We start from the raw sequence: 53,368 nt of genomic DNA, 5'->3' as shown, positions 1-53,368 counted from the left end.
CGACCCACCCTAAACACCCGTTCTGAAGCGGCTAACAGCACGCCAAGACACTGGGGCCGAAACCGGGGGCCTTTTCGGGGCTAACGGGTGCGGCGGGAGCTTGTTTTCTTGTGTGAGAGGCCGATGGCTGGGGTGGTAGGATTCGAACCTACGGTACACGGTACCAAAAACCGCTGCCTTACCACTTGGCTACACCCCATCGGTGAGGCGCTGTCTAAAGTTTGTTTCGGGAGGGCGCAAGAGGGTTTCTGGAAAAAAAATGCACTTCTTATCAAATTCGCCGGCGCGGGGTCCGGACGGACCTTGGCCGGGCGGGCCCGCGGCCGGAGGTCGGACGGTAATGGGCGTAGTTTGAGGGGCTTAGGATGCAGGGCGCGGGCCGGTGCCGGCCCCCGGCGGGGCTCCCCTCCGGAGCGCCGGGGGGCGCTGCGGAGGGGCCGGGCAGCGCTTCAGGCGGCCCGCCGCCGCAGGTCCGGATTCAGCGCTGGCCGGAGAAGCAGCAGGCAGGGTGCGGCGGCAGGGCGGCACCTCCGGCGGCGGGTTCGCAACCGGTCAGACGGCCGGAGATGGCGCTGATCGCGGCCGGCCACGATCTCCTTGCTGACCGTGACCGGCAGGGTGCCGGTGAGCCCGCCGCCGCAGCAACGCCGCAGCCCGCTGCGGGCTGCTGGGGCAGCTACTCCGGCACGCCCGCCTCGCGCAGCGCCAGCGCCCAGTCGCGACCGGCAGGACTCATCGCGGCGGGGTTGTCGCGCTGGTAATGCGACAGGCAGAAGCCGGGCGCCGCCTCGAGCAGGGATTTTACCGTGTCGCGCGCCTCGTCGCCGCGGCCGGACATCTGAAGCGCAATCGCCTTGGAGCGCAGCGGCACCGGGAAGGCGCCCTTGGCCTCCAGCGAGCGGTCGGCCAGCTCGATGGCGCGGCCGTAGTTCCGGGCCGACAGGTTCGCCACCGCAGACATTGCGTCGAAGTAATAACGCTGCGGCCCCAGCGGGGTCAGGCGGCAGGCGGCATCGGTGAGCTGCACCGCCTCCTCCGGCATGTCCTGGTAAGCGCGGGTGGTGCCCTTGAGCAGCAGGGCGAGCGCCTCGTTCGGGTTATCGCGCAGGGCGAGATCGTAGGAATCCTGCGCCGAGTCGAAGTGGAACATCAGGTTGCTGGAGATCATCCCGTTCAGCGTATGCGCGAGCGAGAAGCCGGGCGCAGCGCGGATCGCGGCGGCGGCCATCCGGCTCGCCATCCGGCTGTCGTGCTCGCGGTCGGGCGAGAGCCCCTTTTCGACCCGCATCACATGCCAGAAGCCCATCCAGGTGAGCGCCAGCGGATGTTCGGGCTCGCGCGCGATCAGCCGGGTCAGCACCTCCTGCGCCTGCTGATACCTGGCCGCGTCCATTTCCTGCATCAGCGAGATCGCCGCCATCAGGAGCGTGTGGCTGCCGAGCGAGGACAGCGGTTTGAAGCTGGCCAGGCGCACCGCCTCAGCGGCGGCGGTCTGGCCGATCTGCTGGGTGGCGTTGCTGAGGATGGCGCTGCGCCCCTCCATCAGCCCGCTGAGGGAGCCTTCGAAGCTGCGCGACCAGATCACCTTTTCGCGCACCGCATCATGGAGGTCGATCTCGGCCCGGAATCGGCGGCCATCTTCGCTGCTGATGACGGTGCCGGAGACCAGGTAATCCACGCCCGCAAGCGCGGAAACATCCGCTGGCCGCACGCTGGCCGGGTCGAAGGTGCGCGAGGCAAGGTAGGAGGTGACCGAGAAGGCCCAGCTGCGCGACAGGTGGCGGGACAGCTCCTCCGACATCAATTCGCCCAGGGGCTCCGGCGCGCCGCCGGGCGTGCGCTGCGCAAAGGGAAGCACTGCGATCGACGGCAGCAGTTTGTCGAGGATCACCCGCCCCGGTGCGCGGACAGCGGCGCCCGCGGGCGCCCGGGCAAATTCTGCACGCGCCTGGCTCAGCCACTTGCCAAATGCGGCCTCATGCGGCAGCTCGAAGCCTTCCATGAACTCCGCCCCAGAGGTGGAGCTGTCCAGCTCCACCCGTGACAGGTCCAGCGTCACCCGCTCCCTGTTGGCAGTGATCAGCCCGGCCGCCTCCCCGCCGAGGTGGCGGCGCAGCGTCGACAGTGCTGTGCGCAGACTGGCCTTGGCCTGTTCCGGCTGCGCCAGGCACCAAAGCGTCTTTTCAAGGAAGGCCCGGGTCCGGATGCCGCCGTCGGCGGTTGAGAGGAGCGCCATCAGCGCCTGATGCTTGGCGCCCAGAGGAATGCCCGAGCCATCCGGACGGAAGACACCAAATGCCCCAAAACGGTAAATCTTTAGAAGAATACTCATGCCAACCCCCGCTTAGCGAAATTTGCACGCTTCGATTACACCACCATTACATTGTCTTGTATATATTTATTTTACAACCTAAAGGCGGTAGTATGAATGACTTTCCGATATGAGCTTTCGATAGAATATCGATCCAATAATCAGAAAATGCCTATCTATGAAACCAGCTTAGAAAAGTCGGAAAACCGCCGCAACGTGCATACCCGGCAGCTTTGGCTTCACATCCGACCTGTATCCGGAAAACCCCACAAAACCCCTTCTCCGGGCATTGCGGCGGCATTCAGTAGCCATGGGCTGAAGAAAGGTCGGAAAATGACAAGCTTCTCGGGCTATGGCGCGGCGCGGCCTCTTCCGGGATGAAATCCGAGTGCTGTACCGCAAGGGTATGAGCAGGCCGCCAGCGCGGCCTGCCCCGGGGAAAGGTTGCAGTTACTGGCGGCTCAGTTCTTTCCACTTGCCGCCTTCCACCACGGATATGACAATATCATCCGCACCGCGGTGGTCATCGGCGCCATAGGTGATCTGGGTATCGGTCAGCGCGTCGAAATAGTCCAGACTTTCCATTCCGGCAATGAAACTTTCGTGGGTGAGATCCGGCCCCGCCGCCTCCAGCGCGCGCACCAGCGTGTCGGCGGCGGAATAGCCGAGCATGGCAAAACCGCCCGCGGGCTGGCCGAATTCCGCTTCGTAGTCGGCCATGAACTTGGCCGGTGCCTCGTCTTCCGCACGGGCGATCAGGTCGGCCCAGCCCGCGGCGGCATAAAGCCCGTCGGTGACGCCGCCCGGCACCGCTGCCACCGCCTCAAGGAAGCCCGCGGAGGTATTCAGGAACTTCACGTCCTGCCAGCCCAGCTTCTTGGCAGTGCCGACAACGGTGATGCCCTGGCGCACGCCCAGTGCCAGGGCTACGATATCGCAGCCCGCCGCCTTCAGCTTGGTAAGCGAGCCGGTGAAGTCCAGTTCATCCGGCTTGTGCGTGGTCTCCGCCGCAAATGCGAGCCCCAGCTTATCCGCGGTTTCCTTCGCCGCCTCCTCGATTTCCTTGCCGAAATCGGAGGGTATATACATGGCACAGACTTCCTGCGCGCCATACTCGCCCGCGAGGTAGGTGACCCCGGCCGCTGTCTGATCGTAGTAGCTGGAGAATCCGATGAACTTGTTCGCCACCGGCTCCTGCAGCATCTGGCGCGCGGCGGTGAGGGGGCCGACGTTGGGAATGCCCTTGGGGTCCAGCAGCTTGAAGCCCGCGAGATTCATCGGTGTGCCGAGCGAGAGCAGCATGGCAAAGACCTGATCGCGGTTCAGCAGCTTGTTATAGCCCTGCATCGCGCGCGGGATCTGGTAGCCGTTGTCCTCCACCACAAAACGGATCTTTCGTCCATGCACGCCGCCCGCCGCGTTGGCTTCCGCAAAGCGCAGGTTGGCGCCGTTGACGGCAGGCACGCCCACCGCGGCAAAGATGCCGCTGAGGTCATTGACCGAACCGATCACCACCTCGCTGTCGCTCACCCCTTGCGTTTCCGCCATCACGCCCGTGCCGCAGGCCAGTGCCGCCGCGGCAAGTGTGGATGCCAGCTTTCCTTTAAGTGTCTTCATATACGCCTCCTCCCTGGTTCCGGGCCCCTGCCCGCATAGTCAGTACATACTGTCGATCAGATCCTTGTGCTTCCGCTCCACCAGCCCGCGCTTGAGCTTCATGGTGGCGGTCAGCTCCTCGTCCTCGGCGGTGAGCAGCACGTTGATCAGGCGAAAGTCCTTGATCTGCTCGACCCGGGCAAACTCGCGGTTCACCGCCTCAACCTCCTGGCCGATCAGCTCCACCACCTCGACCGAGGCGCAAAGCGAGGCGAAGTCGCTGAAGGGGATCTTGCGGTCCTGCGCGAATTTCTCGACGTTTTCCTGGTCAATCATGATCAGGCAGGTCAGGTACTTGCGCCCGTCGCCGATCACTACCGCGTCGGAAATGTAATGCGAGAACTTGAGCCGGCTTTCGATTTCGGCCGGGGTGATGTTCTTGCCGCCCGCGGTAATCAGGATGTCCTTGATGCGGCCGGTGATGACCAGGCTGCCGCCCTCCTCCAGCCGCCCGGCATCGCCGGTGCGCAGCCAGCCGTCCTCGGTGAAGGTTTCGGCAGTTTTCTCCGGGTTCCGCCAGTAGCCCTGGAAGGAATTCAGCCCGCGGGTCTGGATCTCACCGTCCGGCGCGATGCGCAACTCTGTGCCAGGCACCGCTGGACCCACCGTGCCGGGGCGGTTGGCGGCGAGCGTGTTCACCGTGGCAAGCCCCGCGTTTTCGGTCATGCCGTAGCCTTCGATCAGCGGCACGCCGATCGCCCAGTACCATTCCAGAAGCGCGGGCGAGACCGGCGCTGCCCCGGTGCCGCCGCGGCGCAGCCGGTCCAGTCCCAGCATCCGGCGCAGGTTGCGCAGAACCGCAAAGTCCCAAAAGGCATAGGCCGCGGCTACACTGCCCGGCGCCGCCTCCCCGCGCATCGCGTATTTTGCCCGCGCGCGCCCGGCCTTGACTGCCTGGTTGAAGGCCCAGCGCCCCAGCGGCGTTGCCTCCTGCGCCAGCACCAAGACCTGGGAATAGACCTTCTCCCACACTCGCGGCACCGCAAAGAAGGTCGCGGGCGAGACCTCCTGCATGTTGGCAAAGACCGTCTCCGGGCTTTCGGCGAAGTTCACCGTGCTGCCCGCTGCCAGCGGGAAATAGACCGAAACGTTGCGCTCCAGGATATGGCAGAGCGGCAGGAAGCAGAGCTGCTCGTCGGTGGACAGGCATTCGAGAACGCGCGCGCCGGCCTCGGCGGAGGCGAGGATGTTCTCATGGCTCAGCATCGCGCCCTTGGGCGGGCCGGTGGTGCCGGAGGTGTAGATCAGCAGCGCGGTGTCATCCGCCTTGGACTTGGCGATCTCGGCCTCAAACGCACCGGGGTGGTCGGCCTCATACTGCTGGCCCAGCGCATAAAGCTCGTCGAGGAACAGGCATTTGCTGTGATCAAGCCCATGCAGCCCCTCGCGTTCCAGCAGGATCACGGTCTGCACATGCGGCACCTCGGCCTCGATCTCCAGGAACTTGTCGAGCTGCTCGTCATCCTCCGCGATCAGGAAGCGGCTGCCGCTGTTGGTTAGCAGGTAGGCAAGCTGCTTGGCGGAATCGGTGGTGTAGACGCCCGAGGCAATGCCGCCCGCGCCCTGTATCCCCATGTCTGCATAGAGCCACTCCTTGCGGTCCTCCGACAGGATCGAGACCACCTCGCCGCGCTGCATCCCCAGCGCCATCAGGCCAAGGCCGATCCACTTGGCGCGGTCCCAGTAGTCCTGCCAGGAATAGGACTTCCAGATCCCCATGTCCTTTTCCCGGTGCGCGGTGCGGCGGCCCTGTTCGGCGCAGCGGCGGGCAAAGAGCTTGGCGAGCGTGTCGCAGCCGTCCACCGTGACCGGGCGCTGGCCGGGGGTGGCGTTGTAGGACACGCCGTTGAGCGTGACCTGCGGGTGAACCGGCTGCTCCCCTGACCCTTGGCTTTCGTCCCTCATGCCTCTCTCCGCCATATTCATGCCCAAGCGCCCTTCGCTCTACGCCTCGTCACCGCCCCGTTACCGCCAGGTTTTCTTGCGCTTCCAGCGTGTCTCGCCGCGCTGGCCCGCGGCCTGCTGGCCGAGGTAGAAGGCCTTGATGTCCTCGCTCTCCATCAGCCGCTCGGCGCTGCCGTCCATCACGATACGGCCCGTCTCCATCACATAGCCCACGTCGGCGAGTTCGAGCGCAATGCGGGCGTTCTGTTCGACCAGCACCATGGTCACGCCCTCCTCGGCGTTCAGGCGCCGCAGGATGGCGAAGATCTCCTGCACCAAGAGCGGAGACAGCCCCAGCGACGGCTCGTCCAGGAGCATGATCTTCGGCCGCAGCATCAGCCCGCGGCCGATCGCCAGCATCTGCTGCTGCCCGCCCGAGAGCGTGCCCGCCTCCTGCCGCCGCCGCTCGGCCAGCACCGGGAAGTAGGAGAACACTTTCTCCCGGTCGCGCTCGATCTCGGCGCGCCCCTGGCGGGTGTAGGCGCCGAGGCTGAGGTTCTCGTCCACGGTCAGCAGCGGAAACACCTCGCGCCCCTCGGGCACATGCACGATGCCCTTCTGTACGATGCTGTGCGGCTCCTGCCCCTGGATCGGCTCGCCCTGGAACAGCACCTCGCCCTTCTCCGGGTCCATGATGCCGGAGATCGTCTTCAGCAGCGTCGACTTGCCCGCGCCGTTGGCGCCCAGCACGGTTACCACCTGCCCGGCGTCGACCTTGAGCGAAACGCCGCGGATCGCCATCACCGGGCCGTAGAAGCTTTCGAGGTTGCGGATTTCCAGCACCGGCGCCCCCATCACGCGGCCCCCGCGCCGAGATAGGCCTCGATCACCGCCGGATGGGCCTGCACCTCGGCGGGCGTGCCCTCGGCGAGCTTGGCGCCATCGGCCAGCGCCAGCACCCGGTCGCAAACGCCCGAGACCAGCCCCATGTCATGCTCCACCATCAGAACCGTGATCCCCATCTGGCGGCGGATGTCGTCGATCCACCAGCGCATGTCCCGCGTCTCCTCCACCGACAGGCCCGAGGCGGGCTCGTCCAGCAGCAGGAGCCGCGGCCCGGAGGCGAGCGCCCGGCCCAGCTCCACCACCTTGCGCACCCCGTAAGGCAGCCCGGCAATGCGCTTGTCGCGGTAGGGCTGGAGGTCGAGGAAATCGATCACCTCCTCCACCGCGGCCCGGTGGCGGTGCTCCTCGCGGCGCACGCGCGGGGTGAAGAACAGCTCCTCCAGCAGCGTGCTGCGCCGGTGCCGGTGCCGCCCGACCAAGAGGTTCTGCAAGACGGTGGCCTGATCGAACAGCTCGATGTTCTGGAAGGTGCGGGCAATGCCGAGGTCGGCGACCTCGTCCGGCTTGCGGGTGAGCAGGTCCTGCCCGTCGAAGCTGATGCGCCCGGCGAAGGGGTCGTAAAACCGCGAGATCAGGTTGAACACGGTGGATTTCCCCGCCCCGTTCGGCCCCACGATGGCATAGACCTCGCCCTCCTCGACCGAGAAGCTCAGGTCGTTCACCGCCACCACGCCGCCGAATTTCAGCGTGGCGTTTTCCACTTGCAGCAGGCTCATCTCAGCCGCTCCGTCTTGAGGTAGCTTTTCTGGCGGCGGAACATGTCCTTGCGGGCAAAGGGGAACAGTTCGAGCCAGGTGCGGATCTTCAGCCAGCGGCCATAAAGCCCCATCGGCTCGAACAGGATGAAGAGGATCAGGATCATCCCGAAGACGCCTGTCTCCAGCCCCGGGATCGCCACGCTGCCGCCGGTCACCGCATCGCGCAGGATCGCCAGCGCCTGCGGCAGGAAGGCGACCACGACGGCGCCCAGGAAGGCGCCGTGGATCGTCCCCAGCCCGCCGATCACGATCATCATCAGAAGCGTGATGGAGATCACCAGCGAGAACGTCTCGTTGTTGAAGGCGCCCGCGTAATAGCCCATCAGCGCGCCCGCCCAGCCGGTGATCATGCAGCTGAGCCCGAAGGCCATCGCCTTGGTTCGCGCGATATGCACGCCCATCGCGGCGGCGGAAACCTCGCTGTCGCGCACCGCGGCAAAGGCGCGGCCCAAGGGCGCGCGCAGCAGGTTGCGGTAGAACAGCGTGCAGATCACGGTCACTGCAAGCACCAGGTAGTAGAAGCGCGCGGGCATGGTCCAGCGCTCGATCTCGAAGCCGAAGATGGTGATCATCTCCGGGAACTTGCCCGACACGCCGCCGGTCCAGGGTTCCAGGAGCACGATGATGTCATCGGCCAGGATCGACAGCGCGATGGTGGCAATGGCGAGGTAGATGCCATGCAGCCTGAGCGCCGGAATCGCGATCAGCACGCCCGCGAGGCCCGTCAGGATGCCCGCCAGCGGAAAGGCAAGGATGAAGGGCAGCCCGGCCTCGATCAGGATGGTGTTGGTATAGCAGCCCAGCGCCAGGAAGGCCGCATGGCCCAAGCTCACCTGCCCGGTCTGGCCCGTCAGCAGCATCAGCCCCAGCCCGGCGATGGCCCAGATCAGCACGTTGGTGACCTCGCCCAGGTAGAACTCGCTGACCAGCAGCGGCAGCAGCACCGCAACCAGCATCAGCGCGCCATAAAGGGCGGCGGTCCAGGCATCGGGAAACAGGCGGATGTCATGCTCGTAGGAGGTCTTGAAATGAATGCGCATGAGCTCAGACCTTCTTCACCCGGACCTGGCTGAACAGCCCGTGCGGGCGGAACACCAGCACCGCAAGCAGCAGCGCGTAAGGCGCGATCTGCGAATAGCCCGCCGCAAGATACCGCGCCGCGAAAGGCTCGATCACGCCGACGATCAGCCCGCCCGCAAGCGCGCCCGGCAGCGAGCCGAAGCCGCCGATCACCGCCGCAGCAAAGGCCTTGATCCCCAACAGTCCCGCGTTGGGGTCGATCGCGCCCTTGGAGGCAAAGAGGATGCCCGCCACCGCCGCGGTGGCGCCGGACAGCGCCCAGATCAGCCCATGCACCCGTTTGACCGGGATGCCCATGAAATAGGCCGCCATCTGGTTCTGGCTCGCCGCCTGCATCGCAAGCCCCAGCCGGGTGCGCTGGAAGAACTGGTAGAGCGCCACGGTCAGTGCCACGGTCACCACGATCACCGCCACATCCGCCAGCCCGAGCACGACGCCGCCAAGCTGCACGTCGCCCAGCGCCAGCGGGCTTTCCAGCGTCTGCGGCTCATGCCCCCAGATCAGCCCGGCGATGAAGCGGATCACGAAGCCCAGCGCGATTGTCAGGATCACCACCGCGGTCTGGCTCTCACCGAACAGGTGCCTGAGCAGGAAATGGTTCAGCAGGTAACCAAACCCCGCCATCACCGCGATCGCCAGCGGCGCCGCGATCCAGAATGGCAAGTGCAAATACTCGGCATTTGTGAACCCAAGAGTCACAAACGCCCCCAGCATCATGAAATCGCCCTGCGCGAAATTCACCGCCTCCGTCGCCTTGTAGATCAGCACAAATCCCAGCGCGATCAGCCCGTAGACGCAGCCATTCGCAAGCCCGCTCACCAGCAGTTGCAAGACGTCCAACATGTCCTCCCCCCGCCGCTTCGGGCGGTTCAGCGCCCGGGCGTTGCCGGGCTTTGGCGCCAATTACCGGGGCAGGCTGCGCGTTAGCGGCGGCCCGCACGCCCGGGGCGTCTGAGTTCAGGTTAGGAAGATATGAATCGGCCTGTCAATTCCATTGACCCCCGGAAACGCAACCAAAAATTGCACTTAACCCCGGCGGGTCCCCAGCATTATGCGCCCGCAGCACTGATTTTCCGCACCGCGGCACAATCAAGCGTTGCCCCGCGCCTGCCGCCGCAGCGCCGTGCAGAAACGCTCTGCCGCGGGTGACAGCAGATGTCCGTGCCGGACGCACAGACCCACCGAGCCGAGGGTGGAGGCGGTCTCCAACGGCAGCGCGCGCATCGCGCCGTTCTCCAGTTCGGGCCGCACCACGCCCTCGCTGATGAACCAGACCGCCCCATGCGCCAGAACGAAGCGGCGCCCGAAGGAGGGGGAGACGGACTCCACCGGGAAGCGCGGGGCGCTCAGGCCCTGTTCCAGCAGCAGCCGCTCCACCAGCGGCCGGATGATCGAACCCTCGGCAGGCAGGATCACCGGGTGCGCCTCCAGAGCGTCGCCCGGTATCTCCGCGACGTTCGCCAGCGGGTGATCCTGCGCCACTACCGCCACGACGCGCTCGCGGAACAACGGCTCGAAAGTGGCGCCCCCCATGTCCTCGGGCGCGGGCATCCGCCCCACCACGAGGTCCAGCGCGCCGCGGCTCAGCTGGTCCAGCAGATAACGGTTGTCGCCGGTCAGAACCGAGTAGCGCCCCGCAGCACCGCCCGCGCGCAAGGCAGCCAGCGTGTCCGGCACGAGCACCGAGGCGACTGTTGGCAGCGCACCGACGGCCACGCGCGGGCCGTCTTCCTCCCCCAGCTCCTGCAGCACCGCTACCCCGTCGCGCATCAGGGCAAGACTGCGTCCGGCGTAGTCGCGGAACATCTCGCCATAGGCGCTGAGCCTTATGCCGCGGCCGTGCTTCTCCACCAGCGGCTTGCCGCAGACCGCCTCCAGCTCGCGCAGGGCGCGGGTGACCGCCGGCTGGGTCAGTCCCAGCGCCACGGCAGCCTGGGTCACGCTCTGCTTGCGGGCGACCTCAGCAAAGATCTCCAGATGCCTGAGCTTCAGGACGGAAGACAAACGCATATCCATGGGGTTATCTTTCACTACCGGATTAGCCATTATACAGGTCAATTCCGGCATGCGATACTGCCCGCAACACGGGAGAGCAAGATGACAGAAAGCTGCCACGACCGCGGGATGGCGATACGGCGCCGAGTGCTGGGCGATGCCCATGTAGACCGGGCTGAGGCCGGCCGCACCGCGCTCGATGCGCCTTTCCAGGCGCTCATCACCGAGGCCGCCTGGGGCACGGTCTGGGCCTCGGACCGGATCAGCCTGCGTGAACGTTCGATGCTGACGCTGGCACTCCTCGCGGCGACCGGAAACTTCGACGAGATCCCGATGCATATCCGCGCCACCGCCAATACCGGCGCCAGCCAGGAAGACGTGCTGGAGGCCTTCCAGCACGTCGCGATCTATGCGGGTGTGCCGCGTGCCAACCACGCGCTGAAACTTGCCAAGGCCACCTATGCCGAAATGGAGGCGGAGGCCACTGGGGACCAAAAGGAAGAAGGAGGATCCTGATGCCGGATGACGGCGACTTCTACCCGCGCGACCGGCGCTGGCACCCGCCTGCCTTCGCGCCTGGCTACAAGACCTCGGTCACCCGCTCGCCGCGCCTGCCGCTGATCAGCCTGGCCAGCACCGAAAGCGAGCGCCGCGGGCCTGCGTTTGGCCAGAACGCGATCGCCCCCGGCGACAACGACCTGCTGACAAACTTCGCAAAGCCTGGCGAAAGCCCGGTGGGCGAGCGCATCCTCCTGCACGGACGTGTGCTCGATGAAAACGCCCGCCCCGTGCCGGGCACACTGGTGGAGATCTGGCAGGCCAATGCCTCCGGCCGTTACCGCCACAAGAAGGACGGCTACCTCGGCGCGATGGACCCGAACTTCGGCGGCTGCGGGCGCACGCTGACCGGGAGCGAGGGGGAATATGCCTTCCGCACCGTGAAGCCCGGCGCCTACCCCTGGCGTAACGACGGCAACGACTGGCGGCCCGCGCATATCCATGTCTCGGTGTTCGGCACCGGCTTTGCCCAGCGGCTGATCACCCAGCTCTACTTCGAGGGCGACCCGCTGATCGCCCGCTGCCCGATCGTGAACACCATCCCCGACCCGCAAGCGGTGGAGATGCTGGTGGCAAAGCTGGACATGCAGGGCGCGGTGCCGCTCGACTGCCTCGCCTACCGCTTCGACATCGTCCTGCGCGGGCGCCGCTCCACCATGTTTGAGAACCGGCCGGAGGGGAACTGATGGTGACAGAACGTTTTGACAGGCTGAAGGAAACCCCGTCGCAGACCGCAGGCCCCTATGTGCACATTGGGCTGGCGCCCGCCGCCGCCGGGCTTGAGCGGCACCCGCGCCAGCTTGGCGAAATGATCGCGGGCCCCGGAGCCAAGGGCGAGCGCATCCGCGTGGAGGGCGTGATCCTTGACGGCACCGGCGCGCCGGTGAAAGACGCGCTGATCGAGGTCTGGCAGGCCGATGCCGAAGGCCGCTACCCGGAGCCGGCGGGCGCCGGCGAGACGTCGGCGCCCGCCGGCTGGGGCCGCGTGGTGCCCGACTTCGAAACCGGGGAATGGGGGTTCGACACGGTGAAGCCCGGGCCGGTGCCGGGGCCGGAAGGGCGGATGATGGCGCCGCATATCAGCTTCTGGATCGTTGCGCGGGGCATCAACGTAGGCCTTCAGACCCGCCTCTATTTCGGCGATGAGCCCGAGCTCAATGCCGCCGACCCGGTGCTTGCCCTGATCGAGGCGGAGACCCGCCGCGCCACCCTCATCGCCCGCCGCCAGCCCGGCAGCGGCACCCCCCTCTACCGGTTTGACATCCGCCTGCAATGCGGGGCAGAGACCGTTTTCTTCGACATCTGAAAGGGATCCGGCATGACCAAACCCTGCATCATCTGCGTTGCAATCACCGGCTCGGTGCCGACCAAGGAAAACAACCCCGCGGTGCCCGTCACCGTGGCCGAACAGGTGGAAAGCACCCACGAGGCTTTCGAGGCTGGCGCGTCCATTGCCCATTGCCACGTGCGCAACGACGATCAGACGCCGAGCTCCGACCCGGAGAAATTCGCCCGCCTGATGGAAGGGCTGCAAAAGCACTGCCCCGGCATGATCATCCAGCTCTCCACCGGCGGCCGCTCCGGCGCGGGGCGCGAGCGCGGCGGCATGCTCTCCTTGCGCCCCGACATGGCCTCGCTCTCGGTCGGTTCCAACAATTTCCCGACCCGCGTCTATGAAAACCCGCCCGAGCTGATCGACTGGCTGGCCTCGGAGATGCGCACCTATGACGTGAAGCCGGAGATCGAGGCCTTCGACCTCTCCCACATCCACCAGGCGGTGAAGATGAACCGCGAGGGGCGCATTCCCGGCAAGCTTTACGTGCAGTTCGTGATGGGCGTGAAGAACGCGATGCCGGTCGACCGCGATGTCTTCGACTACTACGTGAAGACCATGCAGCGGCTGGCGCCGGAAGCGGAATGGTGCGGCGCGGGCGTTGGCGCCGGGCAGATCCAGGTCAACGAATGGTCTATTGCGGCGGGCGGCCACACCCGCACCGGGCTCGAGGACAACATGCGGCTGGACCGCGGCACGCTCGCGCCCTCGAACGCCGCGCTGGTCAAACGCGCGGCGGAGCTCTGCGAAAAGTACGGGCGCCCCGTTGCCAGCTGGCAGCAGGCGCGCGAAATCCTTGAGCTGCGCCCCACCTGACGCCCTCCCCGCCTCACACCGCCCCGCCTCACACCGCTCCTGCGGCATGCCACCCGCGCCACCGCGGCCGCGCCACGCGATGGCGCGGACCGTGGCTCTGCTGCCGCTTTTGGACCGCGGGGCTCCCGCCCTGTCCTGCTAGGCTCCGCGCAGGCCCGCGACGCCAATGCCCGGTCCGGCCCGCCGCGCTTGCGCCAGCCAGCCAGCAAATGTAACGCTGGGGCAGCCGGACCGCACCAATGGGCCGTGTGCGGGCATCATATTTCACGGCGCGGGGTCTTGCCTGGCCCGCGCCCCCGAGGACAGGAACAAAGGAATCCGAACATGATCAAGACCCGCGCCGCCGTCGCCGTCGCCCCCGGAAAACCCTTGGAAATCATGGAAGTGAACCTCGAAGGCCCGAAGGCGGGCGAGGTCCTGGTGGAAATCAAGGCAACCGGCCTGTGCCACACCGACGAGTTCACCCGTTCCGGCGACGACCCCGAAGGCATTTTCCCCGCAATCCTCGGCCATGAGGGCGCGGGCGTGGTGGTCGAGGTCGGCGAAGGCGTGACCTCGCTGAAGCCCGGCGATCACGTAATCCCGCTCTACACGCCCGAATGCCGCGAATGCGAATACTGCCTCAACCCCAAGACCAACCTCTGCCAGGCGATCCGCTCAACCCAGGGCCAGGGCCTGCTGCCGGACGGCACCACCCGCTTCTCGATGCTTGATGGCACCCCGATCCACCACTACATGGGCTGCTCGACCTTCGCCAACCACACCGTGGTGCCGGAAATCGCGCTTGCGAAGATCCGCGAAGACGCGCCCTTCGACAAGGTCTGCTACATCGGCTGCGGCGTCACCACCGGCATCGGCGCGGTGATCAACACCGCCAAGGTGGAGATCGGCAGCCGCGCCATCGTCTTCGGCCTTGGCGGCATCGGGCTCAACGTGATCCAGGGCCTGCGGCTGGCGGGCGCCGACCAGATCGTCGGCGTCGACCTGAACCCCGGCAAGGTGGAGATGGCCGAGCACTTCGGCATGACCGATTTTGTGAATCCGTCCGAGGTAGAGGGCGATCTGGTCGCGCATCTGGTGGAGCTGACCAAGGGCGGCGCCGACTATACCTTTGACGCGACCGGCAACGTGCAGGTGATGCGCACCGCGCTGGAAGCTGCGCACAAGGGCTGGGGCGAGTCGATCATCATCGGCGTGGCGCCCGCGGGGGCAGAGATCTCCACCCGCCCCTTCCAGCTGGTGACCGGCCGCTCCTGGCGCGGCACCGCCTTTGGCGGCGCGAGCGGCAGAACCGATGTGCCGAAGATCGTCGACTGGTACATGAACGGCAAGATCGAGATCGACCCGATGATCACCCACAAGCTGACGCTGGATCAGATCAACGAAGGCTTTGACCTGATGCACGAAGGCAAGTCGATCCGCGCCGTGGTGGAATTCTGATCCGGGGCATCATCGCCGGAAAAGCAAGCGCAGGCCCCGGGGCCTGCGTTTTTTCGTTTGGGGTGCAGCAGGTTCATGCCCGAAAGGCCATAGAGACAAGAAAAACAAGCCGCGCATCGCCGGCGCGCGCGGGGGCGATCCGGACAGGCCAAACTGGCAGTTTATCCCCGCCAAATCCGTAGACCCGCTCGAGGGCATCCCAAGCCGCAGCCAAATCGCCGCCGCGAGGGGGCGCGGCGGCGATGCGCGGCGGCCTTCGGCCTTGTTCCGCGCTTGCTGGACCTGGAGACGCAGGATGCCTCCGGCGGGAGTATTTGGGGAAAGATGAAAGAGTTCGGCAGTGTCGCAGCGCTCATGATTGGCGCTCCGCCCGCGCCTCAAGTGAGACGCTGCACCGAGCGGCCAGCGCGCGGGGTTTGGCAGCCAAAAAGGACCGGGAAGGAAATCTTCGCCTGCATGCGAACTCCAGTGCAGTGACGGCCGCCTGCGGCCTGCCCGCCCCTCCGGCCCGGCCCCAGGCTGGTCAGTGCTTGCCGGGCGTAGCCTCCACCGCATCCAGACGCACGCCATAGCCCCAGAGGCGGCGCAGGTGCTTCAGGACCTCTTCCTGGTCCTCGTCCTGGAGGTGGATGCCGTCGCGCACGGTGTGGGTCAGTTTCAGCTCGCGGTCACCGCGGAGGTCGGCGTCGGTGACCTGGATGTCGGGCTCCAGATAGGCGAGGTCGTATTGCTTGGCGAGATCGCGGCGGATCGCGCGGTAGCCGGCCCGGTTGTGGATCTGGCTCACCACCAGGTTGGGCAGCTCGGCATCGTTGGTGAGGGTGAACAGCTTGAACTTGCGGATCAGATGCGGCGACAGGAACTGCTGGATGAAGCTTTCGTCGCGGTAATTCGCCCAGGCGTCGCGCAGCACGCGGCGCCAGTCGGGATCGCCGGCAAAATCGGGGAACCACTCGCGGTCCTCGTCGGTGGGGGTTTCGCAGATGCGGCGGATGTCCTGCATCATCGCAAAGCCCAGCGCGTATGGATTGATGCCGGAGAAGCGCGGATCGTCGAATTCGGGCTGCAGCACCACGTTGGTGTGGCTGTGCATCATCTCCATGAAGGCGCCCTCGGTGACCGCGCCGAGCTCGTAGAGCTTGTTGATGATGTAGTAATGCACGAAGGTCGCGCAGCCCTCGTTCATCACCTTGGTCTGCTTCTGCGGGTAGAGATACTGCGCCAGCATCCGCACGATGCGCAGGATCTCGCGCTGCCAGGCCTCCAGCACCGGGCTGTGCTTTTCCAGGAAGTAGAGGATGTTTTCCTGCGGCAGGTTCATCGCCTTGCGCCGGGCGCTGTAGGGCTCGTCCTTGATCTCCTCCAGCTTGTCGCGCCGCATCGTGCTGTCGGTCCAGATGTCGAGCACGCTCTGCCCGCTCTCGTAGCCCTCGCGCACCCGCTGCATCGCGGCCAGCTCCTCGGCGGTGGGCTTGGGCGGGCGGCCGTAGCGGAACACCCCCTGGGACTGCAGCGCGTGGGCGGCGTCCAGGACCTCCTCCACTGCGGTGAGCCCGTAGCGCTCCTCGCAGGCCGCGATGTAGTTCTTGGCAAAATGCAGGTAGTCGTGGATGCCCGAGGCATCGGTCCACTGCTGGAACAGGTAGTTGTTCTTGAAGAAGTGATTGTGGCCGAAGGCGGCATGCGCCATCACCAGCGTCTGCATCGCCATGGTGTTTTCTTCCATGTTGTAGCTGATGCAGGGGTTGGAGTTGATCACGATCTCATAGGCCAGGCCCTGGCGGCCGGTGCGGTAGAGCGCCTCGTCTCGGGCGAAATGCTTGCCGAAGGACCAGTGCTGATACATCAGCGGCAGGCCGACGCAGGAATAGGCATCCAGCATCTGCTCGGCGGAGATGATCTCGATCTGATTGGGGTAGACATCGAGCCCGAGGTCCTCGAGCGCGATCTGCTCGATCGCGTCGCGCGCCTTCTCCATCAGCTCGAAGGTCCATTCCGGCCCGTCGAACAGCGGCTCGCGCGCCGGTTCAGCTGCCCGCATGCTGCGCCCCTTTCACCTTGGGGAGGAAGAACTCCCGGAAAATCGGATAGATGTGGCCGGGCTGGGAGACCCGCTGCATCTCGAAATGCGCTGCCTGCGCCTTCACGTCACGGTAGTTTTGCCACAAGTCCTCCCCGGCCTCGGGGTTGTTGAGCAGCATCTCCGCCGCCTCGTCGACGATTTCCACATAAGCGTAGAACTGGCAGACCGGCAGCAGGTCATTCAGGAGCAGCGCCTTGCAGCGCGCCGAGTCGTTGCCGAAGTTCTCCCCGTCCGACGCCTGAGCGCCGTAGATGTTCCACTCGTCCGGCGGATAGCGGTCGGCAATGATCTCCTTCATTTTCTCCAGCGCCGTGGATACGATGGTGCCGCCGGTTTCGCGGGCGTAGAAGAAGGTCTCCTCATCCACCTCCTGCGCGTGGTGGGTATGGCGCACGAAGACCAGCTCGGTGTGCTCGTAGCAGCGGGCGAGGAACAGATGCAGAAGCAGGAAGAAGCGCTTGGCCAGGTCCTTCTCGCGCTCCTGCATCGAGCCCGAAACGTCCATCAGGCAGAATACCACGGCACGGGAATTGCGGATCTTCTCCGGCACGAACGTGTCATAGCGCAGGTCGAGCGGGTCGATGTAGCCGACCACCTTGCGTTTGCGGCGGATGCCGTCGAGCCGGGCCTGCAGCGCGAGCAGCAGCTGTTCCTCCTCTGCGGTGCGGGGATCGCGTGCTTCGAGCTCCGCCACCTCCGCCTCCAGATCCTTCTGGGCCTGCGTGCTGGGCCGCTGCAGGGCGATGCGGCGGCCCAGCGAGTTGCGCATGGTGCGCACAAGATTGAGGTTGTTCGGCGTGCCCGCCGTGGTGAGACCGGCGCGGCGTATGCCGATGGTTTCGGTCTCCACCGTGGCCTTCTCCACCAGGTCGGGCAGTTCCAGCCCGTCGAAGAGGATCTCCAGGTATTCGTCCTGGGTCAGGGTAAAGGAAAACTCGTCCTCGCCATCGCCGTCTTCGGAGGCCTTGCGGCCGCCCTCGCCGGCGCCGCCCTGGGGCCGTTTGATGGTGTCGCCGACCACAAAGTCCTTGTTGCCCGGCAGGACGTGACGGCGCACCCCGCCCTTGCCGGAGTGGAAGAACCGCGGCTCCTTCAGCCCCCGGGACGGGATGGTGACCTTCTCGCCTTCATCCGGCACGCCGCTGCCGCTCTGTATCGACTTGCCGCGGACCGACTGATCTACGCGCTCCTTGATATTCTCCCGGGCCCGCCGCAGGAACCGCTGGCGGTTCCCGAGGCTCTTGCCCTTGGGGTTGGAGCGCCTGTCGATGAAATGATGCATCTGGGGGTGCGCTCCTCTCTTAGCCCGCCTTGTTGACGCGCATGTACCATTCGACCAGGCGCCGGACCTGGCGGTCGGTGTAGCCGTGGCCGCGCATCCGCTCGACGAACTCCTGGTGCTTGCTTTCGGTTTTGCTGTCCTTCTTCGATCCGAAGGAGATCACCGGCAGCAGCTCCTCGACCTGGGAGAACATGTGCTTCTCGATCACGTCGCGCAGCTTCTCGTAGGAGTTCCAGGCAGGATTGGACCCGGTATTGGCACGGTGGCGCAGGGCGAATTTGACGACCTCGTTGCGGAAGTCCTTGGGATTGGCGATGCCGACCGGCTTCTCGATCTTCGAAAGCTCCGCATCCAGCACCTCGCGGTTGTAAAGCTGGCCGGTGTCGGGATCCTTGTAGTCCTGCTCCTCGATCCAGGCATCGGCATAGGCGATGTAGCGGTCGAAGACATTCTGGCCGTATTCGGTATAACTTTCGAGGTACGCCTTCTGGATTTCGTTGCCGATGAACTCCTCATAGCGCGGCGCCAGTTCGGTCTTGATGAACTCCAGGTACTTCTGTTCGGTCTCCTGGGGGAACTGCTCGCGCTTGATCATCTGCTCGAGCACATACATCAGGTGCACCGGATCCGCGGCGACCTCCTCGGTATCGAAGTTGAACACGCCCGACAGAACCTTGAAGGCAAAGCGGGTGGAGATGCCGTTCATGCCCTCATCGACGCCGGCCCGGTCCTGGTATTCCTGCACGGTCTTCGCCTTGGGGTCGGTGTCCTTCAGGCTTTCGCCGTCATAGACCCGCATCTTCGAGTAGAGGTTGGAGTTCTCATGCGGCTTCAGCCGGGTCAGCACCGAGAAGCGCGACAGGATCTTCAGCGTTTCCGGCGCGCAGGGCGCATCGCGCAGCTCGCTGTTCTCGATCAGCTTCTCGTAGATCTGCGATTCCTCGGTCACCCGCAGGCAGTAAGGCACCTTGACGATCGACACCCGGTCGATGAAGGCCTCGTTGTTCTTGTTGTTCTTGAACTGCTGCCACTCGCTTTCGTTGGAATGCGCGAGGATCAGCCCGCTGAAGGGGATGGCGCCGAAGCTTTCGGTGCCCATGTAGTTGCCTTCCTGGGTCGCCGTCAGCAGCGGGTGCAGCATCTTGATCGGCGCCTTGAACATCTCGACGAACTCCAGGATCCCCTGGGTGGCGCGGTTCAGACCGCCGGAGAAGCTGTAGGCGTCGGGATTGTCCTGGCTGTAGTGCTCGAGCTGGCGGATATCGACCTTGCCGACCAGGGTTGAAATGTCCTGGTTGTTCTCGTCGCCCGGCTCCACCTTCGCCACGCAGATCCGGCGCAGCCGCGAGGGATGCATCTTCACCACCGAGAACTTGTTGATATCGCCGTCGAATTCATCCAGCCGCTGCACCGCCCAGGGCGACATCAGCCCCGGCAGCCGGTGCTGCGCAATGCCGTATTCATCGGCCAGGATCTTGCCCATGCGGACCGGATCGAACAGGCCAAGCGGGCTTTCGAAGATCGGCGAGATCTGGTCGCCCGCCTTCAGCACGTAGATCGGCTGATCTTCCATCAGCCGCTTCAGCCGCTCCGCGAGGGAGGATTTGCCGCCGCCGACCGGGCCCAGCAGGTAGAGGATCTGCTTGCGCTCTTCCAGGCCTTGCGCGGCGTGGCGGAAGAAGCCCACGATGCGCTCGATCGTGTCCTCCATTCCGTAGAAATCGTGAAAGGCGCTGTAGCGCTTGATGGTCCGGTTCTGAAAGATCGGGCCCAGCCGGGAGTTCTTGGAGGTATCGACCAGCTCACGTTCGCCGATGGCATTCAACATCCTCTCGGCCACATTCGCGTAGAGGCTGGGATCGTCGCGGCAGGTGTTGAGATACTCCTGCAGCGGCATTTCCTGCTCGCGCGTCTGGCCGTACTGCTCTGCAAAAAGTTCGGCAATGTCTTTCATCGTGGATCAAGCCTCCTGGGTTTGCTTCGCGCCGTTCCTCCTGGCGTGTTGTTCGCACACGGACAGAGAGGGGCTCTCGCGTGGGCCGAAAGTGTCCGCGTTGGTGTTTGGTTTCTGATTTCTGCTCGGCGCCGCTGCTGGCGTCACGCGACCGGCTGGCTGCTCTTGGCGGCGGCCCGCACCCGGAGTCCAGGCTTTCAGCGTCAATCCTTCACGTCCGAGCTTACACCATTTACGAACTTCTTACTATCTGAAAGTGGTGTATTTTTAATTAATTGCCAGAGGCTATTGCAGGAAATTTTCCTCACTTCGCGGCGAGCGGGAAGCCGCAACGCAGCTTCTGCAACGCGGCATTCCGGGCCCGCCGGCGGCGATTTCCACCCTGACGTGCGCCCCGCCACACCACTCGCCCGAGGCACCCTGCGGACGGGCCGGGCAAATCGGCCACAGTTGCCCTGAAAGGATGGGATTTCTGCGGCACCCGCGCCACGGGTGGCTTGCTTTCCGCCGCGCCACCCGCCACCAAACTATAGACAAGATTACTAAAATTGTCGCAGTATGGCCAAAAACAGGCCGCAAAGACGGCAAAAGGGCAAAACTTCAGGCATTGCAACCCCGCTTTGTCCGCCAGCGCCCCGGCGGCAAAGGGAACAGACGAGCGGTATAAAATGACAACGGTAGCTTACATTACCCGCGATCCCGCGGGCACCACCCGGCACGGCAATTTTTCCGAAGGCACCCCGGCGCGCCTCAACGCGGCGCCCTTCAAGGATATCTCGCTGAACCTCGTGGCGGCTGACGTCGAAAGCTACGCCCGCCATGGCGGCGACCTGCACATCACCCTTGCCAACGGCCAGACGCTGATCCTGGAAAACTACTTCACCGGCGGCGCGGGCGGCAGCAAGAACCTGTTCCTCAGCGCCGACAACGCGATGGTCGAGGTGGTTCTGGAGGACAAGGCCGGCGGAATGCTCTTTGCGGGCTACGAGCCGCTTGACCTAACCGGCAAGTGGAGCAGCTACGACGACATGATGTTCCTCGGCGTCGACCGCATCGAGCCGGTGGTCGCACCGCTGGCGGCGGCAGGGTTCGGCGGGCTGGGGGCGGCCGGCGCGGCAGCGGGCGTCGGCGCGGCAGCGCTGGTTGCAAGCGGCGGCGGCGGCGGCGGTGACGGCAGCACCGGCCCGGCGGCAATCGTGCCCACCGTGGACGACCCTGATGCCTCCTATCCAATCTCCGGCTCCAGCACCGATCCGGTGGTGATCACCGGCACCGGCGAGGCCGACTCCGAGGTGACCGTGACGCTCGGCACCGCCACTGCGACCACCACCGTGGACGACGACGGCATCTGGAGCGTCAGCTTCCCGGTGGACGAACTGCCCGAGGACGGCAGCTACGAGACCGAAGTGCAGGTGACCGCGCCCGACGGCACCGAATACACGCTTGACGGTCCCGAGGTGGTGATCGACACCACCCCGCCCGAAGCTGAAATCACCAGCGGCGCGGTCTCCACCGGCGACATCGTGAACGGCGAGGAGCAGGCCGAGGGCACCGTGATCACCGGCACCGGCGAGGCCGGCGCCACCGTTACCCTGGAGATCGAGGGCACTGCCCGCAGCACCACCGTGGCCGAGGACGGCACCTGGACGCTCACCTTCACCCCGGAGGAGATCCCCACCGGCGAATATGACACCGCCATCTCCATCACCACCACGGACAGCTTCGGCAATAGCGCCACCACCGGGGATATGCTGCGCGTCGATACTGTCGCGCCGCCGGTGGCCCGCGGCACGGTGGAGGGCGACGACATCATCAATGCGTCCGAGGCCTCCGACGGGGTGACGCTGACCGGCACCAGCGAAGCCGGCGCCAGCATCACCGTGGAATTCCAGGGGCTGACCCGCAGCGTTACCGCCGATGAGGCGGGCAACTGGAGCGCCGATTTTGCCGCCTCCGAGATCGCGGCCGGAGAATATGACGCGCCCGTCACCATCACAGCGACCGACGCGGCCGGCAACAGCGAGACCATCACCAGCACCCTGCGCGTGGACACCTCACTCGCTGCGGCTTACGGCGACGGCCAGGCCGGCGGCGACGATACGGTAAACGCGGCCGAGGACGCGGCCGGCATCACCCTCACCGGCACCGCCGACCCGGACGCCACTGTGGTAGTGGAGCTGGGCGGGGTTTCCCGCACCGCAGCCGTCGATGCCGATGGCAACTGGTCGGCGAGCTTCGCCGACGGAGACATTCCCGCGGGCACCTACGACGCGGAAGTGGTGGTCACGGTCACCGACGCGGCCGGCAACAGCGAACAAATCGTCGAGACCCTCGCAGTTGACACCGAATTGGCGCCGCTCACCGCCGAGGCGGAGCAGACCGCCGACGACGTGGTGAACCGCGCGGAACACGCCGCGGGTATCACCCTCACCGGCACCGTGGAAACGGGCTCGGCAGTGTCGGTCACCATCGAAGGTGTGACCCGCGCTGCCACAGTGGATGCCGACGGCAACTGGAGCGCCACTTTCGAGGCCGCCGACCTCCCCGAGGGCACCTATGACACCTCCGCCACCGTCACCGCGACCGATGCGGCCGGCAACAGCCGCAGCCTGACCGAAAGCTTCAGCGTCGACACGGAACTCAACGTGTCCTATGACGCGGACCAGGCCGGCGGCGACGGCACCGTGAACGCGGCGGAGGATGCGGCCGGCATCACCCTCACCGGCACTGTCGACCCCGGTGCCACGGTAGTGGTGGGGCTCGGCAGCGTGTCGCGCACCGCCACGGTCGATGACACCGGCAATTGGGCGGTCAGCTTTGAGGATGGCGACATCCCCGCGGGCACCTACAACGCGGGGGTTGTGATCACCGCCACAGACGCGGCCGGCAACAGCGAGCAGATCATCGAGACCCTGGCGGTCGACACCGAAGTGACGCCGCTCACCGCCGAACCGGATCAGACCGCCGACGACGTGCTGAACCGCGCCGAACATGCCGCGGGGCTGACCCTCACCGGCACCGTGGAAGCGGGCTCGGCGGTGGAGGTGACGATTGGCGGCGTGACCCGCGACGCCGCCGTGGATGCCAGCGGGAACTGGAGCGCCGCTTTCGCGGCCTCCGATCTCCCCGAAGGCACCTACAGCACCTCCGCCACCATCACCGCGACCGACGCTGCCGGCAACAGCCGCACCCTGACAGAGGCCTTCAGCGTCGACACCGAATACGACACCCCGTCTGTCGACTCGGTGACCTTCTCGGGCGCGGACGTGCGGCGCATCGCCACCGAAGGCGCCACCGACAACTATTCGGTCAGCGCGCTGGAGGACGGCGGCACCGTCTCCGCGCCCTCGGCAACGGTGGACGCCGATCCGGTCTTCGGCACCGAGTTCACTTTCGACGCAGCGATCCCCGATGGCACCCATCTGGTGGTCAGCCGCCAGGACGCCGCGGGCAACAGCTCCAGCTCGCTGGTGGTGCTGGACGACAATGCCAGCAACGCGGGCACACTCGACCACGCAGGCCTGCCGCAGTTCAACATCGACGAACTGAACCTCGATTACGCCTCCGACGTGAACCTCACGCTGAGCGAAGCGAGCATCCAGGCGCTTTCCGGCAATTCGGACACGCTCACTGTGCACGGCGGCGCCGACGATACGCTGACTTTGACCGGCGCCACCGCGGCCGGCACCCGCACCGAGGATGGCGAGACCTACAACGTCTATACCGTCGGCACCGACGGCACCACGCTGGTGGTGGACGAGGACGTGAACGTCGTGATCTGACCCTTCCGGGCCCGGCGGCTGGCGCAACAGGCGGCCACCGGGCCCGCCCCCAACCAATGCCAAGACCGGAAAGGGCCCCGGGCCGGATGTTACCGCGACGCTCAATCTGCGCTTTCGCACTGTTGTGCAGCCTTTCGGCGTGCGCGCAGCCTTTTGGCGGCGGCAATGCCCCGGAGGCCACGGGGCCGGGCCGGAACTTTGCGCAGGAAGGCGCGGAGAACCCCTCCGAGGTAATCCGCGCGCTGAGCACCCGCCGCGCCGTGCTGCAGCCCGGATCCGCGCTTGCCGAGGTGGGCGAGGCCGCCATCGCCGCCTCCGCCCGCGCCGCCGAGGCCGAACTGACCAGCGCCAGGCTGCGCGCCGTGGCGGCTTCCAAGAACTGGCTGCCGACGCTGGGGCCTTCGGTCAGCCTCACCGATCTGGGCGATCTGGTGGCGGGACTCCTGATCGAGCAGGTGCTGTTCGACAACGGCCGCCGCAAGGCCGAACGCGCCTTTGCGGCCGCCGATGTGGAGGTCGCCGCCGTCACCCTCTCCGCCGACATCAACGGCCGCGTCGAGACCGCCGCCGGACTCTACGTGGCTGCATTGCGCGGCGAGGATAAGGCGGCCTACGGCGAGCGGGCCCTGGCGCGGATGCAGGCCTTCCGCCGCATCGTGCAGGGGCGTGTCGAAGGCGGCCTCTCGGACCCCTCCGACCTCAACGTGACCGACAGCAAGATCAGCGGCTTGCGCACCGCCGCCCACACCGCCCGCGATGCAGCGGCCACTGCGCGGGCCGAGCTTCACGCAATGACCGGCCGCCAGTTCCCCGCCCGCCCCGCCGGGCTGGCTATCGCGCCGCTGCCGCCGGAGGGAGAATTCCTCTCCGAACTCAAGGCCGAAGCCGAGGCCGAGCGCGCCATTGCCGGGGCGAAGATCGCCCGCGCGGGTCTGCTGCCGCAGATCTCCGCCGCGGGCAACGTGACCACCGATGGCTCCGGAGCGGGGCTCACGCTCGGCACCGGCCAGCCGCTCGGCCTGGGCACCCCCGCTGCGCTGAAGGCGCAGGAAGCCGCCAAGGAAGCCGCCCGCCGCCAGGTCGGCGAAGCCCGAGAGGAGGCCGGCCGCAACCGCGCCCGGCTCACCCAGCGGCTCGCCTCCTTCCGCCGCCAGCAGAGCGAGACCGCCGCACTGGTGGCCCGCAGCCGCGAGACTTACCGCCTGTTCAAGGCGCAGTTCGAGGCCGGCCAGCGCCCGGTGATGGAGGTGATCCAGGTCTATGAGGAGCTGGTGCGCCGCGAGCAGGCGCTGATCGACGCGAAATACGAAGTGGTGCTGATCCAGCTTGAACTGGCCCGCGAGATGGGCCTCCTCGCCGATGGGAACCGGATTTGACCAAGTTCACCCGCACGCCGCCCCCGCCCCCGGCCAACTCCCCCCGCCCCGCCGCGGGTCCGGGGCCGGCCTTGCGCGCGGTGCCGCCCGCACCCGGCCGCCGCGACGCCGCCAAGGCCCCGCCGCCGCGCGAGACCGGCACCGCCGGCCCCGCATCCGGACCGGAAGTCGGCACGCTGATCGAAGGCGCCGCCGCCCGCATCCAGCACCGCGCAAGCCTGCTGGCGACGCTTGCCGCGCTCAAGGGGGCGGAGGTTCCGGTGGGCGACATCGTCAGCTTCATCTGGTCCGAAACCACGGGCGAGCTTACCCTTCAAACGCTGGCCAAGGCGCTTGCCACTACCGGACTGCAGCCGAAGGTCCTGGAAAAACAGTCGCTCGCCCCCGCTCTCTGGCCTGCAATCGCGGTGATGTCGGGCGGCCAGTGCGTGCTGGTTCTGGCTCAGGAGGGCGAGACCCTCACCATCTACGACGCCTCCTGCCCGGACAACCGGAGCGAGGTGCCCGCGGGCGAGTTCCGGCCCTATTTCACCGGCACCGTGCTCTCGGCCCGCCCGTCGCTCAGCCAGATGGCCGCGCGCCACACCCCGCAGCTCCACGCAGGCCACTGGTTCTGGAGCGAGTTCCCCAAGTACCGCCGCCAGGTCGGCGAGATCATGCTCGGCTCGCTGGTTGCCAACGTGCTTGCGGTCTCGGTCGCGCTGTTCTCCCTGCAGGTCTATGACCGGGTGGTGCCGCACCAGTCGCACGCGACGCTCTGGGTGCTCGCGGCCGGCGCCTTCCTTGCCATCGCGCTGGAGGCGCTGCTGAAACTCGCCCGCGCCCGGCTCACCGATTCCGCGGGCCGCCGGATCGAGCTTTCGGTGCAGCACAACCTGATGCGCCGCCTGATCGGCATGCGCTCGGACAAGAAGCCGCTGCCGCCCTCCGGCCTGTTTGCGGCGATGCGCGATTTCGGCTCGGTCAGGGAGTTCTTCACCTCCACCACCATCGCCACCCTGGCCGACATCCCCTTCATCGCGGTCTTCCTGCTGCTGGTCGCCTCCATCGCCGGACCGGTGGTCTGGGTGATCATCGCGGGCGGCATCCTGATGCTGCTGCCTGCCTATTTCATGCAGAAGAAGATGATCGCCCTCACCCGCCAGACCCAGGGTGCCAATGCGAAAGCGGGCCGCCTGCTGCACGAGGTGGTGACGGAACTGGACACCGTGAAGACCCAGCGCGGCGAGGAACGGGTGCTGCGGCTCTGGGACGAGCTGAACGTGCTGTCGTCGCACTCCGCGACCGAGCAGCGCAAGCTGTCGAGCGCCCTCACCTACTGGTCGCAGGGCATCCAGCAGGCGACCTATATCACCGCGGTGGTGCTCGGCACGCTGCTGGTCTTTGCAGGGGAGTTCACCGTCGGGACCATCATCGCCACCGGCATCCTGACCAGCCGGACCCTCGCGCCGCTCACCCAGTTCGCCGCGACACTCGCGCGCTGGAGCAACGTGAAGGCGGCGCTCGAAGGCCTCGACGCCATCGCCCAGGCACCGCAGGAGAAGGACGCGGACCGCAGCTACCTGCGCCGTCCGCAGCTCAGAGGCCGCTTCGAGCTGCGCGAGATCCTCTACCGCTACGAAGACGACGCCGCCCCCACCCTCGACGTGCCGGCGGTGGCGATCACCCCGGGCCAGCGGGTCGCGGTGCTGGGGGTGAACGGCTCCGGCAAGTCGACGCTCCTGAAACTGCTCTCCGGCCTCTACGCGCCCGACCGCGGCCGCATCCTGCTCGACGGCACCGACATGAGCCAGATCGACCCGCGCGATCTGCGCGCAGGCATCGGCTACCTGAGCCAGGACGTGCGCCTGTTCGCGGGCTCCTTGCGCGACAACCTAAACCTCAACCAGCTCGAACGCGATGACGAGCGGCTGATGCAAGCGCTTGATTTCGCTGGCCTCGGCAGCTTCGTGCGCGGCCATCACAAAGGACTGGACCTTGCCATTGGCGACGGCGGCGGCGGCTTGTCGATCGGCCAGCGCCAGTCGATCGGCTGGGCCCGGCTGTGGCTGCAGGACCCGGCCGTGGTGCTGCTGGACGAACCCACGGCGGCACTCGACCAGACGCTGGAGCGCACCCTGGTCAGCCGGCTTGAGCACTGGCTCCAAGGCCGCACAGCGGTGATCGCCACCCACCGCATGCCGATCCTGTCGCTCACCAACCGCACCCTTATCCTGCAGGCGGGCCGCATGGTGGTTGACGGCCCGCGCGATCAGGTACTCGCCCATCTCGCAGCCGCAGGAGACGGCAAATGAGCCTTGCCCTGAACGATCCCTACGGCCAGCAGGACGCCCCCCGCGGCGCCAGCCGCATCATCTACCTCGCCGCCGGCGCGGTCGCGGTGTTCCTGATCTGGGCCGCCTTTGCCCCGGTCGACGAGATCGTGCGCGGCGAGGGCCAGGTGGTCTCCTCCTCGCGGGCGCAGATCGTGCAGAACCTCGAAGGCGGCATCCTGGCCGAGCTCTCCGTCCGCCAGGGCGACACCGTGGCGAAGGGACAGACGCTGGCGCGGCTTCAGGACACCAAGTTCCGCACCGCCGCCGACGAACTGCAGAACCAGATCGACGCGCTGGAGATCCGCCGCCTCCGGCTGGAGGCGCAGATGCAGGGCGCCGACGATTTCACCGTGCCGGAGGACCTGGCCGAGCGCTCGCCCGGGCTTCTCGCCTCAGAACGCGCGCTTCTGAAGGCGCGTCACGCGGATGTCACCAGCCGCAGCGGCAGCGCCCGCCAGATTATGGAACAGCTCGACGGGGAGCTTGCCACCCTGGAACGGCTCCACCGCGACAAGATCGTCGCCCTCATCGAGGTGAACCGCGCCCGCAACGCCGCCACCGACGCGCGCGCCAAATACAACGAAATCGGCACCCAGGCCGAACTGGAGCAGGCCGAGGACTATGCCCGCACCCTGCGCGAGCTGACCACGCTGCGCCAGGAGCAGCGCCTCGCTCAGGATCAGCTCACCCGCACCGTGATCACCGCGCCGATGACCGGCATCGTCAACCGGCTTGCCGTCACCACCATCGGCGGCGTCATCCGCCCCGGCGAGGAAATCCTGGAGATCATCCCGCTCGGCGAGGAACTGCACGTCGAGGCACGCATCAAGCCCGAGAACATCGCCAGCGTCGAGCCGGGCCAGGACGCCACCATCAAGCTTTCGGCTTATGACTACACCATCTACGGGGCGCTGCGCGGTACGGTGGATTTCGTGTCCGCCGACACGTTTGAGGACGAACGCAACCCGCGCGCCGAACCCTACTACCGGGTCACCGTGAACGTCGATCCCGCCAGCTTCACCGAACGCCAGCAGGAGATCGAGATCCGCCCCGGCATGCGGGCCACCGCCGAATTGCGAACCGGCAGCAAGACCGTGCTGCAATACCTGCTGAAACCGCTCTACAAGTCGCGCGAGGCGTTGCGCGAACCCTGAGCAGCGGGCCGGGCCGCAGAAGGCGCCCCCCTTAAAAAGCCAAAATCCCGCGCCTTTCTGGCTGCAGGATGGCAAAAGTCTTCGGTTGTAAAGGAAGTTCAGGGGGTCAGCCGGCCCGCCGCATCAGTGCCACGAGCGATCCGTCCAGCGCCGATCCGATCGATACCCGCCGGTTGCCCATCGCCGCCTTGGCCGAGATCACCGAGACCAGCCGCGGCGCCCGCCCTGGGCGCATCTCGAACACCGGCGAGCCCGAGGCGCCGTAATCGACCCGGCAGGACATCACCAGCGTCTTGCTCTGCCGCGCCAGCACCTGGCAAGCGGACTCGAGGCTCGGCCGGGTGGCATGGCTGTACGAATAGGACATTACCCCCACGGTATCGCCCCGCTCCGCCCCGCCCGCGGTGGCGAAAGGCTGGATGTGGCTGCGGCTGATCGGCTGCGCGAGGCGCAGAACCGCGAGATCGCTGCCCATCTGATTCAGCCCCGACCGCCCGTAGCGGTATTGCGGGTGCAGCACGGCCTTGTCGACTTGCCGCGCCGCCTTGGCCTGGCGACCGCGCAGACCGGCTTCGAACCGGATCGTCCGCGGGTCGACGCGCACGCCGGTCTGGGGGTCGAACAGGCAGTGCGCCGCGGTCACCACCAGGTTCGGCGCCACCAAGGCCCCGGTGCACATGTTCCGGCCGGAAATGTTAAGGCGGCCGACCGCCTCCCAGCCGCGCATTACATTGGCGCCGGACTGCGTATCACCCGCAGCCGCGCCGCCTGGCATGCCCAAAGACAGGCACGCTGCGATCACAGCAATCAGTTGTCTCATGGTCCACTCCAATTTCCCACACCGGCAAGGTCGTTCAGGGGTGCGGCTGGAATGAGGCCCAAAGCTGCCGGGCCACGTCGAAAAGGTGGACGGAATGTGGCAAAGTTAATAAAACCCTAATCTCCCCGTCCCGTGAGGCCCCAGTATCGCAAAAAACCAGCAAAAACGGGGGATAATCCCACCTTGGTCGCGTTAATTTTTCTTAAATTATTGTAAAAATGAGTGAATATGCAGAGGCGCAGCAGCCGGTTTTCTTGCCGCATCAGCCCTGCCCGCGGCTGCTAGGAAGGGAATCGGCCACCGCGTAGGCGCCATTGGCGGCAACTTTCTGACGCAACGGAAGGTGCAGCTTTTTGAAATCTGGCAACGCGGGTATTAACGTCCCCATCCGCCGGCGCGGCCGCCACCTGGGGCGGAAAACTCTGCCAGCGGCGGGATTTGCGGCGGCGTGCGCCCGCCCGCCCGCGGGCGCACGCGCCCTGCCGCGTTAACCTCCGGCGGGCGCAAACTATCGCAAAAACCTACGTGCGTTAACTGCGTGCACATCCCTTTGTAGTTGAGTGACGGGCATCACGACCATCACCGCATCCGCCAGGACTTGGGTCCGCCGGCCGGGTGCCTCCCTGCCGGAGGTTCCATTGAAACTTCATACATCCCTCAAACTGGGCCATAAGCTGCCGATTCTGATCATCGGCTCCGCGCTGCTGCTGACCGTCGTGCTGATCTCCATCAGCACCGCCTATTTCCGGCGCAGTGTCCTGCATGATAGCGAGACCTTCCTGAGTTCGCTGGTGCGCGACCGCGAGCTGGCGCTCCACACCTATCTGGAGGGGGTCGGCGCCGATATCGCCACGGTGGCCGCAATGCCCTCCACCGCCAGTGCGCTGCAGTGGATGTCAATGACTTGGGACGGGATCGGGGGCGACGCGGGCGAGGTGCTGCGCAAGGCCTATATTGACGACAATCCCAACCCGGCGGGGGAGAAGCATTTTCTGCTGCGGGCCCCCGGCGACCTCCCCTACCACATGCACCACGCCCGTTACCACAATGCCTTCCGCGCTGTGATGGACCGGATGGGTTTCTACGACGCCTTCCTGATCAACCCCGCCGGAGAGATCGTCTATTCGGTCTTCAAGGAGGCCGATTACGGCACCAGCCTGACCACCGGGCCCTATAGCGACTCAGGCCTGGCGGAGGCCTTCGACGCCGCTGCCAACGGCGAGCCGGGGGTGGAATATTATTCCGATCTGTCGCCCTATGCCCCCAGCAATGGTGCCCCGGCCGCCTTCACCGCGATCCAGGTCGCAAATGACAAGGGCGAATATCTGGGCGTGCTTGCACTGCAAATCCCGATCGAGCAGATCTCCCGGCTGATCACCAACCTCGGCGAACGCACCCGGTCTCTGGATGTCTACCTGGCAGGGACCGACATGAAGGCGCGCACTGCTTCCCGTTTCGAGGGCCGGCACACGGTGCTGCAGCCTCTGCCCGAACTGCGGCAGGTTGCCTCCGCATTCGCCAGCACAGACACCCAGATCCACCAGAACGTGCCCGGGGCCGGCGGCAGCCAGGTGATCGCCGCCTCCGGGCCGGTTCATTTCCGCAACTTGCATTGGGCGGTGGTGGCCGAACAGGACATGAGCGAGGTGATGGAGCCCGCGGTAAAGCAGCAGCGCACGATGATCGCCATCGCCGCCGTCTGCGCCCTCATCGTCTCCTTCTTCGGCTGGCTCTTTGCCCGCTCGGTCACCCGCCCGCTGGCGCGGATCTGCTCCAACATGGAGGCGGTTTCCTCCGGGGCGCTCGACACCGCGGTGCCTGACGCGGCCCGCGGCGACGAGATCGGCAAGATCGGCCAGACACTGGTCAGCATGCAGGACGATCTGCGCATGGCCCGCGAAGCCGAGGAAGCGCGCGCCGAGGCCCAGCGGGAGCAGCAGGCAGTGGTGGAGAATCTCTCAGCCGGGCTGGTCCGGCTGGCGGGCGGCGACCTCACGGAAGCAATCACCACGCCGTTCCCGCAGGATCACGAGCAGCTGCGCCATGACTTCAACCTCACGGTGGAAACCCTGAATGGTGTCGTGAAGGAAGTGGTCGGTGCCTCCGCTAGCATCCGCAATGGCGCTGCCGAGATCAGCCAGGCCTCCGATGACCTGTCGAACCGCACCGAAAGCCAGGCCGCAACGCTGGAAGAAACCGCCGCCGCGCTCGACGAGCTGACCGCAAGCGTCAAATCCGCAGCCGAAGGCGCACGCTCGGTCGAGGCCACGATGAGCAAGGCCAAGGCAGAGGCCGAGACCAGCGGCGAAATCGTGCAGAGCGCAGTCGCGGCAATGACGGAGATCGAAGAAAGCTCCAAGCATATCTCCCAGATCATCAGCGTGATTGACGACATCGCCTTCCAGACCAACCTGCTGGCGCTCAATGCAGGCGTGGAGGCCGCACGGGCCGGCGAAGCGGGCAAGGGCTTTGCGGTGGTCGCAAGCGAAGTGCGCGCCCTGGCGCAACGCTCGTCGGACGCGGCAATGGAGATCAAGTCGTTGATCGGCGACAGCTCGAAACAGGTGGAGCGCGGCGTTGATCTCGTCGGCAAGACCGGCGAGGCGCTGCAGAGCATCGTTGCTCAGGTCAGCCACATCTCGCAGCTGGTCTCGGGCATCGCCGAGGGGGCCGCCGAACAGTCCACCGGCCTGGGCGAGATCAACACCGGTATGACGCAGCTCGACCAGGTCACGCAGCAGAACGCCGCAATGGTGGAGCAGTCGACGGCGGCTGGCCATATGCTGAACAGCGATGCCACCAAGCTGGCCGGGCTGGTAGCGCATTTCCGGACCGGCGGCGAGGAGACCGCGGCAGCGTCGGCGCAGGACAAATCAGCCGCCCCCCGCGGTACCGCTCCGGCCCCCACAGCGCACGGCGGCGGCGACTGGGAAATCGAGGCCAGCCCGGCCCCGGCCAAGCCGGAGGCCAGGCGCGGCAGTGTTGCCGCTGCGAGCAGCGCTGCAGCGGCCGCCGGCAATGCCGCCCGCGACCTCTGGCAGGATTTCTGAATCCGCGCTGCAAAGGCGCCGCCGCCTTTGCCCCCTCAAGGCCCCGCGCACCGCCGCCTGCCGCTGCGGTGCGCGAGGTCGTCTGTCCTGATCCTGCACGCCCGGCTGATCGCCCGTGCTGACCCCGGCACCGGCCCAGGTGCAAGCCGGCAGCCAGCAGAAACGCACCATTGAGGCGGACCGCCTGGGCCGCGAACTTAGGACGCCCGGCATCTGCTGAAAATGGCGCGCACCGGCCGGGCGGACAGGAGCACGCCGGGCACGCTTACCGGTCCGCCCCGCCAGAACCTGGAGCGCCGAAGCTGCCCCCGGGTCAGCCGTCCCATTTCCCCCTGACCGCGCCGGGCCCCGCGAAATACCTAAAATCCGCCACAATTGCCCGCACCCCGGCAACAGCCTGTTAAGGCGATCCGGGCTTTATGGCGGGAGATGATCCAGAAGGGATTTTGCCATGTTCTACACCTCCCCCCCTGCCATTCACGCCAGCGGTGCCCCGGCTGCGCCGCCGCCGCCGCCGATGCCGGAGCGCCGGCGCGGCCGGCTGCCGGGCGCCATCCTGCCCGGTCCGCTCCTGCCCGTACCGCTGCCGCTGGCGGCAGAGCGCGCCACCAATGCCGGCTACCGCGGCCGCCCCTGCCAAGCGCAGATGCCGGGGCAAGGGGAATCCGCCCGGCGGCTGCATTGAACCCTTGCGGGCCTGGGTGAAATTCGCCATCACGGGCGGATGACGCCTCAGATCCGTGCCCTCCTCGTCCACCTCCTGACTGCCACCGGTGCGGTGTTTGCCATGCTGGCCATGCTGGCCGCCGCCGAAGCCAAGTGGAGTCTGATGTTCGTCTGGCTGGTGGTGGCCTTTGCCGTTGATGGGGTCGACGGTCCGCTGGCGCGCCATTGCCACGTGAAACGCTATGCGCCGCAGTTCGACGGGGTGCTGCTGGACCTCATTATCGACTACCTGACCTATGTCTTCATCCCCGCCTTCGCCCTGTTCCAGTCCGGGCTGATGGCGGGCTGGAGCGGCTGGGCCGCGATCATCGTGATCACCTTCGGCAGCGCGATGTATTTCGCGGACACCCGGATGAAGACCAAGGACAATTCCTTCTCCGGCTTTCCCGGCTGCTGGAACATGCTGGTGCTGGTGATCTTTGCCCTTCAGCCCAGCCACTGGACCAGCCTGGCGCTGGTTACGCTGCTGGCCATCGCGATGTTCTTGCCCCTGAAATTCATCCACCCGGTGCGCACCAAGCGCTGGCGGCGGCTGTCGCTGCCGTTGGCGCTGGCCTGGACCTTCTTTGCGGGCTGGGCGGCCTGGGTGGATTTTGCCCCGCCCGGTTGGGTGCACTGGGGGCTGGTGCTGACCTCGATCTACCTTCTGTTTGTGGGCATCGCGCAGCAGATCGTGCCGCAGCGGCGCTCAAGCGCCCAGCGCAGCTGAGGGAAACCGAAGGGCACTGCCCCTCTGCCCTTCCGGCGCTTCTGCCCCGAGGCACTTGCGGACAGGAAGCGGCCGCAGACTGAGCCCCCTCTCCTCCAAAGTATAGGCGGATGACCGGTTGGACGGTGCCGTTATGCGGGCGGGCACGGGCGCTGCAGTCAAGATTTCGTTAACCTTGCCTGGAGAAGACGCGAAAGGACAAGGCAATGACGGTCATCGGTGCGGGTGGTTTCGGGTATGCGCAGGCGGCAGCGCGACAGGAGCAGCTTCAGGTGGCGGCAGATGCAGCCGCGCCGCTGCTGCAGGGCCGAAGCCAGGGGCTGGCACGGGCGCTGGCACGGGATGCGGCACTCAATCCGGCTCAAGCGGCGGGTGCGCTGCCGCAGCCCCGGCAGCCAGGCGGCAGCGCATCTGCCGGAGCCGGGCCGCAAAGCGGCACTGTCAGCGCCCCCGGCAGCATGGCGGAATTCTTCCTGGATCTTGCGTCCGGCACCCAAGCCGGGCCGAAACCGGCCAGTGCACTGGCGGCGGAGGCGGCCTACCGGGCAGCGTGCAAGGCCACTGGTTGAGGTCCTGAAACCAGATTGGAATCCAGTTCCGCGTGCCGGGGCATGATTGCCTCAGATAGCCGCTCCCGCGCATGCGCTTGCGGCCCGAGCTGCCCCGGCAACGACGTGCGGTGCCGCGCCGCAGGCGCCTGAAAACCTCAATATGCAATCCCTCCCCCGGGCGGGCGCCGCCCAAGCGGCAGCACTGTGCCGCACGGGCCCTGTCACACGACGGTCTCGGCCCGGTGAACAGGTCCGCAAGCGGCGCAACGGCGTGACCTTCCTCCGCTACGCGATACGCAGGCATCAGGAGCGCCCCGGCGGGCGCCATTTCTGAGGGAAGCCGCCATCGGTGTGTGCTGCGGCGGCATCGTGCGGGCACTTCCCCGCACTGGCGCCCTCGCCCGCCGCCATGAATGCCGCCGCAAATCGCGGCGCTCAAACAGGCACGCCCGCAGATCTGCAAAGACCAGTCCATGGCCGGCCACTGCCACCGGCTGAGCCAAAATCTTGCGGGGACCCGCAGACCGGAAAACCCCGGGAAGCGGCGCATTTGCAGCACCGGACATGGGGCCAGCGCGCAGGAAACAACGCCCGGCCATTCAGCCGGGCGCTGCAAAAAGGCGTATGGGAGGCGGGCCTCAGCCCAGCGCGCTGTCGCAGCGGCCGCAGACGCCGGGGTGCTTGTGGTCTCCCACGTCCGGCAGGATCTTCCAGCAGCGCTGGCACTTGCCGCCTTCCGCCTTCTCGAACACTACGGTGACGCCGTCGACCTCCGGCATGCGGAAGGCTTCGGCCGGGGCCGGGTCATTGGTCAGCCCAATGTCCGAGGTGATGCAGACATCGGCGAAATTCACCGATTTCAGGGCAGCCAGCACCTCCTTGTCGCGCACGTGCACAACCGGCGCCGCCTCCAGCGAGGCGCCGATCACCTTACCCGTGCGCTGCACCTCCAGCGCCGCGGTGACGACGCGGCGGGCCTGGCGGATCTTGGACCATTTGGCGGCCAGATCTACGTTCAGCCACTCAACGGGCGTTTCCGGGATGTCCTGCAGATGCACCGAGCTGTCCTCGCCCGGGTAGCGCTCAAGCCAGACCTCCTCCATGGTGAAGACCAAGACCGGAGCCAGCCAGGTGGTCAGCCGGTGGAACAGGATGTCCAGAACGGTGCGCGCGGCGCGGGCGTTGAGCGTATCGCCGTCGCAGTAGAGCGCATCCTTGCGGATGTCGAAGTAGAAGGACGACAGGTCCACCGTGGCAAAGTTGAACACCGCGGAGAACACGCCCTGGAAGTCGAACTCGCGGTAGCCCTTGCGCACCTTGGCGTCGAGCTCCGCCAGACGGTGCAGCACCCAGCGCTCCAGCTCCGGCATGTCTTCCGGCGCGACCCGCTGATCCTCGCGGAAATCCCCGAGCGAGCCCAGCAGGAAGCGCATGGTGTTGCGCAGGCGGCGGTAGCTGTCGGCGGTGCCCTTCAGGATCTCCGGCCCGATACGCTGGTCGGCGGTGTAGTCGGTCTGCGCCACCCAGAGCCGCAGGATGTCGGCGCCGTACTGCTTGACGACCTCCTCCGGCACGATGGTGTTGCCGAGCGACTTGGACATTTTCATGCCCTTCTCGTCCAGCGTGAAGCCATGGGTCACCACGTTTCGGTAGGGCGCGCGGCCCTTAGTGCCGCAGGCCTGCAGCAGCGAAGAGTGGAACCAGCCGCGGTGCTGGTCGGTGCCTTCCATGTAGACGTCGGCGATGCCGTCCTCGGTGCCGTCCTCGCGGTCGCGCAGCACGAAGGCGTGGGTCGAGCCAGAGTCGAACCATACATCCAGCACGTCGAAAACCTGGTCGAAATCATCCGGGTCGACGATGCCACCCAGCACCCGCGCCTTGAAGCCGTCCTGGTACCAGACATCGGCGCCGTGCTCCTCGAACTCCGCAACGACGCGCTTGTTGACCTCTTCGTTGCGCAGCAGGAAGTCCTGGTCTGTCGGCAGCCCGCCCTTCTTCGTGAAACAGGTGAGCGGCACGCCCCAGGCGCGCTGGCGCGAAAGCACCCAGTCCGGGCGGCTTTCGATCATCGAGTGCAGGCGGTTGCGCCCGGTTTGCGGCCACCACTTCACCAGCTCGTCGATCGAGCGCAGCGCGCGTTCGCGGATGGTATCGCCCATCTCCCCCATGCCGTCGTCCAGCTTCTGGTCGACCGCGGCGAACCACTGCGGCGTGTTGCGGTAGATCACCGGCGCCTTGGAGCGCCAGGAATGCGGGTAGCTGTGCTTGATCTTGCCGCGCGCCAGCAGGCCGCCAACTTCCGCCAGCTTGTCGATCACCGCGGTGTTGGCATCGCCCTCGCCGCCCTTGCGGTTGAGGATGTACTTGCCGCCGAAGAACGGCAGGTCCTTGCGGAAGGAGCCGTCGTTCATCACGTTGTAGGTGATTACCTGCTCCAGCATACCAAGGCCGCGGTAGAGCTCGTATTCTTCCATCCCGTGGCTGGGCGCGCAGTGCACGAAGCCAGTCCCCTCGGTGTCGGTTACGAAGTCCGCGGCGCGGAAATCCCGCAAGCCATCCCATTCGCCGTTGGCTCCTTCGGCATGAGCCAGCGGGTGCAGCAGCGACAGGCTCGACAGCTCATCGGCAGAGACGCCGCGCAGGCGCTTGTACTGCTCCCGGTTCAGCCGCGCGCGCTTGAAGACATCCGCGGCCAGGTTGTCGGCCAGCAGGTAGCGCTCGCCCGTCTTGGCCCAGCACTCGTCCGGCGTGCCGGTCACCTCGTAGAGGCCATAGGAGATATCCTCACCGTAGACCACCGCCTTGTTCGAGGGCATGGTCCAGGGCGTGGTGGTCCAGATTACCACGAAGGCGCCTTCGAGGTCCTGCGCCACGATCGCTGAGTCGGCACCTGCGAAATCCGCATCTTCACCGTCGGGGGCGACAAAGCCGCCCGCCTCGGCCACCTTGAACTTCACCCAGATCGTGAAGCTTTCCTTGTCGTGATACTCCACCTCGGCTTCGGCCAGGGCCGTCTTCTCGACAGGCGACCACATCACCGGCTTCGAGCCCTGGTAGAGCGTGCCGTTCATCAGGAATTTCATGAACTCGTCGGCGATCACCGCCTCGGCGTGGTAGTCCATGGTGATGTAGGGACCGGCCCAGTTGCCGGTGATGCCGAGACGCTTGAACTCCTCGCGCTGGACATCGATCCAGCCCTCGGCGAACTTGCGGCATTCGCGGCGGAAGTCCACCACGTTCACCTCGTCCTTGTTCTTGCCCTTCTTGCGGTACTGCTCCTCGATCTTCCATTCGATCGGCAGGCCGTGGCAGTCCCAGCCGGGCACGTAGCGCGCGTCGTGGCCCATCATCTGGTGGCTGCGCACGATCATGTCCTTGATGGTCTTGTTCAGCGCGTGGCCGATGTGCAGGTGGCCGTTCGCGTAAGGGGGGCCGTCGTGCAGTGTGAAGGGGGTGCGCTCCTTGTCCGTGCCCCTGGCGTCGGCGGCCTTCTCGCGCAGCTTGTCGTAGACGCCGATCTTTTCCCAGCGCTCCAGCCAGGCGGGCTCGCGCTTGGGCAGGCCCGCGCGCATCGGGAAATCGGTCTGGGGCAGGTTCAGCGTGTCTTTGTACTCAGGCGTCTGGGGCGTGTCGGCGCACATCGGGGGCGTCCTTTGGATATCTGGTCAAATTTCGGGATATTCGCTTCGGTGCGACGGCTCAAGCACCTTTGCCCGGCGGCTCCTGCAATGGGTCAGAGCGCCGGGGATATAATTCGAATAATGATTGCCGCAGCTTGGCACATGGGAGGGTTTATAGGCAGGCAAGGAGCCGGGGTAAAGCGGCAGTTGCGCCACTCAGGATCAGCCGTGAAACCCGCGCAAAATGTTTCGCGCGCGAAACATTGGGGCAGGGTCGCTGACCCATGCGGCAGATGCGCCCAGAAGCTGTACAGCGGCTTTTCCCTGCCCGTGAAAAGCGTTACCACGCAGCGCAATCGTCTTCCTTTGGAGCCCGCCATGGCCGACGCCCCCACCCTGCCGCTTGCCCGGTTCGAAATAACGCCTGCGCAGATTGCCCGCGTGGTCGCGGTGTTTTACGCGCGCGTGCGGGCGCACGCCGTGCTGGGGCCGGTGTTTGCCGCCCATGTTGCGGACTGGCCGCAGCACGAAGAAAAGATCGCCCGCTTCTGGCGCAATGCGATCCTGCGGGAGAAGAGCTACAGCGGCAATCCAATGCGCGATCACGTGACGCGGCCCGACGTGCAGGCGAAGCATTTCCCGCTCTGGCTCGGGCTGTTTCACGAAGTGCTGCGGGAAGAGCTGCCGGAGGTCACCGCGCAGCAATGGGGCGCGCTGGCGGACCGGATCGGAGAGGGCTTCCGCACCGGTATCGTGGCCATGCGTCAGCCCAAGGACGCGCCGCCCAAGCTGTTCTGATCCCGCCGCAAAAGGCGCCCTCCCGCGCCCGCGGATGCCCGGCTGCGCCGGACACGCCTTCCGGCCTTGGGCCGCGCTCGGGCTGCGCCCGAGCCTGGGGCGTGCACGGCTATTTTTCCTTGGAAAACAGCCCCGTCAGCGCGCGCTGGACAACCCGGCGAGTACTCGGGCGCATCGCCTTGGAAAACGGCATCGGGCGGCAGACCTCCATCGCGGCGATGCCGACCCGCGCGGAGAGCGCGCCGTTCACCAGACCCTCCCCGAAGCGGCGGGAGAACTTGGCCGCGACCGAGCCGCCCAGCACCGGTTCCAGCAGGTCATCGCCCGCCGCCACCGCGCCGGTTGCCGCCAGATGCGCGAGCACTGCGCGGGTCAGGCGCCAGGCGCTGAAGAAGCCGGGGCGGCCGCCATAGATCGCCGCCACCCGGCGGATCATCCGCAGCGAAGAAAGGAGCGCCGCCAGCACATCGGCCAGCGCCATCGGCACCAGCGCGGTGACCGCCGCCACCTGTCGCGCGGCGGCCTCTACCTCGCGCAGGGCGGCGGCATCGAGCGGTGCCAGAAGTTCGGCCTCGGTGAGTTGCAGAAGCGCGTCGGCGTCCATCACCTCTGCCTTGTGCTCGTCCAGGCGGGCGCGCTGCCAGGAGAGGCGGGCGCGGCCCGCGTAATGCGCCTCCAGCGCGGCGGTGAATTGGCGGGCGGCTTCGAGGTCGCTCACTTCCACCGCCTGCTGGCGCAGCGCATCGACCCGGCGCAGGCGCGACAGGGCGGCAAGTTCGCGCAGGGCAAGCCCCAGCCCCAGCAGTAAAAGCAGCGCAAATCCCGCGCTCACTGCCCAGCCCAGCACCGGCACGCGGTCCACGAGGCCAACAGCGAAATCCCAGACCGCGACCGAGACCATCGCGGCAATCAACGCCCCCAGCAGCGCCCAGAACCAGCGCGCCAGCCGCGAGGGCTTGCGGGCGGCAAGCCGGGCGGCCTGTTCCATCGCGGACGGCAAAGCCTCGCCCGCAAGCGCGCCTTCCGGATCGGGGACCGGCGCGGCCTCGGCCACCGGCGGTGCGCTGGCGGCACCCTCGGCATCGAGGTCAAAGAGGACGGGCTTCTTGCTCATGCTGCGGCCTCCTTAAGGGTCTCGCGGGCAGCGCGCCATTCGTAGGCAATGTCCGGCAGCCCTTCGGGGTTGCCGGAGCCATCGCCCTGCCCGGTCTGCACGAAACCCTGCTGGCGGTAGAACGCGCGGGCGCGGGCGTTGGCGGCAAAGGTGCGCAGCCTCAGCCGCGGCGCCCGGGTCTTGGCCGCGCGGATCAGGGCGCTGCCCACGCCCAGACCGCGGGCGGCGCCGGCCACGTAGAGCGCGCAGAGCTCTTCGCGGTCGCGGGCGGCGAAGCCCAGCACCCGGCGGCCCCGCGCCGCCACGGTGACCCAGCCGCGGTCGATCATCACGCCGCAGAAGGAGATCGTCTCGGCGCTGGAATAGAGATCGGGCATCCAGGGGGTCTCCTGCTGGAAGGCGTGCAGGATCTCGCCGGTGGCGCCCGCGTCCAGGGCGGTTGCGGGACGCAAGGTCACGGGGCCCGGTTTTACGGCAGTCTTGCGCATCAGAGCACGTCTCCGAACAAAAACTCGGCGGCGCGGTCGAGCCGGATGTGCGGCGGGCCGCTGCCTGGTTTCAGGGTCAGGGGCGCCGGGGCAAAGGCCATCGCCTGGTATTCGCCATCGAGCCAGCGCGCGGCACCCTCTCTCGCCGGAGCAAGCAGGCGGGCCGGGTCCTCGGGCAGCGCGCCGGGGTAGAACGCCGCCTGGCGGCCGGTCTCCAAGAGCGTGCCGCGCACGCAAGGCAGCTCGCCGCCCTGATGCGGGCGCATCTCCTCGGTCGTGGTGCGCAAGGACGCCATCGCCAGCGCCGCGGTCCTGGCGCCGGCAAAGCGGGCGCGGTCGCGGGCCTCCTGCGTGAGGGCCTCGATGATGGCGGTCATCTGCGGGTGCTGGGCGTGATGCAGATGGTCGGCCTTGGTGGCGGCAAAAAGGATCTTCTCCACCCGCTTGCCGCCGAGGAGCCGGGTCAGGAAGCGGTTGCGGCCGGGGCGGAAGGCCGCGAGGATGTCGCCCATCGCGTGGCGCAGGTCCTCCACCGCCTGCGGGCCGGAGTGGATCGCGGATAAAGCGTCGACCAGCACCACCTGGCGGTCGATGCGGGCGAAATGGTCGCGGAAGAAGGGTTTCACCACCTTGGACTTGTAGGCCTCGAACCGGCGTTCCATCTCGCGCCAGAGGCTATTGCGCGCAGCGCCCTCGGCGGGCGGCAGCGGTGCGAAGGTGAGCACCGGCGAGCCTTCGAGATCGCCGGGCAAGAGGAAGCGCCCCGGGGTGCAATCGTAAAAGCCGGCCCTGCGGGCGGCGTGGAGGTAGCCCGTGAAGGCCGCTGCCAGCGCCTGCGCGCGCGGCTCGTCCCTTGGGGCTGCGGCGTCGGTCTGGCGCTGCTCGGCCAGGAAGGCCTGCGCCTCGGGCCGGGTTTGGATGCGGGCGAGCACTTCGGTGGACCATTCGGCGTAGCCCTTGTCGAGGAGCGCGAGGTCCAGCAGCCATTCGCCGGGGTAGTCGACGATATCCAGATGCAGCGTGCGCAGCCCCTGCAGCCCCGACAGAAGGCCCGCGGGCCGCACCCGCAGGCTGAGACGCAGCTCGGAGACCGCGCGGGTGCTGTCCGGCCAATGGGGTGACGGCCCGGTCAGCGCCGCGAGGTGGTTTTCATAGTCGAACCGCGGCACGGTGTCGTCGGGCTGGGGCTGCAGGAAGGCGGCCTCGATCCTGCCCTCGCGCGCGGCGGCGAGCTGCAGCATGCGGCCGCGTTCCAGCATGTTGGCGACCAGCGAGGTGATGAAGACGGTCTTGCCCGAGCGCGCAAGCCCAGTGACGCCGAGCCGCAAGGGCCGGTCGAACAGCGCCGAGGAGACGCTGCCGGTGAGGCTCTCCACGCCGCTCAAGACCCCGTCTGCAAGGGAGGATATCACCAAGTCTGTCGCCCCGCTCTGCCCGTTGTTGTTGGGGTCAAGATAGGCCGCGGGGGGCCGGGATGCCACCCAAGCCGCCGCGACCATTGCACAAAGGCCGCGAAGCGCGGCCTGCGGCACACAGGTCCGTACTGCCCCTGCGCAGCAAGGCTTGCTCCCGCCGCGGCGGCGCGGTACTTGCCGCGCCATGCCGCGTTTTGCTCTGAAAGTCGAATATCACGGGAAGCCTTTTGCCGGCTGGCAGAGGCAGAAGGACCAGCCCTCGGTGCAGGGGGCGATCGAGGCGGCGCTGGCGCGGCTCGAACCGGGGGAGCACACCATTGCCGCCGCCGGGCGCACCGATGCCGGCGTGCATGCGCTGGGTCAGGTGGCACATTGCGACCTGCGCAAAGAATGGGACCCGTTCCGCTTGTCGGAGGCGCTGAATTACCACTTGAAGCCCGCTCCGGTGGCAATCGTGGCCTGCGCGCGGGCCGCGGACGACTGGCACGCGCGGTTCTCGGCCGTGGAGCGGCAGTATCTGTTCCGCATACTGATCCGCCGCGCACCTGCCACCCATGATGCGGGCCAAGTCTGGCAGCTCGGCCATGACCTCGACACCGCGGCCATGCAGGAAGGGGCGAACTACCTGATCGGCCACCATGATTTCACCACCTTCCGCTCCACCATCTGCCAGGCGGCAAGCGCAGTGAAGACGCTGGATGAGCTGACGGTGGAGCGGGTGCAGGGGCTGTCGGGGCCGGAGATCCACTTCCACGTGCGCGCCCGAAGTTTCCTGCACAACCAGGTGCGCAGCTTTGTCGGCACACTGGAGCGGGTCGGCGCCGGGGCCTGGGCGCCCGAAGACGTGAAGGCCGCGCTGGAGGCGCGGGACCGGGCGGCCTGCGGGCCGGTGTGCCCGGGTCATGGGCTCTATCTGGCGCGGGTCGGCTACCAGGACGATCCCTTCGCCGGAGCTGGAGCCTGAGCGGGCGGGCGGCCGTCTGCTCGCGGCCGCCCTGCCCTTTCAGATTTTCTCCTGCGTGTGCTTGCGCAGCTCCGCCCTTGCGACCTGGCGGCGGTGCACCGCATCCGGTCCATCGGCAAGGCGAAGGGTGCGCACATGGGTCCAGGCGCGCGCCAGCGGCGTGTCCTGCGAGATGCCCTGCCCGCCATGCATCTGTACCGCCTCGTCGATCACCTTGAGCGCGACCTGCGGCGCCACCACCTTGATCTTGCTGATCCACGGCGCGGCGGCACGGGGATCGCCCTGGTCCATATACCAGGCGGCCTTGAGGCACAGGAGCCGGGCCATTTCGATCTCCATGCGGCATTCGGCGATGATGTCGTAATTGGCGCCCAATGCGGACAGCGGCTTGCCGAAGGCCTCCCGCGAGAGCGAGCGCCTGCACAGCAGTTCCAGCGCCGCCTCCGCCTGGCCGATGGCGCGCATGCAGTGATGAATGCGCCCGGGGCCAAGGCGGCCCTGGGCGATCTCGAAACCGCGGCCCTCATCCAATAGCATGTTCTCCGCGGGCACCCGCACATCAGTGAAGCGCATGTGCATGTGGCCGTGCGGCGCGTCGTCGTCGCCGTAGACTTGCATCGGGCGCAGCACTTCGATCCCCGGCGTGGCGGCGGGGACCACGATCATCGAGTGGCGCTGATGCTTGGGCTTGTCGTCTCCGCCGGTGCGGACCATCACGATATAGACCTTGCAGCGCGGATCGCCCGCACCGGAGGCCCACCATTTCTCGCCATTCAGCACATAGGTGTCGCCGTCGCGCACGCAGGACATCGACACGTTTGTGGCATCCGAGGACGCCACATCCGGCTCGGTCATCAGATAGGCGGAGCGGATCCCGCCGTCCAGAAGCGGCGCCAGCCACTCCTGCTTCATCGCCTCCGTGCCGTAGCGCTCGAAGACCTCCATGTTGCCGGTGTCGGGCGCGGAGCAGTTGAAGACCTCGGCGCCAAGCGGTGTCTTGCCCATCTCCTCGGCGAAATAGGCGTATTCGACCGTGGTAAGCCCCAGTCCGCGGGCGCTGTCGGTGAGCCAGAAGTTCCACAGGCCCTCTTCCTTGGCGCGCGCCTTCAGCCCTTCGAGGATCTCCGCCTGCCGCGGGGTGTACTGCCAGCGGTCCCCCTTGCCGATCTCGGCGTGGTACTCCGCCTCCAGCGGCATGATCTCGTCCCGCACCATCGCGGCCACCTTGTCCAGGAGGGCGCGGGTTTTCTCCCGCATGCCGAAATTCATGTCCATTGCTGCCTCCCCGACCGCTTTGCGCTTTGGCTGAAACCATGGCTTAGTCGCGGCGCGGCTGTCCAGCCGGGTGACGGAACGTCACCGGCGGCAGCGGGATAACACGCAGGGAGGAAGGCATGGCATTGCTGATCAGTATCGGGCACGCGGGCTGGTACAGCGAGGAGGACCTGGCAGCCGAGCTGTGCAAGCTGGCGCCGGGGGCGGATATCCGGCCAGCCTCCGCGCCCGGCAACCTGGAAGAGATCACCATGCTCGCGGTCTCCTCGCTGAAGAGCGATCTGCCGGCGCGGTTGCCCGGCCTCAGGCTGGTACAGAAACTGGGCGCGGGCGTGGAGACCATCGTCGCGCACCCGGATCTGCCCGCACATGTGCGCGTCGCCCGGCTGAAGCCGCAGGAACCGGCGCGGGAGATCGCGGAATACTGCCTTGCCTACATCCTGCGCGCGCAGCGCAACATGGTTCATCACGCGGCGGCGCAGGCGCGGGCCGAGTGGGACCCGGTGGCGCCGAAACGCGCGGCAGAGACCACGGTGGCGGTACTGGGTCTCGGCCATATCGGCGGCCTCTGCGCGCGGCTGATGCGGGACATGGGGTTCCGGGTGGAGGGCTGGAGCCGCTTGCCCAAGGAGATCGAGGGCGTTGCCTGCCATCACGGCGCCGAAGCGCTGCCCGAGGTGCTGGGCCATGCCGATCACGTCTGCGCGATCCTGCCCTCGACACCCGAAACGCGGGGCATGTTCGGCGCGGAATTGCTGGCGGCGATGAAGCCCGGCGCCACTCTGATCAACGCGGGCCGCGGCGATCTGATCGATGAGGCCGCCCTGCGCGCCGCGCTGGATGCAGGCCGGCCGGGTGCCGCGGTGCTCGACGTGCTGAGCCGCGAGCCGCTGCCCGCGGACGATGCGCTCTGGACGCATCCGGCGGTGACCATCACGCCGCATGTCTCTGGCTGGCACCTGGGCGATGCGCTGGGGGACGTGGTGGAAAACCTGCGCCGCCTTGAGGCGGGCGAGCCGCTCCTGCACGAAGTCGACCGCGCCCGCGGCTATTGAAACCCCGCGCGCTTCCTCTTGCCAAAAATATCCCCGCCGGAGGCACCGCGCAGCGGTTCACATTGCCAGCGGCCGAACGCTGAGCCGCGCATCGGCGGGGCGCGCGGCAGAGATCGGAACGGAAGTGTCTGGCAGTTTATCCCGGCAAAATCCGCCGACCGTCTCGAGGGGACCGCCCAGATGCAGCCAATTCGCGGGCGCGCGCCGTCGATGCGCGGCGGCCTGCGGGCTTGTTCCGCGCAGTGCGGCACAAATCCGGCTCAGGCGCGGTAATCCGGATTTTCGTAATCGAAGCGGCAGCCCGCCTTCCAGGCGGTGCGGTCGTTGCCCTCCTTGGGATAACCGCCCGCATCGCGCAGCATTGCCGCCAGGTGCAGGAGGTTCCAGGTCATGATCGTGGTGTTGCGCTGGGTGAACTCATTCTCGAAACCGGCGGGCTTTCCGTCCACCTCGTCGCCGTAGGAAGGCCCCGGCCCGGCCTCGCCGATCCAGCCGCAGTCGGCCTGCGGCGGGATCGTGTAGCCCAGATGGCTGAGCGCGTAGCAGATCGTCATCGCGGTGTGCTTGATGCCGTCCTCGTTGCCGGTGATCACGCAGCCCCCCGCCTTGCCGTAGAAGATCGACTGCCCCTTGCCATTGAGCTCCCCGCTCATTCCGTAAAGCCGCTCGATCAGCACCCGGCAGACCGAGCTTTCCTCGCCCAGCCAGATCGGGGTGCCGATCACCAGGATCTGCGCCGCCTGCACCTTGTCCCAGATCGCGGGCCAGTCGTCGCGCTCCCAGCCCTGTTCGGTCATGTCGGGGTAGACGCCGGGCGGCACCTGATGGTCGAGCATGTGCAGATGCTCCACCTCGGCGCCGTTTTTCTCCATGATCCTGGCGGAGGCATTCATCAGGAGCCGCGTGTGGCTCTTGCTGCCGTCCTTCTTCAGCGATGTATTGATGAACAGGGCCTTCAGCCCGGAAAAATCCGCCATGGTCCGCCTCCTCGCGCGCTGGGGTGTGCCTGGCGGTGCAAGCTAGCACGGCATTGGGCGGGGTCAGGGAATATGGCGGATTCGTGATGACTCCCGGGCCGCCGCATCTTGGCGCCCGGGAGCACGGGGCTTCAGCTGATGAAGTCCTTGTAACCCGCTTCGTCCATGTAGTCGTCCATCGGCGACAGGTCGGAGGCCTTGATCTTGAAGAACCAGGCCGCGCCTTCGGGGTCCTCGTTCACCTTGCCGGGGTCATCGGCCAGCGCCTCGTTCACTTCAACGATCTCACCGTCGAGCGGAGCCAGAATATCGGAGGCCGCCTTCACCGATTCGATCACTACGATCTCGTCGTCCTTGGAGACCTCGGTGCCCGCTTCCGGCAGCTCGATAAAGACCACGTCGCCCAGCTGCTCGGCCGCGTGGGCAGTAATGCCAACGGTGACGAGGTCGCCTTCGGCTTCGAGCCACTCGTGTTCCTCGGTGTATTTCATGGTGATTTTCCCTCTTGCAGATGTGGCGGGACAGGCTGGAGCTTCGAAGCTCAGGCTACCCATGCGATGGCCGCGCCGCAAGCGGCTGAACCGGTCAGAACAGGCCGGAGTATTCCGTCTGCTCCCAGCTGCTCACGTGGTCGAGGTAGCGGTCCCATTCGCTGCGTTTGAGTTGCAGGAGGTAGTCGGCCACCCCCGCCCCCAGCGCGGCGCGGCAGAAAGCGGAGCCGGCAAAGGCATCGAGTGCCTGGCCCAGCGAACGCGGCAGCATCGCGGCTTCCGTGCCCAAGGGCGCCGCGGCCGCCGGCGGCGGGGTGAGGCCCGCCTCCATCCCCGCCATCCCCGCGTGAATCTGCGCCGCGAGCGCGAAATAGGGGTTTGCCGAGATGTCCGGCGCGCGGTTTTCGATCCGGCTGGCGGCATCGCCGGGGGTCAGCAGTGCGCGCAGCATCACCCCGCGGCTGCCTTCGCCCCAGGCAATCCGGCAGGGTGCCAGCCGGCCGGGACGGTAGCGCTTGTAGCTGTTGACGGTGGGCGCGTTCAGAACCGAGGTCTCGGAAGCATGGGCGAGCAGCCCGGCGATCCAGCCCGCGGCCTCGGGCGTCAGCTGCCCTTCGGTTTCGGGCGTGAACAGGTTGCGGCCGGTATTGCGCGCGATCAGCGACTGGTGCAGGTGCCAGCCGGAGCCCATGTCCTGCGCATTTTCCGAATGATCTGCCTGCGCCGGGCGCGGCATGAAGCAGGCGTCATAGCCTTCGCGGGCACAGACCTCCCGCGCAAGCGTGCGGAACATCACCAGCGCGTCGGCCTGCTGCCGCGCCGGCCCGGGCGCAAAGGAGAACTCAACCTGCCCCGCGCCCGCCTCGATCTCGACCGAGCGCACGGGGAGACCCAGTGCCTGCGCATGGCGCCGCATCGCATCCAGCAGCGGCTCCAATTCGCCATAGCGGCTCGCGCTCATGTAGCGGCCCGTCCCGGCCCCCGCGGCGGGGAAGATATGGAACTCCACCTCCTGCCCGAAGCGCGCCTCCAGCCCCTGTTCCGCCAGCCGCGCCCCGGCACGCGCGAGGACCGCGTCCGGCGCAAAGGCCAGCGGGCGGCCATCCGGGTGGACCGGTGTGCACAGTATCCAGGCCGAGCGCGGCGACCAAGGCAGCAGGCGGAAAGTCTCAGGCCGCGGCACCAGCAGCACATCTCCGGCCCCGTGCAATGGCGCCGGGCTGTCCGCATCCCAGACCGCAAAGGCCGTGCGCTGCGCCGTGTCTTTGAGGAGCAGCGTAGAGGGTACGGTAAGCCCGCCGGCCAGCACGCTCTCCGCCGCCTCCGCCGTCACTGCCTTGCCGCGCAGCACGCCGTGCTGGTCGGCAAAGAGCACCCGCAGTGTCTCTATCCCCTCCGCGCGCAGCTGGGCCAGCACCTCGCCCGCCCGGGCTGCGGCCTGTGGCGCCTGCAATCCCAGCCGGGCCAGCCGGCCGGGTTTTGTGTCTTGCGCCATTGCCGCCTCCCCCAAGTGCCTGATCTTCCACATGGGAATTGACCCGGAAATGCGCCCCGGGTCCAGTGCGCGCGGAGCCGCAAAGGCGCAGAAACCGCTGGCCCGGGCGGCACTGCGGCTTGACAGGGCAAGGTATACGCACACAAAAACAGCTATACGAACAATCGCGCGCGCCGCCCCGCTGAGGCGGCTGGGCAACCCAAGAGCAGAAATACTCCGCCATGACCTCCCCCACCACACAGACGCACTCCGCCAGCGAGCAGGACAGGAACATCTCATCGAGTTTTGCCAAGGGGCTTGAGGTTCTGGCGGTCTTCGATGCCGCCACCCCCAGCATGACCCTGGCCGAGATTGCCCGGCGCACCGGCCAGGACCGCGCCACCGCGCGGCGCGGCGCGCTGACTCTGGTGCAGGCGGGCTACCTGCGCCAGGACGGCCGTATGCTGTCCCTGACGCCGCGGGTGCTGGCGCTGGCCGGGGGCTTTCTGCAGGCCAACCAGTTCGGCCAGCGGGTGCAGCCCGCGCTCAACCGGCACGCAAGCCGGATGCAGGCCGAGGTGACGCTCGCCACGCTGGATCAGGGCCGGGTGCTCGTGCTGGCGCAATCCACCGTAGCCGGCGGGCCGGTCACCTATGGCTTCACCGCCGGCGCGCATATTCCGCTTGCCCATACCAGCCTGGGGCGGATGCTGCTGGCCTGCCTGCCGCAGGAGGAAGCTGCCAGTGTGCTCGCCCGCGCCGGCCTGCCGCGCCATACCGAGCAGTCGCTGACCGCCCCTGCCGCGATCCTGGAACGCATCGCTGCCGCGCGGGCCCGGGGCTACTGCGTGACCCGCAGCGAGTTCGAGTCAGGCATCACCGGTTTCGCGGTGCCGCTGTCGCGCCCCGGACAGCGCCCGATCGTGCTGGGCAGCTCGGCGCCCGGCGGGCTGGAGCACGGCGGCGGCGCCCCCGGCGCCACCGAGGAACAGCTGCTGCGCGGCCTGCAGCTCTGCGCCGCAGAGTTGCGCCAGGCACAGGCTGTGGACCACCTGTAAGCACGCGCCAGGACGCCCCAAAAAGCGGCGGTTTTCCTTTGTTTTCTGAAACATCATCTTGGCAAATGTGATCAATCCGCCCGGCGCGGCGGATTGAGCGGCAGGAAATCGCCTGTCATAGATTGGCCATGAAACTTGCGATCAACGGATTCGGCCGTATCGGCCGCGCCATCCTGCGCCAGCTGCTGACGACGCCGCGCGGCGATGGCATAGAAGTGGTGCGGATCAACGATATCGCGCCGCTGGACATGTGCGCCTACCTGTTCCAGTACGACAGCACCTTCGGCCCCTTCCCGCATCCCGTCTCCGGGGAGGGCGCGGCGCTGCAGGTGATGGGCCGCACAATCCCGGTGAGCCACGAAGACGACCTGACCCGGGTGGACCTCGCAGGCGCCGACGTCGTGCTGGAATGCACCGGCATCGCCCGCACTTCGGACGTGGCAGGCCGCGGCCTGGCGGCGGGTGCGCGGAAGGTCCTGATCTCCGGCCCCTCCCCCGCGGCAGAACGCACCGTTGTGCTTGGCGCCAACGAGGAGGTGCTGGGGGACGCCCGCATTGTCTCCAACGCGAGCTGCACCACAAACGCGGTGACCCCGCTGGTGAAACTGCTGGATGAGGTTGCGGGGATCGAGACCGCGCATATGACCACCATCCACTGCTACACCAACTCGCAGCCGATGGTGGATGCGCCGCGCGGCGATTTCGCGCGCTCCCGCGGCGGTGCGCAGTCGATGGTGCCGACCACCACCTCGGCCATGCATCTCACAGGAGAGGTGCTGCCGCATCTTGAAGGCCGTATCAGCGGTGCCGCGGTGCGGGTGCCGACGGCCAGCGTCTCGGCGGTGGACCTGGTGGCGCAGCTCAGGACGCCAATGCCGGAATCCGAGCTCACCACTGCCCTGCGCGCGGGCGTCGAGGCCTCCGCCGTGCTCGGCTGGACCGATTTGCCCCTAGTCTCCTCGGACCTGCGCGCGCGGCCGGAGTCGCTGGTGCTCGCGGGCCCCGAGACCCGCATGAGCGGCGGCCGCCAAGTGCGCCTGTTCGGCTGGTACGACAACGAATGGGGCTTCTCGGCCAGGATGCTGGACGTGGCGCGCCTGATGGCGGGCTAAACTGCGCCCGCAGCCGCTTTCTGGCCCGTAATACCCCGGGGAGGCGGGCCAAAGGCCCGCCGGGGCAGCGCCCCGGGGCCGCAGGGCGCCAAATGCCCGCGGGCCGGCAAACGCCACTTTCCGCCCCTCCTTCCCAGCCTCCGCTTTCCTGGTTTCCCCCGGCAAATTCCCCGTGCTAGGCTCCGGCTGATTTCGGCCCGCTTCCGGGAGTGACCATGTTGTTTTCCTTCCGCCCGCGCCCCCTGGCGCGCGCTGTTTTCCTGACCGCCGTGATGCTGCTTCCGGCCGCCCCGTCGATCGCTGCTGAGGCCGCCCTCGCCGCCCCCGGCGCGCCTGCGCCGCTGGCCGACCGGCTGCGCGGCGCCTCGGCCAGCCTGGCCTTGGGCAATGAGACTGACGTGCAGGACCTGCTGGCAGCGGCCCTGTCGGACTACCGCACGCTGGTGCAAGTGGCTTATGACGCAGGATATTTCTCTCCCGTCGTCAACATCCGCCTGGACGGGCGGGAGGCGGCGGAGATCGACCCGCTCTCGCCGCCCGCGAAGGTCGGCCGCGTAGCCATTACGGTGAAACCGGGGCCGCAGTTCCGCTTTGGCCGCGCCGAGGTGGCGCCGCTGGCCCCGGTTAATGACACCCCGCTGCCGGAAGACTTCGCGCCGGGCCGCATCGCCACCACCGGGGTGATCCGCGATGCTGCCGCGGCAGGGGTGAAGGGCTGGCGGCGGCAAGGCCACGCCAAGGCGGAGGTTGCCGCGCAGTCGATCACCGCACGCCACCGCGAGGCGCGGCTCGACGCAGCTCTGCGGCTGGCGCCGGGCCCGCGGCTGCGCTTCGGCCGCATGCTGGTGAGCGGCAACATGCGCCTGCGCGAGGAAGCCCTGCGCCGCATCGCGGGTTTCCCAAGCGGGGAAGTATTCCACCCCGACCTCGCCTCGAAAACCGCGACGCGGCTGCGCCGCACCGGAGTCTTTTCCTCGGTCGTGCTGCGCGAGGCGGAGACGCCCAACCCCGATGGCACGCTCGATTTCATCGCCGAGGTCGACGAGCTGCCGCCGCGCCGGCTGACCTTCGGCGCCGAGCTGAGCAGCACTGACGGGCTGGAGGTCTCGGGCAGCTGGATGCACCGCAACCTCTTTGGCGCGGGGGAGAAGCTGCGGCTGGAAGCGCTGATAAGCGGCATCGGCAGCAGCAATGACATCGACGGCCGCATCGCCGCGCGGCTGGACCGGCCTGCGGCGCTCGGCCCCGACGACAGCCTGTTTTATCTGGCCGAGGCCGAGCAGCTGGACGAGGAGCATTTCAGCGCGGTCCGCATGCATGGCGCGATTGGCGCACGGCGCACTTTCTCTGACGACTTCTTTGCCGAGGCGGCCCTGGGCGCGACCTCGATCCTCGCCGAGGACGTCTTTGGCAAGCGGCGCTTCAAATACATCGGCCTGAACCTGCGCGCCGAATACGACGCCCGCGACAACCGGGTGGATCCCACGGATGGCTATTACCTGCAGGCCGGGGTGCGGCCATTCCTGGGCATCGACGGCACCGCTTCCGGGCTGCAGATGAAGCTCGACGGGCGCGGCTACTTGGGGCTTGGCGCGGAGGACCGGATCGTGCTGGCCGGGCGGCTGCAGATGGGCTCGCTGGTGGGGCCGTCGCTGAACGAGGCCCCGCCGACGCTGCTGTTCTTTTCGGGCGGCGCGGGCTCGGTGCGGGGGCATGAGTTCCAATCGCTCGGTGTGCCGGTGAGCGGCGGCACCGCGGGCGGGCGCGGCTATGTCGCGCTGTCGGGGGAAGTCCGGGGACGGGTCACCGAGAAGATCTCGCTGGTGGGCTTTTACGACGCGGGCTTTGTCGATTCCGACAGCTTTGTCTCCGGCACCTCGGAAAGCCACGCGGGCGCGGGCCTGGGCCTGCGCTATGACGTGGCGGCCATCGGCCCGATCCGGCTCGACCTTGCCTACCCCGTGCAGGGCGGCAACGAGGACGGGCTGCAATTTTACATCGGGATAGGACAGGCGTTTTGAGACAGATCCTTGCCTTCACCCTGGGTGCCGGGCTGACTCTGGCACCAGCCGCCGCGCAGGACAGCGGCAAAGAGGACGCGGGCGGCCTGCTGGTCAGCCTGCTGGAAAACACCCTGTCGGGCGAAAGCCGCTATATCGACGTCACCGGCCTGGAGGGCGCGCTGTCCTCGCGCGCGACGGTGGAGCGCATCACCGTAGCCGACGAAGAAGGCGTCTGGCTCATTATCGAGGACGCCGAACTGGACTGGAACCGGCTGGCACTGCTGCGCGGGCGCTTTTCCGTCAACACGCTGAGCGCGGGCCAGATAACGGTGGCACGCGCGCCCGGGCCGCTGCCCGAGGATCCCGACCTGCCCGCCCCCGAGGCAGAGCCTTTCACCCTGCCCGAGCTGCCGGTGGCGATCGAGCTGGGCGAGATCAAGGCCGAACGGATCGACCTGGGCGAGCCGTTGTTCGGCACCGCCGCGAGCCTCAGCGCCGAAGGCTCTCTCACCCTCGCCGACGGTGCGCTCGACACCCAGTTGCAGGTGGTGCGGCTGGACCGGCCGGGCGATCATCTGCGGCTGGACGCGGGCTATGCCAATGCAACCGGCGTAATCGACCTGGATCTGTCCTTGCAGGAGGATGACGGCGGGCTGCTGTCGAAGATGCTGAACCTGCCGGGCGGGCCGGATCTGCAACTGGCCGCCAAGGGCAGCGGGCCGGTCAGCGATTTCACCGCCACCATCGATTTCGGGACCGACGGCGAGACCCGGCTGGAAGGCGAAGTGGTACTGGCCGCCGAAGACCTGCCGCAGGAGGCTGACACCGGGCAAGATGTGGCGCCGGCAGGCGAGGCGCCACCGCGCGCCATTGCCTTCAGCGCCAATCTTGGCGGCAATATCGACGTGCTTCTGGACCCGGCCAGCCGGCCCTTCTTTGGCCCTGGGCTGCGGCTCAGCGTCAAGGGTGTGCGGGCGGCCAGCGG

Annotated in this window: 40 protein-coding genes and 1 tRNA gene (1 of these 41 only partly in view); 20 read left to right on the top strand and 21 right to left on the bottom strand. The window is 67.1% G+C overall.

Going from position 1 to position 53,368, the window contains the following annotated elements:
* Positions 1-124 precede the first annotated feature (124 nt).
* The 9 genes from ACOHWE_RS14480 to pcaQ form a co-directional block, all read right to left on the bottom strand.
* Positions 125-199 (bottom strand) — tRNA-Gln (locus ACOHWE_RS14480).
* Positions 200-676: 477 nt separating this feature from the next.
* Positions 677-2,332 (bottom strand): transcriptional regulator, encoded by a 1,656-nt coding sequence (locus tag ACOHWE_RS14475; RefSeq protein WP_420667371.1) that lies wholly within the window; start codon positions 2,330-2,332, stop codon positions 677-679.
* Between the two features lie 429 nt (positions 2,333-2,761).
* The gene (locus ACOHWE_RS14470) at positions 2,762-3,928 is read right to left on the bottom strand and encodes an ABC transporter substrate-binding protein (protein WP_420667370.1); all 1,167 of its coding nucleotides are present in this window, start codon (positions 3,926-3,928) and stop codon (positions 2,762-2,764) included.
* A gap of 39 nt (positions 3,929-3,967) precedes the next feature.
* Positions 3,968-5,872, bottom strand: coding sequence for an AMP-dependent synthetase/ligase (locus tag ACOHWE_RS14465; protein WP_420667368.1), 1,905 nt, complete (start codon positions 5,870-5,872; stop codon positions 3,968-3,970).
* A 60-nt stretch (positions 5,873-5,932) separates the two neighbouring features.
* Positions 5,933-6,706, bottom strand: a complete 774-nt coding sequence (locus ACOHWE_RS14460) for an ABC transporter ATP-binding protein (RefSeq protein WP_420667367.1) — start codon at positions 6,704-6,706, stop codon at positions 5,933-5,935.
* Positions 6,706-7,473, bottom strand: a complete 768-nt coding sequence (locus ACOHWE_RS14455; RefSeq protein ID WP_420667366.1) for an ABC transporter ATP-binding protein — start codon at positions 7,471-7,473, stop codon at positions 6,706-6,708. Before ACOHWE_RS14455 ends, ACOHWE_RS14460 begins: the two co-directional genes overlap by 1 nt.
* The gene (locus ACOHWE_RS14450; protein ID WP_420667364.1) at positions 7,470-8,555 is read right to left on the bottom strand and encodes a branched-chain amino acid ABC transporter permease; all 1,086 of its coding nucleotides are present in this window, start codon (positions 8,553-8,555) and stop codon (positions 7,470-7,472) included. The genes ACOHWE_RS14455 and ACOHWE_RS14450 overlap by 4 nt, the downstream gene beginning before the upstream one ends.
* Positions 8,556-8,559: 4 nt before the next feature.
* Positions 8,560-9,435, bottom strand: a complete 876-nt coding sequence (locus ACOHWE_RS14445) for a branched-chain amino acid ABC transporter permease (RefSeq protein ID WP_420667384.1) — start codon at positions 9,433-9,435, stop codon at positions 8,560-8,562.
* 249 nt (positions 9,436-9,684) lie between these two features.
* A complete protein-coding gene (gene pcaQ, locus ACOHWE_RS14440) occupies positions 9,685-10,605 on the bottom strand; it encodes a pca operon transcription factor PcaQ (protein WP_420667363.1) in 921 nt (306 codons plus the stop codon).
* 87 nt (positions 10,606-10,692) lie between these two features.
* On the opposite strand from pcaQ, the gene pcaC reads away from it, so the two are divergent.
* The 5 genes from pcaC to ACOHWE_RS14415 all read left to right on the top strand — a co-directional run bounded on the left by pcaC (position 10,693) and on the right by ACOHWE_RS14415 (position 14,737).
* Positions 10,693-11,106: a 4-carboxymuconolactone decarboxylase gene (pcaC, locus tag ACOHWE_RS14435; RefSeq protein WP_420667362.1), complete on the top strand. Its 414-nt coding sequence runs from the start codon at positions 10,693-10,695 to the stop codon at positions 11,104-11,106.
* Positions 11,106-11,834, top strand: a complete 729-nt coding sequence (pcaH, locus tag ACOHWE_RS14430; RefSeq protein ID WP_420667361.1) for a protocatechuate 3,4-dioxygenase subunit beta — start codon at positions 11,106-11,108, stop codon at positions 11,832-11,834. The genes pcaC and pcaH overlap by 1 nt, the downstream gene beginning before the upstream one ends.
* A gap of 2 nt (positions 11,835-11,836) precedes the next feature.
* Positions 11,837-12,454 carry a protocatechuate 3,4-dioxygenase subunit alpha gene (gene pcaG / locus ACOHWE_RS14425; protein WP_420667382.1) on the top strand — a complete coding sequence of 206 codons (618 nt, stop codon included), beginning with the start codon at positions 11,837-11,839 and terminating at the stop codon, positions 12,452-12,454.
* A 12-nt stretch (positions 12,455-12,466) separates the two neighbouring features.
* Positions 12,467-13,297: a 3-oxoadipate:acetyl-CoA acetyltransferase gene (locus ACOHWE_RS14420; RefSeq protein WP_420667360.1), complete on the top strand. Its 831-nt coding sequence runs from the start codon at positions 12,467-12,469 to the stop codon at positions 13,295-13,297.
* A 324-nt stretch (positions 13,298-13,621) separates the two neighbouring features.
* On the top strand, positions 13,622-14,737 hold the full coding sequence (locus ACOHWE_RS14415; protein WP_420667359.1) for an S-(hydroxymethyl)glutathione dehydrogenase/class III alcohol dehydrogenase: 1,116 nt from the start codon (positions 13,622-13,624) through the stop codon (positions 14,735-14,737).
* Positions 14,738-15,260: 523 nt separating this feature from the next.
* On the opposite strand, the gene ACOHWE_RS14410 is transcribed toward ACOHWE_RS14415, so the two are convergent.
* Genes ACOHWE_RS14410 through ACOHWE_RS14400 form a run of 3 tightly spaced genes read right to left on the bottom strand, consistent with a single transcriptional unit; the run spans position 15,261 to position 20,056 of the window.
* Positions 15,261-16,778, bottom strand: coding sequence for a SpoVR family protein (locus ACOHWE_RS14410; protein WP_420667358.1), 1,518 nt, complete (start codon positions 16,776-16,778; stop codon positions 15,261-15,263).
* Entirely contained in the window at positions 16,765-18,102 is a 1,338-nt protein-coding gene (locus ACOHWE_RS14405; protein ID WP_420667357.1) for a YeaH/YhbH family protein, read from the bottom strand. Before ACOHWE_RS14405 ends, ACOHWE_RS14410 begins: the two co-directional genes overlap by 14 nt.
* 19 nt (positions 18,103-18,121) lie before the next feature.
* Positions 18,122-20,056 carry a PrkA family serine protein kinase gene (locus ACOHWE_RS14400; protein WP_420667355.1) on the bottom strand — a complete coding sequence of 645 codons (1,935 nt, stop codon included), beginning with the start codon at positions 20,054-20,056 and terminating at the stop codon, positions 18,122-18,124.
* Positions 20,057-20,724: 668 nt separating this feature from the next.
* Here ACOHWE_RS14400 and ACOHWE_RS14395 point away from each other — a divergent pair.
* The 4 genes from ACOHWE_RS14395 to ACOHWE_RS14380 all read left to right on the top strand — a co-directional run bounded on the left by ACOHWE_RS14395 (position 20,725) and on the right by ACOHWE_RS14380 (position 28,683).
* On the top strand, positions 20,725-23,838 hold the full coding sequence (locus ACOHWE_RS14395; RefSeq protein ID WP_420667354.1) for an Ig-like domain-containing protein: 3,114 nt from the start codon (positions 20,725-20,727) through the stop codon (positions 23,836-23,838).
* 86 nt (positions 23,839-23,924) lie between these two features.
* Positions 23,925-25,214: a TolC family protein gene (locus tag ACOHWE_RS14390; RefSeq protein WP_420667352.1), complete on the top strand. Its 1,290-nt coding sequence runs from the start codon at positions 23,925-23,927 to the stop codon at positions 25,212-25,214.
* Positions 25,211-27,508, top strand: a complete 2,298-nt coding sequence (locus ACOHWE_RS14385) for an ATP-binding cassette domain-containing protein (RefSeq protein ID WP_420667350.1) — start codon at positions 25,211-25,213, stop codon at positions 27,506-27,508. The genes ACOHWE_RS14390 and ACOHWE_RS14385 overlap by 4 nt, the downstream gene beginning before the upstream one ends.
* Positions 27,505-28,683 (top strand): HlyD family type I secretion periplasmic adaptor subunit, encoded by a 1,179-nt coding sequence (locus ACOHWE_RS14380; RefSeq protein ID WP_420667349.1) that lies wholly within the window; start codon positions 27,505-27,507, stop codon positions 28,681-28,683. Before ACOHWE_RS14385 ends, ACOHWE_RS14380 begins: the two co-directional genes overlap by 4 nt.
* Before the next feature lie 106 nt (positions 28,684-28,789).
* Here the strand turns inward: ACOHWE_RS14380 and ACOHWE_RS14375 are convergent, their stop codons facing one another.
* A complete protein-coding gene (locus ACOHWE_RS14375) occupies positions 28,790-29,503 on the bottom strand; it encodes a trypsin-like serine peptidase (protein ID WP_420667347.1) in 714 nt (237 codons plus the stop codon).
* A gap of 638 nt (positions 29,504-30,141) precedes the next feature.
* Here ACOHWE_RS14375 and ACOHWE_RS14370 point away from each other — a divergent pair.
* The 4 genes from ACOHWE_RS14370 (at position 30,142) to ACOHWE_RS14355 (ending at position 34,557) form a co-directional block, all read left to right on the top strand.
* On the top strand, positions 30,142-32,553 hold the full coding sequence (locus ACOHWE_RS14370; RefSeq protein ID WP_420667346.1) for a methyl-accepting chemotaxis protein: 2,412 nt from the start codon (positions 30,142-30,144) through the stop codon (positions 32,551-32,553).
* 451 nt (positions 32,554-33,004) lie between these two features.
* Positions 33,005-33,238: a hypothetical protein gene (locus ACOHWE_RS14365; protein WP_420667345.1), complete on the top strand. Its 234-nt coding sequence runs from the start codon at positions 33,005-33,007 to the stop codon at positions 33,236-33,238.
* 39 nt (positions 33,239-33,277) lie between these two features.
* Positions 33,278-33,988: a CDP-alcohol phosphatidyltransferase family protein gene (locus ACOHWE_RS14360; RefSeq protein WP_420667343.1), complete on the top strand. Its 711-nt coding sequence runs from the start codon at positions 33,278-33,280 to the stop codon at positions 33,986-33,988.
* 206 nt (positions 33,989-34,194) lie between these two features.
* Positions 34,195-34,557: a hypothetical protein gene (locus ACOHWE_RS14355; protein WP_420667341.1), complete on the top strand. Its 363-nt coding sequence runs from the start codon at positions 34,195-34,197 to the stop codon at positions 34,555-34,557.
* A 620-nt stretch (positions 34,558-35,177) separates the two neighbouring features.
* On the opposite strand, the gene ileS is transcribed toward ACOHWE_RS14355, so the two are convergent.
* On the bottom strand, positions 35,178-38,180 hold the full coding sequence (gene ileS, locus ACOHWE_RS14350; RefSeq protein ID WP_420667339.1) for an isoleucine--tRNA ligase: 3,003 nt from the start codon (positions 38,178-38,180) through the stop codon (positions 35,178-35,180).
* Positions 38,181-38,537: 357 nt separating this feature from the next.
* On the opposite strand from ileS, the gene ACOHWE_RS14345 reads away from it, so the two are divergent.
* A complete protein-coding gene (locus ACOHWE_RS14345; protein ID WP_420667337.1) occupies positions 38,538-38,957 on the top strand; it encodes a group III truncated hemoglobin in 420 nt (139 codons plus the stop codon).
* Between the two features lie 109 nt (positions 38,958-39,066).
* On the opposite strand, the gene ACOHWE_RS14340 is transcribed toward ACOHWE_RS14345, so the two are convergent.
* Genes ACOHWE_RS14340 through ACOHWE_RS14330 form a run of 3 tightly spaced genes read right to left on the bottom strand, consistent with a single transcriptional unit; the run spans position 39,067 to position 41,974 of the window.
* Complete coding sequence (locus ACOHWE_RS14340; protein ID WP_420667336.1) at positions 39,067-40,071, bottom strand: YcjF family protein; 1,005 nt, start codon at positions 40,069-40,071, stop codon at positions 39,067-39,069.
* Positions 40,068-40,529: a GNAT family N-acetyltransferase gene (locus tag ACOHWE_RS14335; RefSeq protein WP_420667335.1), complete on the bottom strand. Its 462-nt coding sequence runs from the start codon at positions 40,527-40,529 to the stop codon at positions 40,068-40,070. Before ACOHWE_RS14335 ends, ACOHWE_RS14340 begins: the two co-directional genes overlap by 4 nt.
* Positions 40,530-40,558: 29 nt before the next feature.
* Complete coding sequence (locus tag ACOHWE_RS14330) at positions 40,559-41,974, bottom strand: YcjX family GTP-binding protein (protein WP_420667334.1); 1,416 nt, start codon at positions 41,972-41,974, stop codon at positions 40,559-40,561.
* A gap of 184 nt (positions 41,975-42,158) precedes the next feature.
* On the opposite strand from ACOHWE_RS14330, the gene truA reads away from it, so the two are divergent.
* Positions 42,159-42,938: a tRNA pseudouridine(38-40) synthase TruA gene (truA, locus tag ACOHWE_RS14325; protein WP_420667332.1), complete on the top strand. Its 780-nt coding sequence runs from the start codon at positions 42,159-42,161 to the stop codon at positions 42,936-42,938.
* 39 nt (positions 42,939-42,977) lie between these two features.
* On the opposite strand, the gene ACOHWE_RS14320 is transcribed toward truA, so the two are convergent.
* Complete coding sequence (locus ACOHWE_RS14320) at positions 42,978-44,213, bottom strand: acyl-CoA dehydrogenase family protein (RefSeq protein ID WP_420667331.1); 1,236 nt, start codon at positions 44,211-44,213, stop codon at positions 42,978-42,980.
* A 119-nt stretch (positions 44,214-44,332) separates the two neighbouring features.
* On the opposite strand from ACOHWE_RS14320, the gene ACOHWE_RS14315 reads away from it, so the two are divergent.
* A complete protein-coding gene (locus ACOHWE_RS14315) occupies positions 44,333-45,268 on the top strand; it encodes a 2-hydroxyacid dehydrogenase (protein ID WP_420667330.1) in 936 nt (311 codons plus the stop codon).
* Positions 45,269-45,528: 260 nt separating this feature from the next.
* On the opposite strand, the gene ACOHWE_RS14310 is transcribed toward ACOHWE_RS14315, so the two are convergent.
* The 3 genes from ACOHWE_RS14310 to ACOHWE_RS14300 all read right to left on the bottom strand — a co-directional run bounded on the left by ACOHWE_RS14310 (position 45,529) and on the right by ACOHWE_RS14300 (position 48,231).
* On the bottom strand, positions 45,529-46,245 hold the full coding sequence (locus ACOHWE_RS14310; protein WP_420667328.1) for a flavodoxin family protein: 717 nt from the start codon (positions 46,243-46,245) through the stop codon (positions 45,529-45,531).
* A 131-nt stretch (positions 46,246-46,376) separates the two neighbouring features.
* A complete protein-coding gene (gene gcvH, locus ACOHWE_RS14305) occupies positions 46,377-46,736 on the bottom strand; it encodes a glycine cleavage system protein GcvH (RefSeq protein WP_420667327.1) in 360 nt (119 codons plus the stop codon).
* Between the two features lie 94 nt (positions 46,737-46,830).
* Positions 46,831-48,231: a glutamine synthetase family protein gene (locus ACOHWE_RS14300; RefSeq protein WP_420667326.1), complete on the bottom strand. Its 1,401-nt coding sequence runs from the start codon at positions 48,229-48,231 to the stop codon at positions 46,831-46,833.
* A gap of 221 nt (positions 48,232-48,452) precedes the next feature.
* Here ACOHWE_RS14300 and ACOHWE_RS14295 point away from each other — a divergent pair, with 221 nt between their 5' ends.
* The 4 genes from ACOHWE_RS14295 to ACOHWE_RS14280 form a co-directional block, all read left to right on the top strand.
* Positions 48,453-49,268 (top strand): IclR family transcriptional regulator, encoded by an 816-nt coding sequence (locus ACOHWE_RS14295; RefSeq protein WP_420667324.1) that lies wholly within the window; start codon positions 48,453-48,455, stop codon positions 49,266-49,268.
* 128 nt (positions 49,269-49,396) lie between these two features.
* Positions 49,397-50,380, top strand: coding sequence for a type I glyceraldehyde-3-phosphate dehydrogenase (locus tag ACOHWE_RS14290; protein ID WP_420667323.1), 984 nt, complete (start codon positions 49,397-49,399; stop codon positions 50,378-50,380).
* 215 nt (positions 50,381-50,595) lie between these two features.
* Positions 50,596-52,401 carry an autotransporter assembly complex protein TamA gene (locus ACOHWE_RS14285; RefSeq protein WP_420667322.1) on the top strand — a complete coding sequence of 602 codons (1,806 nt, stop codon included), beginning with the start codon at positions 50,596-50,598 and terminating at the stop codon, positions 52,399-52,401.
* Positions 52,398-53,368: the 5' end (the start) of a translocation/assembly module TamB domain-containing protein gene (locus ACOHWE_RS14280; RefSeq protein WP_420667321.1), read on the top strand. It continues 2,683 nt past the right edge of the window; the window shows 971 of its 3,654 coding nt (coding positions 1-971); it begins with the start codon at positions 52,398-52,400; the stop codon falls past the right edge of the window. The genes ACOHWE_RS14285 and ACOHWE_RS14280 overlap by 4 nt, the downstream gene beginning before the upstream one ends.

It is taken from the genome of Cribrihabitans neustonicus (assembly GCF_048820895.1).
GTDB lineage: Bacteria > Pseudomonadota > Alphaproteobacteria > Rhodobacterales > Rhodobacteraceae > Cribrihabitans_A > Cribrihabitans_A neustonicus.
Note: the sequence above shows the minus strand (reverse complement) of the source record. Positions and strands in the feature narration are given on the sequence as shown.

Excerpts from the sequence above, each read along its gene's own strand:
- ACOHWE_RS14475 (WP_420667371.1), bottom strand. The coding sequence starts at position 2,332 with ATGAGTATTCTTCTAAAGATTTACCGTTTTGGGGCATTTGGTGTCTTC.
- ACOHWE_RS14470 (WP_420667370.1), bottom strand. The coding sequence starts at position 3,928 with ATGAAGACACTTAAAGGAAAGCTGGCATCCACACTTGCCGCGGCGGCA.
- ACOHWE_RS14465 (WP_420667368.1), bottom strand. The coding sequence starts at position 5,872 with ATGAGGGACGAAAGCCAAGGGTCAGGGGAGCAGCCGGTTCACCCGCAG.
- ACOHWE_RS14460 (WP_420667367.1), bottom strand. The coding sequence starts at position 6,706 with ATGGGGGCGCCGGTGCTGGAAATCCGCAACCTCGAAAGCTTCTACGGC.
- ACOHWE_RS14455 (WP_420667366.1), bottom strand. The coding sequence starts at position 7,473 with ATGAGCCTGCTGCAAGTGGAAAACGCCACGCTGAAATTCGGCGGCGTG.
- ACOHWE_RS14450 (WP_420667364.1), bottom strand. The coding sequence starts at position 8,555 with ATGCGCATTCATTTCAAGACCTCCTACGAGCATGACATCCGCCTGTTT.
- pcaQ (WP_420667363.1), bottom strand. The coding sequence starts at position 10,605 with ATGCGTTTGTCTTCCGTCCTGAAGCTCAGGCATCTGGAGATCTTTGCT.
- pcaC (WP_420667362.1), top strand. The coding sequence starts at position 10,693 with ATGACAGAAAGCTGCCACGACCGCGGGATGGCGATACGGCGCCGAGTG.
- pcaH (WP_420667361.1), top strand. The coding sequence starts at position 11,106 with ATGCCGGATGACGGCGACTTCTACCCGCGCGACCGGCGCTGGCACCCG.
- ACOHWE_RS14420 (WP_420667360.1), top strand. The coding sequence starts at position 12,467 with ATGACCAAACCCTGCATCATCTGCGTTGCAATCACCGGCTCGGTGCCG.
- ACOHWE_RS14415 (WP_420667359.1), top strand. The coding sequence starts at position 13,622 with ATGATCAAGACCCGCGCCGCCGTCGCCGTCGCCCCCGGAAAACCCTTG.
- ACOHWE_RS14410 (WP_420667358.1), bottom strand. The coding sequence starts at position 16,778 with ATGCGGGCAGCTGAACCGGCGCGCGAGCCGCTGTTCGACGGGCCGGAA.
- ACOHWE_RS14405 (WP_420667357.1), bottom strand. The coding sequence starts at position 18,102 with ATGCATCATTTCATCGACAGGCGCTCCAACCCCAAGGGCAAGAGCCTC.
- ACOHWE_RS14400 (WP_420667355.1), bottom strand. The coding sequence starts at position 20,056 with ATGAAAGACATTGCCGAACTTTTTGCAGAGCAGTACGGCCAGACGCGC.
- ACOHWE_RS14395 (WP_420667354.1), top strand. The coding sequence starts at position 20,725 with ATGACAACGGTAGCTTACATTACCCGCGATCCCGCGGGCACCACCCGG.
- ACOHWE_RS14390 (WP_420667352.1), top strand. The coding sequence starts at position 23,925 with ATGTTACCGCGACGCTCAATCTGCGCTTTCGCACTGTTGTGCAGCCTT.
- ACOHWE_RS14380 (WP_420667349.1), top strand. The coding sequence starts at position 27,505 with ATGAGCCTTGCCCTGAACGATCCCTACGGCCAGCAGGACGCCCCCCGC.
- ACOHWE_RS14375 (WP_420667347.1), bottom strand. The coding sequence starts at position 29,503 with ATGAGACAACTGATTGCTGTGATCGCAGCGTGCCTGTCTTTGGGCATG.
- ACOHWE_RS14365 (WP_420667345.1), top strand. The coding sequence starts at position 33,005 with ATGTTCTACACCTCCCCCCCTGCCATTCACGCCAGCGGTGCCCCGGCT.
- ACOHWE_RS14360 (WP_420667343.1), top strand. The coding sequence starts at position 33,278 with ATGACGCCTCAGATCCGTGCCCTCCTCGTCCACCTCCTGACTGCCACC.
- ACOHWE_RS14355 (WP_420667341.1), top strand. The coding sequence starts at position 34,195 with ATGACGGTCATCGGTGCGGGTGGTTTCGGGTATGCGCAGGCGGCAGCG.
- ileS (WP_420667339.1), bottom strand. The coding sequence starts at position 38,180 with ATGTGCGCCGACACGCCCCAGACGCCTGAGTACAAAGACACGCTGAAC.
- ACOHWE_RS14345 (WP_420667337.1), top strand. The coding sequence starts at position 38,538 with ATGGCCGACGCCCCCACCCTGCCGCTTGCCCGGTTCGAAATAACGCCT.
- ACOHWE_RS14340 (WP_420667336.1), bottom strand. The coding sequence starts at position 40,071 with ATGAGCAAGAAGCCCGTCCTCTTTGACCTCGATGCCGAGGGTGCCGCC.
- truA (WP_420667332.1), top strand. The coding sequence starts at position 42,159 with ATGCCGCGTTTTGCTCTGAAAGTCGAATATCACGGGAAGCCTTTTGCC.
- ACOHWE_RS14320 (WP_420667331.1), bottom strand. The coding sequence starts at position 44,213 with ATGGACATGAATTTCGGCATGCGGGAGAAAACCCGCGCCCTCCTGGAC.
- ACOHWE_RS14315 (WP_420667330.1), top strand. The coding sequence starts at position 44,333 with ATGGCATTGCTGATCAGTATCGGGCACGCGGGCTGGTACAGCGAGGAG.
- ACOHWE_RS14310 (WP_420667328.1), bottom strand. The coding sequence starts at position 46,245 with ATGGCGGATTTTTCCGGGCTGAAGGCCCTGTTCATCAATACATCGCTG.
- gcvH (WP_420667327.1), bottom strand. The coding sequence starts at position 46,736 with ATGAAATACACCGAGGAACACGAGTGGCTCGAAGCCGAAGGCGACCTC.
- ACOHWE_RS14300 (WP_420667326.1), bottom strand. The coding sequence starts at position 48,231 with ATGGCGCAAGACACAAAACCCGGCCGGCTGGCCCGGCTGGGATTGCAG.
- ACOHWE_RS14295 (WP_420667324.1), top strand. The coding sequence starts at position 48,453 with ATGACCTCCCCCACCACACAGACGCACTCCGCCAGCGAGCAGGACAGG.
- ACOHWE_RS14290 (WP_420667323.1), top strand. The coding sequence starts at position 49,397 with ATGAAACTTGCGATCAACGGATTCGGCCGTATCGGCCGCGCCATCCTG.
- ACOHWE_RS14285 (WP_420667322.1), top strand. The coding sequence starts at position 50,596 with ATGTTGTTTTCCTTCCGCCCGCGCCCCCTGGCGCGCGCTGTTTTCCTG.